Origin of the sequence: Pseudomonas sp. P135, from assembly GCF_020312125.1 — a bacterium.
Taxonomy (GTDB): domain Bacteria; phylum Pseudomonadota; class Gammaproteobacteria; order Pseudomonadales; family Pseudomonadaceae; genus Aquipseudomonas; species Aquipseudomonas fragariae.
This window is the reverse complement of sequence record NZ_JAGPYR010000009.1, coordinates 112,484-166,127: the sequence shown is the minus strand read 5'-3', so window position 1 is coordinate 166,127 and position 53,644 is coordinate 112,484. Positions and strand designations below refer to the sequence as shown.

Annotated in this window: 66 protein-coding genes and 2 pseudogenes (2 of these 68 cut by a window edge); 21 read left to right on the top strand and 47 right to left on the bottom strand. The window is 56.6% G+C overall.

Annotated features, from left to right (window positions below; all coding sequences use genetic code 11):
- Both KBY08_RS16260 and KBY08_RS16255 read left to right on the top strand, forming a co-directional pair.
- On the top strand, positions 1–224 hold the 3' portion of the coding sequence (locus KBY08_RS16260) for an ATP-binding protein (RefSeq protein WP_024660681.1). 2,116 nt of this gene lie to the left of the window's left edge; 224 of the gene's 2,340 nt are visible here — the last part of the coding sequence; the start codon falls outside the window, past its left edge; the stop codon is at positions 222–224.
- Entirely contained in the window at positions 221–685 is a 465-nt protein-coding gene (locus KBY08_RS16255) for a response regulator (protein WP_003346434.1), read from the top strand. The genes KBY08_RS16260 and KBY08_RS16255 overlap by 4 nt, the downstream gene beginning before the upstream one ends.
- On the opposite strand, the gene KBY08_RS16250 is transcribed toward KBY08_RS16255, so the two are convergent.
- Positions 686–1,117, bottom strand: coding sequence for a universal stress protein (locus tag KBY08_RS16250; RefSeq protein ID WP_024660680.1), 432 nt, complete (start codon positions 1,115–1,117; stop codon positions 686–688).
- Between the two features lie 236 nt (positions 1,118–1,353).
- On the opposite strand from KBY08_RS16250, the gene KBY08_RS16245 reads away from it, so the two are divergent.
- A complete protein-coding gene (locus tag KBY08_RS16245) occupies positions 1,354–1,956 on the top strand; it encodes a glucosyltransferase domain-containing protein (RefSeq protein ID WP_225651210.1) in 603 nt (200 codons plus the stop codon).
- The gene (locus tag KBY08_RS16240) at positions 1,896–2,564 is read left to right on the top strand and encodes a hypothetical protein (RefSeq protein WP_225651209.1); all 669 of its coding nucleotides are present in this window, start codon (positions 1,896–1,898) and stop codon (positions 2,562–2,564) included. Before KBY08_RS16245 ends, KBY08_RS16240 begins: the two co-directional genes overlap by 61 nt.
- A gap of 19 nt (positions 2,565–2,583) precedes the next feature.
- Here the strand turns inward: KBY08_RS16240 and KBY08_RS16235 are convergent, their stop codons facing one another.
- Complete coding sequence (locus tag KBY08_RS16235; RefSeq protein ID WP_024660679.1) at positions 2,584–4,071, bottom strand: glucan biosynthesis protein; 1,488 nt, start codon at positions 4,069–4,071, stop codon at positions 2,584–2,586.
- Positions 4,072–4,250: 179 nt separating this feature from the next.
- Positions 4,251–5,270, bottom strand: coding sequence for a tRNA dihydrouridine(20/20a) synthase DusA (dusA, locus tag KBY08_RS16230; RefSeq protein WP_225651208.1), 1,020 nt, complete (start codon positions 5,268–5,270; stop codon positions 4,251–4,253).
- Between the two features lie 101 nt (positions 5,271–5,371).
- Here dusA and KBY08_RS16225 point away from each other — a divergent pair, with 101 nt between their 5' ends.
- From KBY08_RS16225 to KBY08_RS16215, 3 genes are all read left to right on the top strand, one after another.
- On the top strand, positions 5,372–6,502 hold the full coding sequence (locus KBY08_RS16225) for a tyrosine-type recombinase/integrase (RefSeq protein ID WP_225651212.1): 1,131 nt from the start codon (positions 5,372–5,374) through the stop codon (positions 6,500–6,502).
- A gap of 219 nt (positions 6,503–6,721) precedes the next feature.
- Entirely contained in the window at positions 6,722–7,678 is a 957-nt protein-coding gene (locus KBY08_RS16220; protein WP_225651207.1) for a DNA cytosine methyltransferase, read from the top strand.
- Entirely contained in the window at positions 7,678–8,541 is an 864-nt protein-coding gene (locus KBY08_RS16215) for an NgoMIV family type II restriction endonuclease (RefSeq protein WP_225651206.1), read from the top strand. The genes KBY08_RS16220 and KBY08_RS16215 overlap by 1 nt, the downstream gene beginning before the upstream one ends.
- A gap of 117 nt (positions 8,542–8,658) precedes the next feature.
- On the opposite strand, the pseudogene KBY08_RS16210 reads toward KBY08_RS16215, so the two are convergent.
- Positions 8,659–9,459: pseudogene (locus KBY08_RS16210) on the bottom strand (DNA adenine methylase).
- Between the two features lie 329 nt (positions 9,460–9,788).
- Here KBY08_RS16210 and KBY08_RS16205 point away from each other — a divergent pair.
- The gene (locus KBY08_RS16205; protein ID WP_005747165.1) at positions 9,789–10,283 is read left to right on the top strand and encodes an Hcp family type VI secretion system effector; all 495 of its coding nucleotides are present in this window, start codon (positions 9,789–9,791) and stop codon (positions 10,281–10,283) included.
- A 346-nt stretch (positions 10,284–10,629) separates the two neighbouring features.
- On the opposite strand, the gene KBY08_RS16200 is transcribed toward KBY08_RS16205, so the two are convergent.
- The 28 genes from KBY08_RS16200 to KBY08_RS16065 all read right to left on the bottom strand — a co-directional run bounded on the left by KBY08_RS16200 (position 10,630) and on the right by KBY08_RS16065 (position 35,408).
- Entirely contained in the window at positions 10,630–11,274 is a 645-nt protein-coding gene (locus tag KBY08_RS16200; protein ID WP_004662994.1) for a hypothetical protein, read from the bottom strand.
- Positions 11,275–11,367: 93 nt separating this feature from the next.
- Entirely contained in the window at positions 11,368–12,162 is a 795-nt protein-coding gene (locus KBY08_RS16195) for a DNA adenine methylase (RefSeq protein WP_225651205.1), read from the bottom strand.
- 180 nt (positions 12,163–12,342) lie between these two features.
- The gene (locus KBY08_RS16190) at positions 12,343–12,888 is read right to left on the bottom strand and encodes a glycoside hydrolase family 19 protein (protein WP_225651204.1); all 546 of its coding nucleotides are present in this window, start codon (positions 12,886–12,888) and stop codon (positions 12,343–12,345) included.
- 44 nt (positions 12,889–12,932) lie between these two features.
- Positions 12,933–13,973, bottom strand: coding sequence for a phage late control D family protein (locus KBY08_RS16185; RefSeq protein WP_225651203.1), 1,041 nt, complete (start codon positions 13,971–13,973; stop codon positions 12,933–12,935).
- A 76-nt stretch (positions 13,974–14,049) separates the two neighbouring features.
- Entirely contained in the window at positions 14,050–14,256 is a 207-nt protein-coding gene (locus KBY08_RS16180) for a tail protein X (RefSeq protein WP_003342371.1), read from the bottom strand.
- Entirely contained in the window at positions 14,231–15,076 is an 846-nt protein-coding gene (locus KBY08_RS16175) for a phage tail protein (RefSeq protein ID WP_225651202.1), read from the bottom strand. Before KBY08_RS16175 ends, KBY08_RS16180 begins: the two co-directional genes overlap by 26 nt.
- An 8-nt stretch (positions 15,077–15,084) precedes the next feature.
- Positions 15,085–18,114 carry a phage tail tape measure protein gene (locus KBY08_RS16170; RefSeq protein ID WP_225651201.1) on the bottom strand — a complete coding sequence of 1,010 codons (3,030 nt, stop codon included), beginning with the start codon at positions 18,112–18,114 and terminating at the stop codon, positions 15,085–15,087.
- A 139-nt stretch (positions 18,115–18,253) separates the two neighbouring features.
- On the bottom strand, positions 18,254–18,574 hold the full coding sequence (locus tag KBY08_RS16165) for a phage tail assembly protein (RefSeq protein ID WP_024692796.1): 321 nt from the start codon (positions 18,572–18,574) through the stop codon (positions 18,254–18,256).
- A 9-nt stretch (positions 18,575–18,583) separates the two neighbouring features.
- The gene (locus KBY08_RS16160; RefSeq protein ID WP_004663012.1) at positions 18,584–19,087 is read right to left on the bottom strand and encodes a phage major tail tube protein; all 504 of its coding nucleotides are present in this window, start codon (positions 19,085–19,087) and stop codon (positions 18,584–18,586) included.
- Between the two features lie 12 nt (positions 19,088–19,099).
- Complete coding sequence (locus KBY08_RS16155) at positions 19,100–20,272, bottom strand: phage tail sheath family protein (protein WP_225651200.1); 1,173 nt, start codon at positions 20,270–20,272, stop codon at positions 19,100–19,102.
- A gap of 120 nt (positions 20,273–20,392) precedes the next feature.
- Positions 20,393–20,968: a hypothetical protein gene (locus KBY08_RS16150; protein ID WP_225651199.1), complete on the bottom strand. Its 576-nt coding sequence runs from the start codon at positions 20,966–20,968 to the stop codon at positions 20,393–20,395.
- A gap of 3 nt (positions 20,969–20,971) precedes the next feature.
- The gene (locus KBY08_RS26505; protein WP_318654642.1) at positions 20,972–24,097 is read right to left on the bottom strand and encodes a phage tail protein; all 3,126 of its coding nucleotides are present in this window, start codon (positions 24,095–24,097) and stop codon (positions 20,972–20,974) included.
- The gene (locus KBY08_RS16140; protein ID WP_225651198.1) at positions 24,094–24,699 is read right to left on the bottom strand and encodes a phage tail protein I; all 606 of its coding nucleotides are present in this window, start codon (positions 24,697–24,699) and stop codon (positions 24,094–24,096) included. The genes KBY08_RS26505 and KBY08_RS16140 overlap by 4 nt, the downstream gene beginning before the upstream one ends.
- Position 24,700: 1 nt before the next feature.
- Entirely contained in the window at positions 24,701–25,582 is an 882-nt protein-coding gene (locus KBY08_RS16135) for a baseplate J/gp47 family protein (protein ID WP_225651197.1), read from the bottom strand.
- Positions 25,579–25,905 carry a GPW/gp25 family protein gene (locus KBY08_RS16130; protein WP_024683894.1) on the bottom strand — a complete coding sequence of 109 codons (327 nt, stop codon included), beginning with the start codon at positions 25,903–25,905 and terminating at the stop codon, positions 25,579–25,581. The genes KBY08_RS16135 and KBY08_RS16130 overlap by 4 nt, the downstream gene beginning before the upstream one ends.
- Before the next feature lie 5 nt (positions 25,906–25,910).
- Positions 25,911–26,156, bottom strand: a complete 246-nt coding sequence (locus KBY08_RS16125) for a hypothetical protein (RefSeq protein ID WP_225651196.1) — start codon at positions 26,154–26,156, stop codon at positions 25,911–25,913.
- Positions 26,157–26,211: 55 nt separating this feature from the next.
- Positions 26,212–26,772 carry a phage baseplate assembly protein V gene (locus KBY08_RS16120; protein ID WP_046235077.1) on the bottom strand — a complete coding sequence of 187 codons (561 nt, stop codon included), beginning with the start codon at positions 26,770–26,772 and terminating at the stop codon, positions 26,212–26,214.
- A complete protein-coding gene (locus KBY08_RS16115; protein ID WP_024692790.1) occupies positions 26,747–27,298 on the bottom strand; it encodes a hypothetical protein in 552 nt (183 codons plus the stop codon). The genes KBY08_RS16120 and KBY08_RS16115 overlap by 26 nt, the downstream gene beginning before the upstream one ends.
- The gene (locus KBY08_RS16110; RefSeq protein WP_225651195.1) at positions 27,291–27,947 is read right to left on the bottom strand and encodes a phage tail protein; all 657 of its coding nucleotides are present in this window, start codon (positions 27,945–27,947) and stop codon (positions 27,291–27,293) included. Before KBY08_RS16110 ends, KBY08_RS16115 begins: the two co-directional genes overlap by 8 nt.
- Complete coding sequence (locus tag KBY08_RS16105; protein ID WP_010425610.1) at positions 27,944–28,258, bottom strand: hypothetical protein; 315 nt, start codon at positions 28,256–28,258, stop codon at positions 27,944–27,946. The genes KBY08_RS16110 and KBY08_RS16105 overlap by 4 nt, the downstream gene beginning before the upstream one ends.
- A gap of 2 nt (positions 28,259–28,260) precedes the next feature.
- Complete coding sequence (locus KBY08_RS16100; protein ID WP_225651194.1) at positions 28,261–28,482, bottom strand: hypothetical protein; 222 nt, start codon at positions 28,480–28,482, stop codon at positions 28,261–28,263.
- A 1-nt stretch (position 28,483) separates the two neighbouring features.
- Positions 28,484–29,512 (bottom strand): major capsid protein, encoded by a 1,029-nt coding sequence (locus KBY08_RS16095; protein ID WP_005619096.1) that lies wholly within the window; start codon positions 29,510–29,512, stop codon positions 28,484–28,486.
- A 12-nt stretch (positions 29,513–29,524) separates the two neighbouring features.
- The gene (locus KBY08_RS16090; RefSeq protein WP_225651193.1) at positions 29,525–29,875 is read right to left on the bottom strand and encodes a head decoration protein; all 351 of its coding nucleotides are present in this window, start codon (positions 29,873–29,875) and stop codon (positions 29,525–29,527) included.
- A 13-nt stretch (positions 29,876–29,888) separates the two neighbouring features.
- Positions 29,889–31,121, bottom strand: a complete 1,233-nt coding sequence (locus KBY08_RS16085) for a S49 family peptidase (RefSeq protein ID WP_225651192.1) — start codon at positions 31,119–31,121, stop codon at positions 29,889–29,891.
- Positions 31,122–31,123: 2 nt separating this feature from the next.
- Complete coding sequence (locus tag KBY08_RS16080; protein ID WP_225651191.1) at positions 31,124–32,725, bottom strand: phage portal protein; 1,602 nt, start codon at positions 32,723–32,725, stop codon at positions 31,124–31,126.
- A gap of 2 nt (positions 32,726–32,727) precedes the next feature.
- A complete protein-coding gene (locus tag KBY08_RS16075; RefSeq protein ID WP_004663043.1) occupies positions 32,728–32,943 on the bottom strand; it encodes a hypothetical protein in 216 nt (71 codons plus the stop codon).
- 10 nt (positions 32,944–32,953) lie between these two features.
- Positions 32,954–34,843, bottom strand: a complete 1,890-nt coding sequence (locus KBY08_RS16070; RefSeq protein WP_225651190.1) for a phage terminase large subunit family protein — start codon at positions 34,841–34,843, stop codon at positions 32,954–32,956.
- A 43-nt stretch (positions 34,844–34,886) separates the two neighbouring features.
- Positions 34,887–35,408 (bottom strand): terminase small subunit, encoded by a 522-nt coding sequence (locus tag KBY08_RS16065; protein ID WP_225651189.1) that lies wholly within the window; start codon positions 35,406–35,408, stop codon positions 34,887–34,889.
- Between the two features lie 248 nt (positions 35,409–35,656).
- On the opposite strand from KBY08_RS16065, the gene KBY08_RS16060 reads away from it, so the two are divergent.
- Entirely contained in the window at positions 35,657–35,917 is a 261-nt protein-coding gene (locus KBY08_RS16060; protein WP_225651188.1) for a hypothetical protein, read from the top strand.
- Between the two features lie 23 nt (positions 35,918–35,940).
- Here the strand turns inward: KBY08_RS16060 and KBY08_RS16055 are convergent, their stop codons facing one another.
- The 8 genes from KBY08_RS16055 to KBY08_RS16020 form a co-directional block, all read right to left on the bottom strand.
- Positions 35,941–36,153 (bottom strand): hypothetical protein, encoded by a 213-nt coding sequence (locus tag KBY08_RS16055; protein WP_263870087.1) that lies wholly within the window; start codon positions 36,151–36,153, stop codon positions 35,941–35,943.
- Complete coding sequence (locus KBY08_RS16050) at positions 36,089–36,475, bottom strand: hypothetical protein (RefSeq protein ID WP_055009304.1); 387 nt, start codon at positions 36,473–36,475, stop codon at positions 36,089–36,091. The genes KBY08_RS16055 and KBY08_RS16050 overlap by 65 nt, the downstream gene beginning before the upstream one ends.
- Entirely contained in the window at positions 36,472–36,795 is a 324-nt protein-coding gene (locus KBY08_RS16045; protein ID WP_003377395.1) for a phage holin, lambda family, read from the bottom strand. The genes KBY08_RS16050 and KBY08_RS16045 overlap by 4 nt, the downstream gene beginning before the upstream one ends.
- A 527-nt stretch (positions 36,796–37,322) precedes the next feature.
- The gene (locus KBY08_RS16040) at positions 37,323–37,682 is read right to left on the bottom strand and encodes a hypothetical protein (protein ID WP_096114998.1); all 360 of its coding nucleotides are present in this window, start codon (positions 37,680–37,682) and stop codon (positions 37,323–37,325) included.
- The gene (locus tag KBY08_RS16035; protein WP_225651186.1) at positions 37,675–39,894 is read right to left on the bottom strand and encodes a VapE domain-containing protein; all 2,220 of its coding nucleotides are present in this window, start codon (positions 39,892–39,894) and stop codon (positions 37,675–37,677) included. Before KBY08_RS16035 ends, KBY08_RS16040 begins: the two co-directional genes overlap by 8 nt.
- Positions 39,887–40,111, bottom strand: coding sequence for a TraR/DksA family transcriptional regulator (locus KBY08_RS16030; protein ID WP_225651185.1), 225 nt, complete (start codon positions 40,109–40,111; stop codon positions 39,887–39,889). The genes KBY08_RS16035 and KBY08_RS16030 overlap by 8 nt, the downstream gene beginning before the upstream one ends.
- A complete protein-coding gene (locus KBY08_RS16025; RefSeq protein ID WP_004881083.1) occupies positions 40,104–40,622 on the bottom strand; it encodes a phage regulatory CII family protein in 519 nt (172 codons plus the stop codon). The genes KBY08_RS16030 and KBY08_RS16025 overlap by 8 nt, the downstream gene beginning before the upstream one ends.
- Before the next feature lie 311 nt (positions 40,623–40,933).
- Complete coding sequence (locus KBY08_RS16020) at positions 40,934–41,164, bottom strand: helix-turn-helix transcriptional regulator (RefSeq protein WP_005767966.1); 231 nt, start codon at positions 41,162–41,164, stop codon at positions 40,934–40,936.
- 102 nt (positions 41,165–41,266) lie between these two features.
- Here KBY08_RS16020 and KBY08_RS16015 point away from each other — a divergent pair, with 102 nt between their 5' ends.
- The 10 genes from KBY08_RS16015 to KBY08_RS15970 all read left to right on the top strand — a co-directional run bounded on the left by KBY08_RS16015 (position 41,267) and on the right by KBY08_RS15970 (position 46,494).
- Complete coding sequence (locus KBY08_RS16015; RefSeq protein ID WP_225651184.1) at positions 41,267–41,953, top strand: XRE family transcriptional regulator; 687 nt, start codon at positions 41,267–41,269, stop codon at positions 41,951–41,953.
- Positions 41,954–42,029: 76 nt separating this feature from the next.
- Positions 42,030–42,206: a hypothetical protein gene (locus tag KBY08_RS16010; RefSeq protein ID WP_225651183.1), complete on the top strand. Its 177-nt coding sequence runs from the start codon at positions 42,030–42,032 to the stop codon at positions 42,204–42,206.
- The gene (locus tag KBY08_RS16005) at positions 42,203–42,778 is read left to right on the top strand and encodes a hypothetical protein (RefSeq protein WP_225651182.1); all 576 of its coding nucleotides are present in this window, start codon (positions 42,203–42,205) and stop codon (positions 42,776–42,778) included. The genes KBY08_RS16010 and KBY08_RS16005 overlap by 4 nt, the downstream gene beginning before the upstream one ends.
- A gap of 8 nt (positions 42,779–42,786) precedes the next feature.
- Positions 42,787–43,071 carry a phage antirepressor KilAC domain-containing protein gene (locus KBY08_RS16000; protein WP_225651181.1) on the top strand — a complete coding sequence of 95 codons (285 nt, stop codon included), beginning with the start codon at positions 42,787–42,789 and terminating at the stop codon, positions 43,069–43,071.
- Between the two features lie 140 nt (positions 43,072–43,211).
- Positions 43,212–43,592 carry a hypothetical protein gene (locus KBY08_RS15995; protein ID WP_225651180.1) on the top strand — a complete coding sequence of 127 codons (381 nt, stop codon included), beginning with the start codon at positions 43,212–43,214 and terminating at the stop codon, positions 43,590–43,592.
- Positions 43,589–43,912, top strand: coding sequence for a pyocin activator PrtN family protein (locus KBY08_RS15990; protein WP_225651179.1), 324 nt, complete (start codon positions 43,589–43,591; stop codon positions 43,910–43,912). The genes KBY08_RS15995 and KBY08_RS15990 overlap by 4 nt, the downstream gene beginning before the upstream one ends.
- Positions 43,913–43,962: 50 nt before the next feature.
- Positions 43,963–44,385, top strand: a complete 423-nt coding sequence (locus tag KBY08_RS15985; protein ID WP_225651178.1) for a hypothetical protein — start codon at positions 43,963–43,965, stop codon at positions 44,383–44,385.
- Complete coding sequence (locus tag KBY08_RS15980) at positions 44,382–45,083, top strand: hypothetical protein (protein ID WP_225651177.1); 702 nt, start codon at positions 44,382–44,384, stop codon at positions 45,081–45,083. The genes KBY08_RS15985 and KBY08_RS15980 overlap by 4 nt, the downstream gene beginning before the upstream one ends.
- Positions 45,080–46,228, top strand: coding sequence for a hypothetical protein (locus KBY08_RS15975; protein ID WP_225651176.1), 1,149 nt, complete (start codon positions 45,080–45,082; stop codon positions 46,226–46,228). Before KBY08_RS15980 ends, KBY08_RS15975 begins: the two co-directional genes overlap by 4 nt.
- Positions 46,225–46,494 carry a pyocin activator PrtN family protein gene (locus KBY08_RS15970; protein ID WP_225651175.1) on the top strand — a complete coding sequence of 90 codons (270 nt, stop codon included), beginning with the start codon at positions 46,225–46,227 and terminating at the stop codon, positions 46,492–46,494. The genes KBY08_RS15975 and KBY08_RS15970 overlap by 4 nt, the downstream gene beginning before the upstream one ends.
- Before the next feature lie 48 nt (positions 46,495–46,542).
- Here KBY08_RS15970 and KBY08_RS15965 read toward each other — a convergent pair whose 3' ends face one another.
- Positions 46,543–47,019, bottom strand: coding sequence for a hypothetical protein (locus KBY08_RS15965; protein ID WP_225651174.1), 477 nt, complete (start codon positions 47,017–47,019; stop codon positions 46,543–46,545).
- Positions 47,020–47,474: 455 nt separating this feature from the next.
- On the opposite strand from KBY08_RS15965, the pseudogene KBY08_RS26835 reads away from it, so the two are divergent.
- Positions 47,475–48,407, top strand: a pseudogene (locus KBY08_RS26835) (MCP four helix bundle domain-containing protein); the annotation flags it as partial.
- The gene (locus KBY08_RS26830) at positions 48,399–49,262 is read left to right on the top strand and encodes a methyl-accepting chemotaxis protein (RefSeq protein WP_412548561.1); all 864 of its coding nucleotides are present in this window, start codon (positions 48,399–48,401) and stop codon (positions 49,260–49,262) included. The pseudogene KBY08_RS26835 and the gene KBY08_RS26830, both read left to right, overlap by 9 nt.
- A 100-nt stretch (positions 49,263–49,362) precedes the next feature.
- On the opposite strand, the gene KBY08_RS15955 is transcribed toward KBY08_RS26830, so the two are convergent.
- The 6 genes from KBY08_RS15955 to KBY08_RS15930 form a co-directional block, all read right to left on the bottom strand.
- The gene (locus tag KBY08_RS15955; RefSeq protein ID WP_206735716.1) at positions 49,363–49,518 is read right to left on the bottom strand and encodes a hypothetical protein; all 156 of its coding nucleotides are present in this window, start codon (positions 49,516–49,518) and stop codon (positions 49,363–49,365) included.
- A 240-nt stretch (positions 49,519–49,758) separates the two neighbouring features.
- The gene (locus KBY08_RS15950; RefSeq protein WP_024642147.1) at positions 49,759–50,682 is read right to left on the bottom strand and encodes a LysR family transcriptional regulator; all 924 of its coding nucleotides are present in this window, start codon (positions 50,680–50,682) and stop codon (positions 49,759–49,761) included.
- 283 nt (positions 50,683–50,965) lie between these two features.
- Complete coding sequence (locus KBY08_RS15945) at positions 50,966–51,412, bottom strand: cupin domain-containing protein (protein WP_011267323.1); 447 nt, start codon at positions 51,410–51,412, stop codon at positions 50,966–50,968.
- 7 nt (positions 51,413–51,419) lie between these two features.
- The gene (locus KBY08_RS15940) at positions 51,420–52,130 is read right to left on the bottom strand and encodes a TenA family transcriptional regulator (protein WP_003406996.1); all 711 of its coding nucleotides are present in this window, start codon (positions 52,128–52,130) and stop codon (positions 51,420–51,422) included.
- On the bottom strand, positions 52,130–53,398 hold the full coding sequence (gene ectB, locus KBY08_RS15935) for a diaminobutyrate--2-oxoglutarate transaminase (RefSeq protein ID WP_024660677.1): 1,269 nt from the start codon (positions 53,396–53,398) through the stop codon (positions 52,130–52,132). The genes KBY08_RS15940 and ectB overlap by 1 nt, the downstream gene beginning before the upstream one ends.
- Positions 53,399–53,439: 41 nt before the next feature.
- Positions 53,440–53,644, bottom strand: partial view of an N-acyl amino acid synthase FeeM domain-containing protein gene (locus KBY08_RS15930; RefSeq protein WP_011267320.1) — the 3' end only. 455 nt of this gene lie beyond the right edge of the window; 205 of the gene's 660 nt are visible here — the last part of the coding sequence; its start codon lies off the right edge, out of view — the gene reads right to left on this strand; its stop codon occupies positions 53,440–53,442.

Genomic DNA, 53,644 nt, shown 5'->3' with positions numbered 1-53,644 from the left:
TTCTCGACCTCAGCCTGCCGGACATCAAGGGGCTTGAAGTGTTGCAACGTCTGCGCCAACTGCCGGCTACCGCCCAGACGCCGGTGCTGATGATCACTGCCGATACCAGTGATCAAGCCCATCGCGAACTGAAACAGGCCGGAGCTACGGCCATTGTGATCAAACCCATCCAGGTGCCGGTGTTTCTTGCCCTCCTGGACCAGTATTTACCGGAGCCCACATGACCGGCGACTTTCGCATTCTGATCATCGATGACCAGCGGCCCAACCTTGATCTGATGGAGCAACTGCTTGCCCGCGAGGGGCTGACCAATGTCTTGAGCAGCACCGAGCCGTTGCGCACGCTGGACCTGTTCAACAGCTTCGAGCCCGACCTTGTTGTGCTCGATCTGCACATGCCCGAATTCGATGGCTTCGCGGTGTTGGAGCAGCTCAACCGGCGCATCCCGACCAATGACTACCTGCCGATCATGGTGCTGACCGCCGACGCGACGCGCGATACCCGCCTGCGCGCGCTGGCACTGGGCGCACGGGATTTCATCAGCAAGCCGCTGGATGCCCTGGAAACCATGCTGCGCATCTGGAACCTGCTGGAGACTCGCGCGCTGTACAAATCGCTGCGCGAGCTGGTGCCTGCGGAAAATATCGAACTGCTGCGCCAGCCGCGCACGCTGGCGCAGCAGTGATTATTTGATCAGCGTCACGGGCACCGATGCTTCGTGGATCACCCCCGTGGCCACCGAGCCCAGCAGCAGGCCGCCAAAGTTGCCAAGCCCGCGGGTGCCCATGACCACGGCGTCGCAGTCGAGTCGCTGAACTGCGGCCTCGACCTGTTCGGCCACGTTGCCCAGATCGACGTGGGCCTGAAACGGCACACCAGCAGCAGTCAACAACGCAACCGCATCAGCCAGCACCCGCTTGCCTTCATTGGTCAAGCCGGCCTTGACGCCATCAATCATGTCGGGAGCCAGATAAACGCTGTAATCGATGGGGCTGGCCTGCACATTCAGGATATGTACCTCGAGCGACTTGGTGAGCTCGCCAGACAGCTCGATGACATAGCCCAGGGCACGCATGGCGTGCTTGGAGCCGTCGAAAGGAACCAGGACTTTGTGCATGGGCGTTTTTTCCTTGTTGGGGTATTCAATCACTATAATCCGATGGCTGACGGGCAACCACTGCTGAACGGCAGCTTGTTGATTCATGACAGTGTGTGATGGCCAACGCATCTGCGACAGCACCGCACTACGACCTGGAAAATGATTTGATGAAGGCATCTATTCTTCTAGAGTGAGTGCAGGAGTGCCAGCAACGACCGGCAGTGGCGTTATCGGTCTCATGGAACGATCGGTCGATGACTGCCCTGTGGAACAACCCCCTCTCGAAACCGGCCATGCTGCTGTTTATCCTGACCGCCAACGCGCTTTACTTGCTGCCATTACTGCTCGCCAACGCCCCCTCAGCTGAAGATGACCTTATATCAAGCGATGCTCAGGGCCCTTGGGCAGAGCAAGGACGCCCACTTGTCACCCTTGCCTATCGCGCGCTGACCTTCACGTCCGGTGCGCCCGATATCTTCCCGCTACCACTATTGATCGCCACAGCGCTGATCTCATGGGCCATGGTCAAGTGGGTGAATTACTGCTTTACGACGCCTACACTGATTGACTGCCTGGTGGTACTGCCGCTCTGGTATAACCCTTTTTTCCTGCAGAATCTTTCCCGCCATTACGAGGGCCCGGCCACTGCACTGGGCATCGCGCTGATCGTTTTCGCCATTGTTTATGACGCTCCGGGAATGCCCCGAAAACTGGCCATTTCAGGTTTGATGATCGCCTTCGCGCTGGCGTTCGCTGCAACAAGTCCTAACGTCTTCCTCGGTCTGCTTGGCGTTGAATGTCTGAGCGCACTTATCCAGCAGCGCAGTCCCTGTTCCGCAGGGCGGGGATTTTTCTGATTTTTCTAGCCACCGTTCCGCTGCTGATACTTCTCGTGTCCGGTACAACTCTGATGCTCAAAGACTTCATTCAGGACGCCAGAACCCTGACCGGTTTTTCGACATTGCTTGTCGCAGCGTTCTATCTTTACGAACGTTCATGCCCACCGAAAATGCTGCTGCCCAGGCTGTTTATTATCCTGCCACTGGCAAGCATGCTGTCGCTCTCTTTTGTCTACGGGAATGCCCTGAGTGCTCATAAAGAGCTGGGTCAGCATGTTGCGCGCAGCATCGCGTACGACATCGACGCGCTCTCACGCGCCAGAACGCTGGAGCGCATCCATTTCCGAGGGTTCTATTTGCAGAACTGGCTGCCCGCAATGCAGTCAACCGCCAATGCTCTACCGGTACTGGGTTATCTACTGAATATTCATTACCTGACGCTGCCGGAAGCACTGCCGAGAACCGGCATCACCAGCATACATAAATATACCGAGCCGCCAGTCGATGAACACCTTCCGCCCCCTGCGCTGATCAGGCAGCTTTATCGCTTTCATTTGTCTGAAAACGTGGGTTATCTGGTGCTCAAAAAAATCAGCCAGCCACAGAACTATTATCCAACACGCTAACCCCGCCTGACCTTTTCTATCAGGACGGATGGTACTGGTATAACCAGGTCTCGGTTAAGGTCTGCTCACCCAGACGCAGATAAAGACGCATGTCTACCGGTTCTGCACCTTCTACCGTCAGGTCGAACTGCGCTCGCCAATGTCCTGCCAAACCGTCGGATACTGCCTCGGTGAAAATGTAGGAGAAACTCCCTCTTGTGCTGGACAGCACTGCTTCTGGAAAGACACCGGACGGCAGTTGGGCCAAAGAGCGTCCCTGGAATTCGACGACAAATTTTCGCACGCCTTGTGGCCGCGTCTGTCCGGGCCGACCGCCATTCCCGAGGCGCGTCGCCACGCAACGTGCCAGCTCACCGGGGTAGGGCTCGTCCGCCAGCCAGTGCAGACGATAACGCAGCCGATAGTCGGTACCAGGACCTGCGGGCTTTTCAGGCACCCACATCGCGACGATATTGTCGTGGATCTCATCATCGGTAGGAATTTCGACCAACTGCACGGCACCTTTGCCCCAATCGTCCAAGGGCTCGATCCACAGGCTCGGCCGCCGTTCATAATGCACGCCATCAAGGTAATGGTTGAAATCATGATCACGCTGCAACAGACCAAAACCTCGCGGGTTATCGTCGCTGAACGCAGAAGCCGTGGTTCTCGGTTGGTTGTTGAGCGGTCTCCATATTCGCTCACCCGCCCCGGTCCAGATCGCCAGTCCGTCGGAGTCATGAACCTCGGGACGCCAGTCAACAGCGGTCTTCTTGACCTGTTCACTGAACCAGTACATCGAACTGATTGGCGCAATGCCAAACCTTTGTACTTCGCCGCGCATGAAAAGTGCAGCCTCGACCTCCATCAAGACCCCTTTGCCCCGCCGCATCACGAAGCGATAGGCCCCACAGATACTCGGTCCGTAAAGCAGCGCATAAATGACGACTGAATCGGCGGTGTCGTTATCCGGTGATTCAAACCAGAAGTGAGTGAAGTCGGGAAACTCTTCAGCGCGTTCGGCCTGGGCGACATTCAGCGCAATACCTCGCGCAGACAGCCCATATTGATAAAGCTCACCGATGGCACGAAAGTACGCAGCCCCGAGAAACGCTGTCCAATCGTTATTACGCCAATCCAGTTTTTGCTGATCACCGGTTCGACTTTCCTGAAAACGAAATCCGGCGAAACCGGTCCCCTGCGTCAACTGATGCGCGGGGCTGTCTTCCGGCATATCGAAATACGCCGGATCGTAGAGAATTTCCCTCGCAGCCCCCTTATCGATGACATAGAGCCGTACCGGCTTGGGGAAGAACTTGCCTGGATGAAAAAAAGTGACCGGAAACTGCCCAGGGCCTTTAGCGAACAAGGCGTAATCCGGCTTGAAGCGAATCTTGCCGAGAGCGTCATAGTCCAGTTTCGCCAACAAATCTGCCGGAATAACAGACGGCACAATGTAAGGTTGCGAAGCCGCCTCTTGTGCGCGCTGCACCAGAGAATCAAAGGAAAAGGGCTCGCCATGCCCCATTTTTAGCCGCTCATCAGCCTGCGAGGAGGAAGGGATACCTGATACGAACAACAAAGCAGATATCGAAGAAAACTCGAGAAAGTTTCGTCGATTCAACATGATGGGAAGTGACCTGGTGGGCAGTAGATGTGAGCATAGTTCAGCCCGCCAAAGCCACCCGGTCAGTTCGTCAGATTAACTCAATGGCCTTGCAGAAACGCCGCGGCCTGATCCAGCAACAGCATGGGATTTTCGGCCTTGTGTATGTCAACCGACAGCAACTGACGGAAGCGTCGCGCGCCAGGGAAACCCAGACCAAGACCGAGCATATGCCGGGTGACGTGGTGCATGTTGCCGCCGCTGGCAATGTGCTCCGCAATGTACGGCCGCATCGACTCCAACGCATCGTAACGACTGATGACCGGCGCAGTGCTGCCGAACAACTGCTGATCGACATGCGCTAACAGATACGGGTTGTGATAAGCCTCACGCCCCAACATCACGCCATCGAACGTCTGCAAATGCTCACTGCACTGCTCCAGCGTCTTGATGCCGCCATTGAGCACAATCTCCAGGCCGGGAAAGTCAGACTTCAACTGCGCGACCACGTCATAACGCAGTGGCGGAATATCGCGGTTTTCCTTGGGAGACAGCCCTTCGAGAATCGCGATACGCGCGTGAACCGTGAAACTCTGGCAACCCGCCTCCTGAACCTTGCCGACGAAATCACACAACTCGGCGTAGCTGTCACGGCCGTTGATACCGATCCGGTGCTTGACCGTGACCGGAATACCGACCGCATCGCGCATCGCCTTCACGCAATCCGCCACCAGCTCAGGATGCGCCATCAGGCACGCGCCGATCATGTTGTTCTGCACCCGGTCACTCGGGCAACCGACGTTCAGATTGACCTCGTCATACCCCGCCTCTTGCGCCAGACGCGAACACGCAGCCAGATCCGCCGCCGTACTGCCACCCAACTGCAATGCCAGCGGATGCTCTGTTTCATCATGGCGCAGGAACCGCTCGCGGTCGCCATGCAGCAAGGCACCGGTGGTGACCATCTCGGTGTAGAGCAAGGCATGCTTTGAGAGCTTGCGCATGAAGTAGCGGCAGTGGTGGTCGGTCCAGTCCATCATCGGCGCAACTGAAAAGCGCCGGAACAGCTTAGGACCTGCATCCCCAGCAATTGCTGGGCTTTCTATTTTCTCGGCATTCATCGATACTGATCTTTTATACAGCGGTTTATGGCTATTTTTGCTTGTTTTTCAAGAGCAATTGGTACAATGTACCAACCCTAATCAGCAATGTACCAATTCAAATGGGCACGATCAGACCACGTAAGCGCAAGGACAACACTACAGCCTACTGCGCGCAGATACGGATCAGTCGAGACGGTCAGCCAGTTTATCAGGAAACCCAAACCTTCGACCGCAAGCAGGTAGCTCAAGCGTGGATGAAACGACGTGAGGCGGAGCTGGCCGTACCAGGTGCGATTGAGCGCATTAACCGCAAGACCGTCAGCGTCAAACAGATGATTGATCGATACCTTGACGAGTACGAGAAGGTTCGCCTTCTGGGCAAGACCAAGCGGGCAACTCTTACCGCCATCAGCGAGAGCTGGCTGGGAGAGTTAGCAGATTCAGATTTAACCAGTCAGAAGCTGGTTGAGTATGCGCAGTGGAGAATGAGCAAGGAAGGCGGCGGAGTCCAGGCGCAAACCGTAGGCAATGATCTGTCGCATCTCGGAGCGGTGCTGTCCGTAGCAAAGCCAGCATGGGGATACGACGTCGCCCCTCACGCAATGTCGGATGCGCGGATTGTCCTGCGTAAACTGGGAATGGTCAGCAAGAGCAAAGAGCGTACTCGAAGACCTACGAAGGACGAGCTCGACGCTCTGTTTACCCATTTTTTTGAGATGCAGATACGTAAGCCGTCTTCGATCAATATGCCCAAAGTACTGGGATTCGCGATATTTTCCACGAGGAGGCAGGAAGAAATCACCCGCATTAGATGGGACGATCTGGATGAAAAACGCCAGGCTGTGCTGGTCAGAGACATGAAAAACCCCGGACAGAAAATCGGCAACGACGTTTGGTGCCACCTTCCTGACGAGGCCTGGGCGATCCTGCAGAGCATGCCTAAAGGATGCGCAGAGATTTTCCCCTACAACTCAGATTCGATCTCTGCCGCATTCACACGAGCCTGTAAGTATCTGGAGCTGAAAGATCTGCGCTTCCATGACATGCGACATGACGGCATAAGCAGACTTTTTGAGATGGACTGGGACATACCAAGGGTATCGAACGTATCAGGCCATCGTGACTGGAACTCCTTGCGACGGTACACGCACCTGCGAGGACGTGGCGACCCCTATCAAGACTGGGAGTGGCTACAGCAGATTGTGGATGCAAAAGCCGATCTTGGCGCACGCTCAGTGCTAGCACTATAGAGAATACCTTCGGCGGCGCTCTTCTGGTGGCCCCCTGGCACGAGCGAGTTGACCTAACGATCTCCACTCATCCATCCAGACGCTCTAAAGTTTTGTGGCTTGTAGCATACAAAGATTGGCCAAGATGCCGCTGGCGGGGATCCCTGTTTATCCATACACCGTGTTAGTATCAACGGTTTTTAAGAAGCAGTCCTAAGCATAGGCCTGCGAGGAGACAAAATGAGCCTATTCACGTCATTGGAAATGTGTGCCGGAGCTGGTGGGCAGGCCCTCGGACTGGAAATGGCGGGATTTGGGCATGAAGTGTTGGTGGAAATAGAGCCTCCTGCCTGTGCAACCCTCCGCTTGAACCGTCCTGACTGGAACGTGCAAGAGCAAGATCTTCGTCAGTTTAATGGCCTCCCTTACTTTGGGGTTGATCTGGTGGCGGGCGGAGTTCCTTGCCCCCCATTCTCTAAAGCCGGTAAACAGCTTGGAGCTGATGATGAGCGTGACCTTTTCCCAGAAGCTTTACGTCTTGTTGATGAGTGCCGTCCCAAGGCTGTGATGCTTGAAAACGTGCGCGGTTTGCTTGACGCTGTTTTCGAGGACTATCGCAATAAGGTTGAACAGCAACTCAAAAAGCTTGGCTATGTTCCAGGCTGGCGTCTCCTCAATGCTTCAGATTTTGGCGTTACCCAGCTTCGTCCTCGCGTTGTTTTTGTAGGTATCAGAAAAGACCTTGCTGAAGGTTTTTCGTGGCCTGAGCCAAAATTAATCATTCCGCCTACTGTTGGCGAGCTTCTACACGACCTAATGAAGAAAGATGGCTGGCGTGGCGCTGACGCATGGAGAGAGCAAGCCAACACAATCGCACCTACGCTCGTCGGTGGTTCGAAAAAACACGGCGGTCCTGATCTTGGTCCGACAAGAGCGAAGAAAGCATGGGCGTCCATTGGTGTCTGTGGAATGGGCATTGCGAACGAGCCCCCTACTGAGTTCTTCGAGGGCATGCCTAGGCTTACTACTCGTATGGCTGCACGCATACAGGGCTTCCCCGATGACTGGCAATTTCATGGTAAAAAAACTGCTGCATATCGACAAATAGGCAATGCTTTTCCGCCTCCGGTTGCATGTGCAGTAGCAAAGCAGATTTTCAAGGCGCTTTCAGCAAAACGTTTGGTGCGGGTTGCCTGATGAGTATTCCTCCTGAGTTTCTACAAGCACGGAAAGAATTCCACGCATCGCTTCTCAAAACAACACTAACGATTAATGATAAGGGCGTACCAAGCAATGCAGACAGTAGCAACAGAAGCAGTATCGCGATTGCGAAAGGAATCGCAGAGCTATTAAAAGCTGAAACGATTGCAGAGCGTCAAGCAGGCCAAACTTCCGGGAACGAGTTTGAAGGGATTTGTGCACGATATATAAGAAACACCTTTCTAAAATTGGGACATCTCCGCCCCGGCGACTGGGATGTGCATCAAGTGTCTGGACGTAATCGATTAGAAATTGCAAAATATGAGCAATATGCACATTTGATAGCATTGGATCGAGCTGCGAAGGCTGATGCAGAGCTGGCTGCGGCATTAGGAAGCGACTACACAATAACTCCAGATATCGTCGTAGTTAGAGGCTTAGAAAGTGACGAAAGCATCAACCTTAATGAATTTTTGGTTGATGACTCTGTAAGTACCAGAGCCAGCTTACGTGCCGCTGCTGGGGGCAAGCCACTTCTACACGCAAGCGTCTCATGCAAGTGGACTATCCGAAGTGATAGAGCACAGAACGCACGCTCCGAAGCCTTAAACCTGATGCGTAACAGAAAAGGCCACCTACCAAATATTATGGTAGTAACTGCTGAGCCAACACCTAGTAGACTAGCATCAATCGCTCTCGGCACGGGTGACATCGACTGCGTTTATCACTTTGCCCTCTATGAACTTCAAGCAACTCTGAAAGAGCTAGGAATGGACGATTCGGCGGAGATGTTGGCGATCATGGTTGATGGCAGACGATTAAAAGACATTAGTGATTTACCGTTAGACCTAGCGACTTGAAATGAAATCACCTCAGGAGAGACCTTAGTTTCTAAGGTCTTCTTTGTCTAGGACAGGCTGGTATAAGTATTGGAGTCACTGCGATAAAGCACTACTGAAAAGATACCTATGCCGAAATCAGAACAAGCTACCTAAAGCGTCCAACTCCCAATTCATTATCACCAACTCCCCAGCAACACCCGCTTGGCCATACCGCTGATTCGCTGTGGCATATCGAATATCCAGCGTCTCAAAGTGAAAACCTTCAAAAACCCGTCAACCCGTCGGATATCAGAGTGATCGTTGATGCTTACCATCACTTTTCCCTTAAACCTTCGCATGAAGTCAGCCATCCGCTCGTAATTCTCGAAAGGAAAATCGACCCCGTAGCCAGCCGTCTGCCAGTACGGTGGGTCCATGTAATGGAATGTATGAGGCCGGTCGTAACGCTCAGCGCACTCAAGCCACGGCAGATTCTCAACATACGTACCGGACAAACGCTGCCAGGCCGCAGAAAGTTTCTCCTCGATCCGCAGCAGGTTGATGGCCGGTCCCGTCGTTCGTTCCCAAATGTCTGCCCGCTGAACTTGCCTGCGAAGGCGTGGTGCTGCAGGTAGAAGAACCGGGCAGCGCGCTGGATGTCGGCGAGGGTCTCGATCGTGTCATCTTCTGCAGCTCAATTACCCTGCGCGAGCTGAGCGCCCATTTGAACTGGCGGACGAATTCTTCAAGGTGGTTTTGGACGACTCGATAAAGAGTCACCAAATCGCCGTTGACGCCGTTCAAGACCTCAACGGGAGCTGCCTGGGGGCGCATGAAGTAGAGGGCCGCACCGCCTGCGAATACTTCAACATAGGATTCGCGGGGTGGGAAAAGCGAGATGAGACGGTCGGCAAGGCGGCGTTTGCCGCCCATCCTAGGGACGATAGGTGTGGACATAGAAAGCAAGACCTTTGCTGTATATATAGACAAGTGCTAGGCTCGCTCCGCTTTGTGCACGAAGCGAGAGCCTTGGCTGGACTTGCAGGGGTAATCTGCGGGAACAGCGACCGGGCGTGGTGTTGGCGCATCACGAGTGGTACAAGGTTGGCAAGGCTGTGGGCAACGTGCGGAACCAAGGGTCGGAGCTCATTCGTCCTGAAAGCGACGTGGCCTAGATAACACGGAATACTTGCAGTTAACCCTTTGACGCGAATATAGAGAATGCTGGCAATTCATGGGCTCAGTAAGTTAGGCTAAGCCTTCAATTTTTAAAGCAGGAAGCTGATATGTCTTTTGACGCATTTATGCAGGTCGACGGTGTTGAAGGCGAATCTCTGGACGACGCCCATAAAGGCTGGGTAGAACTGCTGTCCTACCATTACGACGCGGTTCAGTCGATTAGTACATCCGCCAGCTCTAACGGCGGCGCGAGCGCAGGCGGTGTTACTTTAGGCGACTTTAAAGTAAGTAAGTACATAGACAGAGCTACGCCAAAACTGTTTGAGCTATGTTGCCGTGGGTCACACATCAAAAAAGTTACTATTCGTGTTCACCGAGCAGGCACAGAGAAATTCAAGTATTTGGATATCGTTTTAGAAGAAGTATTGATATCTACCGTTAGTGGCAATGGAGCAGAGAATGCGGGCCTACCTGTAGAGTTAATCACACTTAACTATGGACGAATAAAATTCGAGTACTCACAGCAGCGCCGAGCTGACGGTGGTAGTGCTGGGATCGTATCCGGCGGATGGGACAGGACTGCGAATAAGCCATTTGCATAAAATATTGGCTTGCCCCCCTGCCACAGCAAGAGCCCGCCTTCCAACTAGGCGGGCATACCGGATCACCAGTAAACGGCAAATATTAAAGCAAGAAAGACAGCAGTACCTACTGATTCCTTTCTAGTACAGCTTATAAAAATTAAGAACTGTACAAAAAGAGCAATCAGCACAGTCAGGGTTCTTATATCACCGCGGGTATTGGATCTATCTTCAATATGCGGCACGATGGAACTAGGCTCCATCCAATCGTATTGGGACCCATGAAACATCATGTACGTCAGCAGGCAGCAGATGTACACCGTATACAGAAAAACCCTTATCGAAACGCCTTTAGCTGTCATATACATTACCTTACAAGCTGACCAAAAAAACTCCACCTTTTTACAATAAAATCCCCGTAACTGGTGTCTTCTTTTATTTTTTCAATAGATGGGTTTGTCCCTCGATTGTAACGAGCACCAATGATACGTACCTCGTCCATACCGATGGAGGTAAAATTGTCGTGATCAGCAAGCAGCCGCAAGTGCTTTGCAGCCAAATCAATATTATAGATATCCTGTTCCAGACATTTGGCCAAGCTTCTCAAATCGCTGATAGACATGTCATCTGGGTTTAGACCTAATGTAACTGCTGCGGTCCTAAGCTGAACACTTACCCAACCAAAACTAGTTTTGGAAGGTGGCGGCGTCATTACGGTCGGTAAATTCCCCAAATGATCGAAGACCCTTAATTCGAAAGCGGCCCTATCGGCAGAATTTGGATCTCCTCCAGCCTCAATCCAACACACACCGGCCAGCAGCTCTATAGGAAGTGAATATTTTGCGGCCGAAGCCTTGATAAACTGTTTATTATGAATCAACCAAGTATCTTTGAAACGCTGGATATGACCTCGCCCCCCACCAAACCGTGCGGGCACCAACTTCCAGACAAAAACATCGAAGAACCCCCAAGTAGGGCTGCCGTTGGATTCCGGCGTACAAAAATCATTCATACCAACTCATCCATGACTTAGACTTCGTTAGCGTACTGTATCATCAAAATTCTCGTTCAGCGTACCGGTCGTTGGCCGACTTGAAGCAAAACATCAGAACAGCCCACCGAGCGCGATAGGCTCCCAATTCATGATAACCAGCTCACCGCTGACATCAGCCTTTCCCTTTTTCTGGTTTACCGTGCTGTAGCGAATGTCGACCGTTTCAAAATGGAAGCCTTCAAAAACGCGCCGTATGTCAGGGTGGTCATTGATGCTGACCATCACCTTCCCCTCACACCGCCGCATGAACTCAGCCATCCGCTCGTAGTTTTCAAATGGAAAATCCACACCGTACCCAGCCGTCTGCCAATACGGCGGATCCATGTAATGGAAGGTGTGCGCCCGGTCATAACGCTCAGCGCACTCAAGCCACGGCAGGTTCTCCACATACGTCCCTGACAAACGCTGCCAGGCCGCAGAAAGGTTCTCCTCGATCCGCAGTAGGTTGATGGCCGGGCCCGTCGTGGCTGTGCCAAACGTCTGCCCGCTGACCTTCCCTGCGAAGGCGTGGTGCTGCAGATAGAAGAACCGGGCAGCGCGCTGGATGTCGGTGAGGGTTTCGGGACGGGTCATCTTCTGCCACTCAAACACCTGGCGCGAGCTGAGTGCCCATTTGAATTGGCGGACGAATTCTTCAAGGTGGTTTTGGACGACGCGATACAGCGTCACCAGGTCTCCATTGATGTCGTTCAAGACTTCAACGGGGGCGGCCTGGGGGCGCATGAAGTAGAGGGCCGCACCTCCTGCGAACACTTCGACGTAGCATTCGTGGGGTGGGAAAAGAGGGATAAGGCGGTCGGCCAGGCGGCGTTTGCCGCCCATCCAAGGGACGATGGGTGTGGACATAAATAGCAAGACTTTTACTGTATATATAAACAGGTGCTAGGCTCGCTCCGCTTTGTGCACGAAGCGGGAGCCTTGGCTGGACTTGCAGGGGTAATCTGCGGGAACAGTGACCAGTCGCGATGTTGGCGCATCTCAACTGGTCGCTCTTTTTCAATCTGCTGCGTTATCTCTTCAGCTCAATCAGACCAGTACCTTCAGGGCACGCGCGTAAAGCGCCTGACGATCGGCAAGGCCATTTGTGCCACCATTGATCCGTTTGGTAATTGTCAGGAAGTCGCTTTTATCTGCAAAGGTATTGAGCCCAGCACGGTGCCAGAACCAAGCAGCTGACATGGCAGCATGCTCGGGGCGCTCGAGGAGTTCTGGATGCTCTAGCAGATCCAGGCCTAATGCCTCGCCGCAGGCCGCGTAGTTCGCCCGCCCGGTAATTTGAATAAGCCCCCTGCCCCTATATAACTGACCGTCGCCGTCGTCCTCAGGCGTGTTGCCCAGGCGTTCAGCGAGCCTTCCGGTGTCGTATTTTTCGAGGTAGGCATCACTGCCTAATTCCCGCACGTAGCGAAGTTGGCCAGACTCATGGCCCACCTGCGCCAGGAAGGCCGCGATACGCAGCTTCGTAACGATAGCGTATTTGCTCATCGCAACGTTTAAGACAGGAACAAAAACGCCAGCTCGGGAGCTGGCGTCGGGGAGGATCTGCAGCAACTGCTGCGCAGTAATCGACATTCAGACATCTCCTGAATAGAGGTGATTTGTGATGGAGGTGATGGTCAGAGCTGCACGACCTTGACTGGTTTTTTCTCTTTCTTTTTTCCTTTGGCTTTTGCCTTGCCCTTGTTGCCACCATTGCACTCGGCCGTGGTGGACCAGCCAGCTTGGGTAAATACCTGTTCGACTGAATCGGTCAGGTACTCGCCATCAAGCCCCTCCTTGAACCCCTGCACGCTGATCATGCGCTCCGCGAAAAGGTCAGTACGCCCGACCATTTCAAGACGGATGCCTGCAGTGCTGCGATTGAAAGCAGTAAGACGCGCTTTCGCGGCCTGCTCAGCTGCAGATTTGTTGGGGTAGATATGCCGGTCGGTATGAACGGGAGGGAGACCATCCGGGGCAGTGTCGTTATTGAGGGTCACGATCTGGAGCTTCCCGGTCTTCTTGTCCTGATGCTTCGTCGACACGGCTTTATGTGTCGAACGATCACCCAGTCTGAACTGCCATCGGCTGACGTCTTGGCGCGTGATGGCAAGAACGCCAAACGCTTTCCCGGATGCGCTGACTCCCTCTTGCCTGGGCATGACGAGCAACTTGCCGTCGGCGACCTTGGCCGTGCAGTCGTACTTTTTTGCCAGCCGTGTGATGAAGTGGTAATCCGACTCGTTGAGCTGGTCAGCCCGTGGGACCTTTGTCGCTACGTTGCAGGCTGAAGCCCAGCCATTGCGTGCGGCAATGTCACTGACAATCTTGGATAACGGCACATCCTCCCAGCTACCGCTGCGCGTGGTCTTACCACTTCCACGCATGCTGCTGGCCTTGCCTTTGATGACCATCGTGTCGGGAGGACCAGACACCTCGATCTCGTCAATGGTGTACAGACCGATCTTGGTCAGCTTCTGACCGTCATAGCCCAGATAAACCTCAACATCGGCCCCTCTCGATGGCAACGCCACTGCACCGTCACGATCATCAATGCGCAGTTCGAATTCATCCGAGTCCATATCGGGCTTGTCAGTGGTACGCAGCTGGATCAATCGGTCGTTGATGAGCGCCGTAATGTCGGTGCCGTCGGCAACGATCCGGAAAGTGGGTTTCATGCGAAGACACCAAAAGAAAGCCCCGCAATAGACGGGGCTGGGCAAAAGGAAAAGTTCGTTACGCGTAACGCTGAGGTCAACCCCAGAGCATCACGGTTTCATCGGAGGATGCGGGAAGGTCCGGCAGAGTGATAATCAGCCCCACCCGAAAGGGTTGAGCCTCATCGGCCAGGCCCTGATTGGCATCAAGCACGGCCTCCACAGAGCCGTTCAAATGGCCGTAATGATTGAAACAAAGGGTATCGAGGATATCCCCGTCAGACGTTCTGCATATCGTCGCCATAGCGTGTGAACTCCAGCGTGAACGCCTGCTTGCGAGGGATACCCCCTTGCATCAGAGCGCTCTGATCTTCCTGAATTTTCTTCAAGCACCAGTTACCCAGCACTGCCCCATACCCTGTGGTCAGGGCCAGAGGCACGCCCAGGCCCGCAATGCCACGCAAAGTATCGAGCTGTTTAATCCCGCCTTTGACGTTGGGGAATACCGCCCCCTTGAGCGTCAGTGACTCGTCACCCATACCTATGTTCTGCTGTGCCGGTCGACGCGTGAGACGCTCTTGCGACGCCCAGCGGAACTCACTGGAACGGCTCAGCTCGTCGAACGCAGCGGTGTCCAAATTGAAGTAGTACGGCTCGGCTTTCGCGCTCAGCGGCTGCAAGATCAGCAGATGTTCAAACGGTTTGACCGCTTCGACAGCCGGGGTTTTCTGCGCGGCAAATGACGAACTGGGCACCACGTTGGCCAGCGCAGGACTGATACTGCCCGCCACCTTGTTGATGGCAGTCCCGGCTTTTGCTGCCTGCTCTTTCAGCACTCCCAAGCGCTCGTCAATCTGCGTTACCGCCCTTGATGCACGACTGTACGTCGATACGACAGCCCCGACCTTCGCCTGGGCCGCGTTGACACCCCGCATCACGCGCTGAAGCTTGGCTCCGATGGCGGGCCCCACGATGGGCAGGCCCTCAAGCTCGGCAGTCGCACCGCTGATTTCGCTGATCGCGCCATTGACCGGCGATAGCATGCCGTCCAGATCGCGCCGACCTGACTCGCCCGCCGCCACCAGATACTTCATACCCGACTGCAGTTGTTCCATATAAGCCATATATCCCCCTACTCGACGTGCGGAGCATCAAACAGATTCGACCGTTGCGACTGCTGCGCCGAGTCGCGCATAGCTCGCTGAATCATCGGCTCCAGATCTCGCATCAGTTGCTGCGGATCTTTCACATCACCTTGAACGGTCAGTGTTATTGGCGCATTTATCGAAACCTGCTGTTCGTACTTAGGTGTCGGCATATTGGGTGCCTCGGGCTTGATGACAATCGGCGCGGCAGGACTCGCTGCAGGCTTTTCCGTCATGGCCCGACCGACATCCCCCATCAGCGGCCCGGAAGGAGCCAACGCTGGAGCTGGCCCCCGAGCCATAAGCGGCACCCGGTCGTTATCGAAAGCCTTGGCCGTCGCACCCAGCGTGGGCACTACTGGTCCGGGTAGCGCGACCGGAACCGGAGGCGCAGCCAGCAACGACACAGGCTTGTTCTCTTTTTCGGGAGTGCCGAACAGCTCTTTGCCCAACAAGCCGCCGACCTCACCGCCGCCCCAAGACCCCAAAGCACCGCCAATAGCCGCGCCTATCGCCGTGCCCACGACCGGCAAAATCATCGTGCCAATCGCCGCACCGGCCGCAGCACCACCCCAGCCGCCTAGCGCGGAGCCCGCAACTTCGGTAGCCCCTTCCAGTTTTTTCTCGATAGGGTCATCCGACTGATACAGCTCAACCGCTTTCAGCCCCGCGCTGATCACCGCCTCACCCGGCAAAACCTTGGCCCTGCCTGCCATCTTGCCCAGCAAAGGCATGATGCTTCGCTCAGCAGCCGCAGGAAGCGGCGGCACGGGCATGGGCAGACGGGGGGCCGGACGAATGCGAGGGGCGTCGGCCGGACTCGGCGGCACCAGGCGGATGCGCGGCTCACCGGCCGGACGCGGCAGACCAGGTCTGATACGTGGCTCACCAGCTGGACGCGGTGGCAAAACGGGCGGACGAGACGCAGCGCCCGCACGACGACGTGCACGGGCTGATCGCCGTCCTCGACGTGGTGTATCGCGCTGGCCCGGCAAACCAGATCCTGCACCTATCTCCGAGGCGTTGACCACGAAGACGCGTTGCAGGCCGTCCCCGTCGCCAGAACCATTGGAGCCGCCATCTGAATCGGCACCAGCCTCCAGCGTTTCGCGGTACGCTTCCAGCGCCGTGAACCCAACCCCGAGCAACCCTTTAGGCCTTTTGGCCTCACCGTCTGCATCAGCGCCTTTGGCCTCGTCGTTCTTGGCGTCATCACCTTTAGCATCATCCGGCTTGTCCTTGTCGGCGAGCTTCGCACCTGCTTTGGACGCCACTGTCAGGCCAACGCCCAGCAGCGCAGCGACACGCGCTTTGCGCCCAGAGGCTGCAGCACCAGGCGCGGCCGCTGCGGTACTGCCAACACCTGCAGCTTTTGCGTTGGTCACAAAAACCTGCTGGACCTTCCCAGCTCCGCCGCCGACCGACCCTCTGGCAAGATTCATCAGGCCCTTGCCGATTTTGAAAGCCCCAAAGGCTGACTTGGCAACCAGTAAAGCCCCGATGGCCCCCGTCAGCCCCATAGCCAGGTTCGGCATCTTGTCGCTGACGGTCGTGATGCCTTGGGCCACGGTCGTCAAACCTTGCGCCACGGCATCGGTTGTCGGGCGGATCGCATCGCCCACGCTGCGCATGGCATCGTTGGCCGCCTGTGACAGCTCGGCCCACTTCTGCGACGAGCCTTCCCGGCGCTCGGCCAGGTTCTTGTCGAGAATGCCCGACGCGTTGCGGGACTGCGATTTCAGATCGTTGTACAGCTGCTTGTTCTGCAGGTACGCGGTAAGCGCCGCCTTGACCTGCATGTCCGCAAAGATGTCGCCGGTTTTCAAGGCCTGCGACAGCGATTCCATCATGGCCTTGGCCTTGGCCGGGTCTGTTTCCTTGCTGATTTTGGCCGTGGCGGCCGCCATTGCCTCGGCCTTTTTCGGGTCCGTCTTCTGGATGTACTGCTGGGCCAACGCCATGCTGGACTCCAGCGTGGACATACCTTTCTGCAGGCCGGTTTGCATCGAGCCTTCGTAATCGATACCGGCCTTTTTGTAGGCATCGACCGTATCCGAAGCACCGATTTTGCCCATCCAGTTTTTCAGGTTGTTGGCCGCCTCGTCAGAGCTGCCCGCCGTCTTCATCTGGACCTGCAGCATTGCACCGAGCTGCGTCACCGCGTCCATGCCGGTGATACCGATACTGCCCATGTTGGCCAGCAATTCGGGAAACCACTTTGCCATGTCGGAGGCTTCGAAACTGCCCGCCTGCCCTTGGTAGGCGATGGCCTCCAGAGCTTGCTGCATTTCCTTGGCGTCGGTGATCTTGGCGTTTTGCCCCAGGGCGTTAATCATCTTCGCTGTGTCGGTCCCTTCGGAACCCTGACCGACCACGAATTTGGCGGCAACCGGCGCGTACTCCAGCGCCTTGCTCAGCTCCATACCGGCACCGACCAGTTGATTGACTACGTCAGCGACCTGATTGCGCTCCATGCCGGTATCACGGGCGGTCGTGATGATGGTTCGTGACATCTCCGCTTCTTGCGGTTTGTTGGCGATGCCTGCCTTGATCGCAATGTCACGAACAATCGCCCCGAAGTCCGCACTAACTTTGGTCGGGATCGCCAAGGCCCCGGCCGCTACTACGGCTTGCCCGACCGAGCTTTTGACCGTCTCTCGTCCCTCGCTCATCTGCCGTCGGCCCTTGGCCTGCAACTCGGCAGAACGAGCCGTGCGCCCCATTTCCTTGTAGGCTTTGCTCAGCCGTCCGACCTCGACGCCCTGCGCTTTGAGGCTGTCGAGGTTTGAATTCAAACGTGACAGTAAGGCGGTCGCACCGGCCTGGCCCGTTGCATGGGCTTTACGCCACTCCTCGCGCAGCTTGATCGTTTCGCCAATCGTGCTCTGCAGGACGCGAGCCTTGGCACCTTTGTCGTCCAGCGCCTTGATACGGCTCTCAACGTCCTTGAAGGCCTTGCCTACGGTTGCACTGACCGCACCGCCGATGACAAGGCCCAGCTTCAAACTATCACTCATAGACCACCCGAGGCGTTCAAAGGGGGATCAATCCATGATCCACCACAACATTCGATTGAAAGGCATCGCCTCGATCTCAGCAGCGGAAAAGCCCGTCTCCGCTGCCAACTTGCGCGCCGCCTGTCTCATGGTCTCGGGATTACAATTCATCCTCTTCGACCAGGCGAAAATAGCCTTCCTGCAGGCGGCGATAATCGCGTTGTTTCATCCGGTCCAGATCGTCCCTGCCTGCCTCGATCAGGCTGCAGAACAAGTGGAGTTCGTGTGCCTCGGGGCTGCCGTTGGCTGCAGCCGCTGCAGCGCGGGTATCCCTGACGCAAGGTGCGCGCATTGTTACCTTGTCGACTTTCACGGTGTTGATTTCCACCGGGTACTTCAGCGTGATGATTGCGCCTGAATCCGTCAGGACGATCCACGACGGCAGCGGAGTGGGTTCGTTGTTGCCAGTTACTTGAGTCATGTTCGTTCCTTAAAGGCCAAGGGCGGCGCGTTCAGCTGCAAGTTGGTCCACGCCGTCGATCACGCGCACCATGTTCACCATGTCGATCTCGTAAACAACACGACCGTCGACTTCCAGCTTGTAGTAGGAGACGGCGAGGCTGTGCTTTATCTCCGCCACCGTGGCGGGCTTCCACTCGCCCGGATCGACTTCTTTCAGCATGCCGCGCAAGGTGGCCACCACCGGTGTAACAACGCCTTTCAGGCCCTTGAAAGAGCCTCTGAATGTACCGTTGAAAGCGGTCTGATCAGACAGGCCGAAAAATTTCAGCGACTCGCGGCGCACGCCATTAGTCGTGAAGCTGGCTTCCATCTTTTCCAGGCCCATGTCGACCTCGACCGGGCCGGCCATGCCGCCGCCGCGGTACTCCTCGGTCTTGAGGGTCATCTTGGGAAGCGTCAGCCCCGGCACGTCACCGCTGAAGTTGATACCGTCGACGAACAGGTTCGTGTTGGAGAGGGTTTGCGGAATCATGTAGAGCGCTCCTTAAGCGGCTTCGAGGACTTCGGTCAGCCACTGATTGGTGACTTCAACGCGGAAATTCGGGTTTTCGGCAGGCGGCACGTCGGTAAAACGGATGTTCCAGTACACCTTGCCCTGCTCCAGCTGGCTGGCAGTGTTCAACTCGGTGTCCGCGTAGACCTCGAAATTGATGATCGCCCCTTGGTTTTTCAGATCGCGCATAAAGGCTTGCAGGCCTTCTGTCACGTCCTTGACGTAGGTTTTGGTGATCGAGCGGTCGACTGCCCACTTGTGCCCTGCCTGGATTGCATCCATGACGATGTCGAGCGTGCGGACCCGAGTCACGAATGCCCACTTCGCATCACTGGACAACGTGCGGTTGCCCCACAAGCGATAGCCGTCGTCGCGGATGATCGTCGCGATATTGGCGTTGTTCAGCAGGTTGGCCCGGCACGTCGCGTCACCGGCCAGGTACTCGACAGGCCTGGTAGTGCCGGTGATGCCGACAAAGTCCTTGTTCGACGGCGATGCCCAGAAACCGTACTCCGTGTCAGTCCAGGCAAAGAGGCCCGCGACCCAAGCAGACGCAGGGGCATCAACGGTCTCGCTGGCCGTGGTGTCCCAGTACTGAACGCCGGGATCACACATGAAGATGCGTTTACTGCCGAAGTTTTTCGCGTAGGCCATCGCCGCTTCATCGGTCGTACCTGGCCCGTCAACAATAGCGATGGCGCGCAACTTGGCAGCCAAACCATCCATCGCGGTGGCCACGGCGAGCGTGGCCGAATGCTTGGGCGCGATCAGCAGTCGCGGCTGTGCGTTGAACAGGCTCTTGCCGTCAATCAGCGCTTGCAGACCTGTACGCTTACCGGACGCGAGCACACCGCCAATGACGGCAGAGGTCAGTTCAGCGGCGGTCGAACCTGCAGCAACGCCACACCCCACGATAACGGCCTTGGCCCGCGTAAAGATCGCCTGGCACGCCTTGGTAATCGGCGCATCTGCGCCCCAAGCTGCAATGGCTTCGCGTTCACTGGTGATCATTTTCAGCTCGTTGACGGCTGCCAACTGAACGACCTCAGGCGAGGTACTCGGGGTGAAAACGTCGCACAGTCCGATGATCGAGGACGACGGCAGCGAGATGGTGCGTGCCCCGGTGTCGACGGTCGTCATGGTGATGCCGTGAAAGAAACTCATAGAGCCAATCTCCAGATATGAAAAAGCCCCGCATAGCGAGGCCCAGGGGAAAACAGAACAGAAGCGAAAACGCCCTAGGTCACGGGGCGTTCAGGGAGGACAGCGGCGCAGCGCCGGTTCCTATTTGGTTGGCCAGCTCGATGACTGGACTTGCTCGACGATCACAGCCTGTCGAATACGCTCCTCAAGCGCTGCTTTGCGCGTGAGCGCGGCATTGCGCGCATTCAACGAATCATTACCCACCGCCTGCACTTGTGCAGCCGTGTGCATGCGGTAAGCGCCTGCACCCTTTGCGTCGACGCACCAGACTGGCGTTTCCCAGCTGTCGGCCGGGGCCGACAGCGAGGACAGCACGGCGGCCATCAAATTGGACTGATCAGTCGCTTGCGATGGATAGGTGTGAGGCTCGCCCAGAGCGCTGCTGATAAAACCACCGACGATGGCAGCAGCGCATGCGCTGCTAATCTCGACCAGCTTGTTGGCCTTGATTTGATCGAGATTGACCGGCACAACAGGCAGGGTGCTGCTCAGCACATGGTTTTCATCCACCCAGCGTGGTTCATTTGCGTTCGCTTCCCATGCGTCCAGGGAGAGAGGCACCAACAGATCAGCGTCAGGCAGGATGCAATCTAGAGCCTCGGTATCAAACCAGCCGATCACCTCGCGGGTGATCGGGTCGAAGTATGCGTAACGCATTAATTAATACTCCAGAATCAGAATGCCAGGAAGTCCGGGACTCCCAGCGCCACCATTAGCAGTGCCGCCAGCGGTGCCATACCCCGCACCGCCGCCACCGCCGCCACCGCCAAAACCACTCCCGGTACGACCGACACCTCCACCACCCGCACCGGCACGACCTCGACCACCGGCCGTACCGAACGGGCCAGGACCACCAGAGCCGCCGTCACCACCCAGGTACTGCCCACGGGCATCGGTTCCGTCAGATCCACCACCACCCCCCAAGCTGGCCGCAGAACCACCAGCGCCGGTGGTAATGTCACCACCTGCCCCACCGCCACCTGCCGCGAGCCCCAGCAAAGTGCCAAAACGCGTGACCCCACCGGCTCCACCATTTTTCCCGGCCGCGCCACTTGCCGCCGTCGCACCCGCCGCACCGCCCGCGCCGATAGTGATCGCGTAGACAGTTCCCGGCACGACAGTGATCGCTTCCGCAAGTACAAACTGACCGGCGTTTCCACCACCGCCGCCTCCCGCCCCCTGCTGCGATAGCCCGCCACCGCTGCCACCACCGCCGCCACCAGCGCTTCCAGACACCCAGATCGTCGTTACCCCATCTGGGCAAGTCCAATTCCCATTTGCGGTAAAGCGAACTATCGATTTCAGCCGGCTCATTTCCGAACGCAGAAACTCGGTGTTTACGATCTGTTTGGACGCATCCCCCGGTGCAGGTGTGGGAGCGGTCGGAGTCCCGATAAATGCAGGGCTTTCGACGCGGGCCAGTTGCATCATGGAACAGCGATTTACTGCCCAGTACGAGGTCCCGCTTGACGCCAGTTCGATCATTTCAAACGGCCCCAGCACCAACGTCAGACCGCTTACGCCCGTGAGGATATTTCCAGTCGGAACGGTCAGCGTGATAGATGCGTTCCCGGCGCTGTTTCGGAACAGGAACGTGGTGCCATCCGGCACGCTGGCCGCCGCAGGGAGCGCGACAACGGCATTGGGCGACGTGATGTTGAACCAGCATCCGTTTTGCGCTGGGCTAACCGAATAGGTAGAAGCCGACACCCCAACACCCACACCGATAAACTTTCGCGCCCAGCTGCGCACAAAATCTTGCGTTACCAGCTGATTGCCCGCCGTATTCGTTTCCGGCGTAGGACCTTTCGGCGTGCCTTTGAAAACAGGCGAGTCCGCCGTTAACAGCTCGGTGAACACTGGCCCGTTACCACCCACCGCAGCGGATGCAGTCCAGGTTTTGCCATTGGAGAAATCGGTGAAAATACCGGTGTAGCCGTTGGAGTTATCCCGACGACCCGTAATGCACCACATGCCATAACCCGGCGACCCACCGCCCGAATCCAGCGGGACCGTTACGCCATTCAGCTTGCTTGCACCAACGTTGATATAGCCGCTCCAGCCGCCCGGCTTGGCCCAATCGCTGTTTGACGTAAGCACCAGCGCCACCGTTGCGAGCGTGCCGATGTTGTAGGTGCCGAGGACATTCCACAGCGCCGACATCGTGGCGATTCTGTTACTGCTGTCGACCACCGACGGCGTGGGGGCCGTGGGTGCTCCGGTCAGCACAGGTGAATCTGTCGGCGCAAACTCGCGCCAAGTGGTCCAGCCACCGGCCGCCTGCGTGCGCCAAAACAGGCTCGGGTAGCCGCCCGCCCCTGCCAAGGCTGCAAAAATCTGTAGTGCGCCGCCGTTGTTGTACCGCGCGCAAATCAAGGTCGCATTGGCAGTCGCCGGGATGTTTACGCCGGTTGAAGCCATGCGGAACATCCCGCTTAACGGGGCATCGTTTGCATCCTGCACGAGCGGTGCAGAATCAGTTCCGATCCCAAACAGCGCCAGCAAACCACGAGTGAAACCTGTGGTTGAAATACTAGTGTCGTTGTCGGTCAGCGCGGGAGTAGGAGCCCTTGGATCACCCGTAAACACCGGGCTGGCAATGGGGGCCCTTAACGCCAGGGCGTTCATCATCGTGGTCGAGAAATTGGCATCGTTGCCCAGCGCGGCCGCAATCTCGTTGATCTGGTTCAGCGTCTCTGGCGCAGCCCCTACCAGGACAGTAAACAGCTGCTGAACAAACGCGGTTGTAGCCAACTGCTCGTTGTTGGACGACGCGGCTGGAGTGGGTGCTTTCGGCGTGCCTGTCAGCACCGGGCTTGCCAGGTTCGCCTTGGCAGCCAGCGCGCTATCGACCTGCGTTTTGGTGTAGACATCCGTCAAGCCATAGCCAGCAACGGTCGTCGGATTGCTGGCCGCCACCACACGACCATATTTGTCGACGGTGACACTACGATACGTGCCCGCCTCCACGCCCGTGCGCCCCCAAGCCATCTCAAAGGCCAACGGGGTGACACCCAGAGAGATAGTACCGTCCGTGATCAACTGCCAGCCGCTATCACCATTGACGCTGCCTTGCTCGACGTGAACCAGCAGGCCCGACGTAACACGCGGGTCAATGTCCGCATCAGCAGCCCGAGCCCAAGCGCCCGCCGCTGTCACCCAAATGCCGTTTTCACGGGCGGCGGTCTGCTTGACCACCAGCACGCGCTTGCCGGAGGGCACTGCCACTCCGTCGATGGTCTGCAGGCCGCTCAACGCGATGTTGGTCGTGGTGGCCACCAGAACGGAATGCTTGAAGTCCTGCCGCGCCAGTTCACTGATTACAAACTCGCGTGTTGCCAACACCACACTGGGATCAATTTTCAGTTCGACATTGGCCGAGTTGCTGACGATCAGGTTCATCCGCACAACCTGCGTGCGGCCAGAGCCTTGCGCCAGCAATGGCTTGAACGACGGCGCGCAGTTGGCAATCGCCACCAGATCACCGTCAGCATCGTACAAGCCGATTTCACGAATCCACTTTCCACCGACCTCGGCAGGAATGACCTGCTCAGCGACGATAATCGCCGGGTTGGCCGGGTCTTGGGTAAGCTGATTCAAGGGCGCTCGACGCCATTCGTTGATCAGCGCTTTTTGGCTGGCGTCCGGCTGCGGGTCCGCGCCGTTGGCATCCCCTACGCCCATCTGGGTAATCTTCCAGCCAATGCCCAGAGCATCGGCATTGGCCTGTTTGGCGACGCCGATATTGGTCAGGATGGCGTAAAACTGCGAATTTTGATCGATCATGAATACACATCCAGGGTGTCGATAGTTTCTTCACGTCCGCCACGACCGATAACACCCGAGACGACAATGTCTCGCTGTTGCGGTGGGTAAACGTCGATGATGTCGCCTTCTTGCACAGAGGCGCTCAGATAGGTGCTGCCGGTGGTTTCCAGACTGATGGCAAGGCCGATCAAGTGGCGGGAAACAGGCTTGGCGTCATCGATCAGCGCCGTCAGCTCTTCGTACATCTGCTCCGTGATGCCGGTGTCCAGTACGCCTACTTTCAGCTGGAACGTGCCGGGCTCGCCCAGCGGGTTGAGCTGCCACCACTCCACGATGTCGATCAGATAGCCCAAAGGCTCGACCACCCGACGCAACGCGCCGATGGTGCCCTTGTGCGCGTGGACATAGAACGAAGCCTTGACGGCATTACGCTTGACCGGCTCCGACCACTTCTCATCCCAACGGTCGACGGACCATGACGAAGCCAGGTGCGGCAGCAGTTCCACCGGACAGGTGTCCGGGTTGTAAAGTGTGCGCAAGGGCACGGGCGTGGTATCGACTATCGCAGCCTCAATGGCACGCTCAAGCTGCGTGCTGCTGTTGGGCAATAGACTCTTCATGTCAGTCACCCTTGGTCAGCGTGAAGCCCTTGCAATAGGCGGCCTGTGCCTTGCTGGGCAGAATGTCCGCCCAGTCACCCAGATCCACGCGACGAACGCCTGCGATGTGCAGCTGGGCGTCGATAGCCGAGCGAGCCACCTCAACCCCCAAGCGCCGCCGAGGATTGACCCAGGCCTTCAAGCGCGCTTCACACTGAGCCAGAATGGTCTCGTTCTCCGAGCCAGTACCGACCATATGCACCACCGCGTTGATGGTGTAAGGCAGGATTTCAGCGCTCTGCACTATCAACCGATCACCCAGCGGACGAATGTTCTCGTCGCTCAGGTAGTCGCGCACCTCGTCAAGCAATGACTGGGGGGCAATGCCGGTCTCACTCAAAGCCAGGACCGTGACGACCACCGTCGAGGGTGACGGGCTTTCGGCCGTGGCGTCAGCAACCAAACCCGACGAGTTCCGGGCATGCAGGATGTAGCTGTTACGCGGACCTGCAGTAGTCAGCCCCTCATAGACCAACTGGATACGCTCGCGCAGCGCGTCGTCCTCTTCCTTCACCTCAGCCGTTGGGGGAAAGGTCGTCAGGTCTTCGGCCTGAATCACCAGGCGTTTGAGGTTGACGTTGAAGGCCAGCTGATCCAGGTCAGATTTACGGGCGTAAGCCAGCAACAAGGCCTTGCACCCATCGTTGACACGGGCGCGATTGCCGAGCTTGTTGTAAGCACCCAGTTCAATCAGTTTCGTGACGGGATCGCTCTCAAGCGCAGCATTCCAGTTGTTACCCATCCAGTCCCGGAAAATGCCCAGTGCTTCCTCATAGGTGGTTTCAACGTCCAACGGTTCCAGCACTTGCGGCGCAGGCAGCGCCGACAGATCCACCGCACTCATGCTGTGACCTCCAACGTGAAGCTATCGCCCTGATACGTACCTTTCAAAGCGAACGTGACTTGCCCATCAATCACCGATATAGCGCGCACGGACTCGAGCCTCACCCGCGGTTCCCATCGCCCGATGGCTCGGCTGACCTCGGCTTGCACGGCGCTGCGCCAACCGGCCGTGACCGGTAAATCAACGAACCGGGCCAGCTTGCTGCCGTACTCGGGACGGATCCTGCGACTGCCTTCTGGCGTGGTCAGAATGTCCGCAATGGACTGACGCAGGTGATCGAGGCCCGACAAGGGCAAGCCCGTCTCGCGGTCCATTCCGATCATCGTGATTACTCCAGCGGCTCAAACTCTTCATGCGCTTTCAGGTAGGCCAGCGCGTCGGCATCGGAGGAATTCACCGAGGCAACGCCCTGTGCCACGTCGACCAGGCCGCCATTGGGCAGCACCACAGTTCGGGAAGTGAATACCGTGTCACGGAAGCCGATCTGTGCAGGTTCCGATGCAAGCGACGACGCACGCGGAGCGACGGTGATAACGAGATCCGTAGACGCCGACTCGGTTTTGGTTTTGCTCATGCTTTTCTCCAGACGCAAAAAACCCGCATAGCGCGGGGATGGTCAAACAATGGGATCAATGCTTGTGGTGATTGCTGTTGCCCAGGGTGTCGAGGATCGTACCCATACCGGTCACGTTGCCGGTGACCAGCAACGACCCGTCGATTTTCACGTTGCCCGTGAGGTTGATCGAGGGCGATTGAACGGTTGCGGAATCATCCGTCACGACCACCGTCGAAGCGCCGACCTTCACCGTCACAGTGCCCGTAGGCAGGCTGATCGTGTAGGTATGGGCCTGCCAGTCGTAGACCAGAGAACCGCCATCGTCGAAGCGCCATACCTCTACGTGGTCGCGGTTATCGGGCGGCGCACCTGCATTGCCGTAAAGCCCAGGAACGAATGTGCCTTGCGCAGGATCTCCGCTGGGGCTGATGAGGGCACCCTGCTCGCCCAGCGTTGGGACCCGCCAATGGCGCGCCTTGCCCGCTGCCTGGCTATGCCAACGGACCCAGGCACTGGTCCAGCCAGCGCCATCGGTCACGCGGACCATCGCGGCACCGAGATCAACGGCCTCTACGCGGCAGGGAATGATGAGCGCCGCCAGCATTCGGTCATGCGCTGCGCTCGCGTAGCTCATTCAGCTCCTCCGCAGATCGATAGAACTCTTCATTACCTGGCCCGATATCAGGGCTGAAACCCCAGACCAAGCTGCCAGGCGGTTGATCGGGCCACGGCCACTCCTCGTCGCCCAGATAAATGCCCTGCGTCCACTCGATCAGCCAGACCGCGTACCCATCCAGTTCGGGACGGGACCAGTCCTGAGCGGCCCGGATAAACTCAGCTTCGTTGACAGGCAGACCCCAAGTCTGTCCGCGCAACAACACCGCCAGTTGGGTCGCGGCAAATGCCGCTTGCTTCTGGCACTCGTCACGCTCTGAACCGACAATGACACGAGCTTCGAACCGTGCGATGAATGCGGACTCGCCAGTGCCTTGATCAATACCGGGCTCAAACTCCGATACTTCCAACAGCACTGCTGGCACAGCTATCTGTTGCAGCATGTCGGGCATGGTGCCGACATACTCCAGCCCGCCAATCGCGTCGCGGATATGGTGCTCAATCGCTGCATAGAGCTGATCAAGGCTGAAAGCTTCGTCAGACACGGGCTGTTCCTCTCAGATACTTCTGCAGTTCGAAGTTGAATTCCTGCTTGAGGATCTCAATCAAACGCGCATCGGCACGTTTGACCCACTCATCAAAATGCGGCCGCGCCCCTTCGAGCGAGACCTTGGCCTTAGCGAGGGGGAAGCGGCTGCCATTCTCTTCAATGAAACCCGACCGGCGTTTTCCCTGACGAGTTTGCTCGTAATCGCTTGCATCAAAATGCTTGCTCGCCGTGCGGATCCATATGTCGGGACTACCGCCATACACCGTCTTCAAAAAAGCACCTTGATACCGGCGACCCGCGACCGATACACCTGTACGGCTCTGCCGAGCCCGTCCAATTCGGCTGGCCGAGATCGCATCTAAGCCCATCCAGAGTTTTCCGCGCATCGCGCCAGCAGTGACCGGGTAGGCACGCAGACGCTGACGCACTGCGGTCACAGCGATGCGCTCTTGCCGGCCGATGGCCCTGGCGATATGCGTACGCAACCAACGAAGCGTCTTGTTGATGGCACGCCGCTGGGCCGCTGCCGCCGCTTTGGGAACCGCCGCCGCAAAGTCCTTGAAGGCATCAAGATCCCCCGCAGAAGGCTGCAGGGTGATCATCCCGTCCTTGGCCGACTGCTTGTAGAAACTGCCTATGCTCATCGCTTTAGCCTCAGGATAAGAGACACCCAGCCTGTACCGTCTGGCTCCAGGCCAACCAGGTCATACCGACCACCCCCGTCCTGCTCAGGCAGGTCAATGGAGACGATCTGACCAATCGCAACCGCAGTAGCGTCATGAACGCGTATCGTGAAGTGCGGTTCCCTGATGCCGGTGTTGATGCGTCCGAGCTTGGGTTGCAGCCACGGGATTGAAAGAAACCCTGCGATATCGCGTCCGTCGACGGTTGCGATATCGCCCAGAGATTCAAGGATCTGGGCGTCCATGTCCTCAGCCAGTTCTCGAAAGCTCATGTTCAGTCACCGTCGGCTTCGTCAGCAGCTTCGTCACGGCTTGCTGCCTGGGACTGGATAGCCTCTTGCGCACGAGGGTCCGTGCTCAAGGCGATACGCCCTTCTGCAACCAGCGCATCCTCCATCTCTTTGCTGGCCGGGGTATATGGGCTGCCTCTGAGGATAACGTTGCGCCCCTCCTGAATGCAGCCGTCCACCACGATATAGCCGGGCTTCTTGGCCATCTCACACCACCTTGGCGTAGATGAATGCGTCCGGCTCCAGCAAACCCGCGAGTGCCGCGCTCTGAAGCTTCAACCAGCGAGCGCTCGGCTCCTGGGTCGTCCAGCTCTTGGGGAAGCGCGCCGCTTCGACCAGCCCGCTCTCGATGGCTTCCAGGTCCTGAATCGCACCGTAAAGCATGGCGTTACGCGTGGACGTCGCGCCCAGAATCAGGCCGCCCGCTGGGATCATGGGTTGCTCATCCCCTTCGTCATCCAGATACCACTCGTCATAGCCGTAAAGGTCGACGCCCGGATCGTTCAGGTAGCCGAGATACGTGACGCCGTCCGGCAGCTCTTCCGGCTTGATCAGGCCCATGTCGACGCGGCGAGTGTTCAGCTGCTTGATGACCGTCAGATTGGACTGGAATGCATCAAGCGCCTCACCACTGAGCGCAGCGGTATTGGCAGTGCGGCCAGAGTCTTTGGCGATCTTGCGTTTCCAAGCGCGCAGGTTGCCAATCGGGTCCGAGTCGTCGCTGCCCCACTGGCCGGTGCCCAGCGTGATCTTGTGATCATTCGCCATGAGAAAATCGATGGTGTCATCAACGCCGTCGCCCAGCACGCGGACCTTGCCGGTGGTCAGTGCCTGGGCACACATCCACTCCTCGCGACGAATGATCTCGTCATCCAGATCGCGCAGATCCTTGCCCAGCATCTGGCCTGCCCGCTCCAACGGCGATCGGCTGGAAAAAGGGTTGTCCCCTGCCGAGCGTTTGAGGACCAGCTCAGCGGTCGTTTCACGCTTGGGCTGGATGTACGGCGGCGCGTAGGAGTCAGTCCGGTATCCGTCACGAAGTGAAATGCTGCCGGGCAGGCGCGGATGAACAAACGGCGCCATTTTACGCTGGCCTTTGACGATATCAATGTCCACCGTTTTGGTGGGGAACGTCACGGGGCTGCCGCCATTGAAGAACGTGTTCAGCAGAAAACGTCGCGCCGTGGGCATCTGCTCGACGGCTTCAAGCATGGTACGGGTGTCAAAAATATCCATCAGAAGCTCCGGTTAACGAATGAACAGGCACAGCGGCCGCAGGGCTGCTTTTGCTTTGGCGAGTGACAGGCCTTCGCCCAACATGAGCTCAGAGCCCAGCACCTCGCCGGTGAGAAGGATCGATGCTGGAAAAGCACCACCGGTGGTATCCACGTCTTGATCAAGCACAGCCCTGGGGGCCTGAGAGCCGTTGTCGGCAGCGGCGGCGCAGAGCACGTACTCGCCAGAGGCATCGACCTGACCGAGCACCGCGCCGCGCTTGAGTTTCTGGCCTGCCGCAATGATTCCGGTCTCAATCACCACAGGGAATGCACCTGCGGAGAGATGACTGGGGACGTAGGTCTGACGGGTTGGATTACTCATGATGTTCTCCTGATCAGCGACGCGAAGCGCCCGCGACAATGGCTCCGACTACGGCTTTGCGCTCACCCTGAGCGTTGCCATCGGCGGGTGTAGAAGTCGACGCACGGGTGCTGTCGGCCTTAATGGCGCTCAACGAAATGCCACGGTCCTGGGCAGCCTTGAACAACTGCAAAGCAGTTGCCTCGACCGAGGCCCCGGAATCGATGGCCGTCGTGATCTCGGCCTCAAAGCCCTTACTGGCCAGACCGTTGATGCCCTTGATGCGCTCACGCTCAGCGGTGACCGCCTGCGTGCTGGCTTGCGTACGTGCAGTCTCCAGTTCGGACTGGCTGGCCTGGGCAATTTCGATGGTGTTTGGGTCGGTGCCAGCGGCCAGTGCTTCGCGCAGCTGAGCGGTGGAGTTGACGGTGGTCATAGTGAATGTCCTCGGTTGTGTCGCGGCCGGTTTGGCCAGTTCGGTAATTAGTCCTTCCAGAGAGCCCAGGCGGTGAGCAAGGCCCGATTCAACGGCTGCGGCACCTACCCGCAAGCCGCCAAAATCTCCCATTGCAGGAACAGCGTCGGATGCCACGCCAAGGTTGCGGGCGACCTTGGCCACAAACACCTCGCCCATCGCGTCCACGGTTTCACCGACCTTGGCGCGCCCCTCTTCGGTGGCCATGTCCAGCCGTTTGTTGGGAGCGTTGCGACTGACGATCTGGTAACGCTTGCGGCCGCTGCTGGCCTCACCCTCGACCACGGCTTCCACCACAACGCCGATGCTGCCGAGCAACGCCGTCTCGTCGATGACAATCTCGCTGGCCGCAGAAGCCAGCCAGTAAGCAGCGCTGGCCCCCGTTCCACCGACGTAGGCGACAATGCGCTTACGCGCACGTCCCGCATGGATCTGGTCAGCCAGCTCGTTGATGCCCGCCGCCACTCCGCCAGGGCTGTCGATGTTGAGGATGATGGACTTGATGCTTGGGTCATCCAGTGCCGACTGCAGGTCGGTGGCCAGTACCTGGGTGCTGGTCGCGCCACTTATCTCGGTAAACAGATTGGCGTAGCGAAAAACCGGACCGACCACCGGGATGATGGCGACGCCGTTGCGAACGCTGACCGTGCGGCTGTTCTCCAGCCGAATACCGGTTTTGCTCTCCAACGCACCCGGATCGCCCATGCGGTCGGCAATGGTCAGCAGGTTATCCAGGGCGTCAGGCAGCATTAGCCAAGGCTGCGATGCAGCCAGCTCCAATGCGCGGGGCATGGTTATTCCTCGTTGGGTGGTGTGGGTGGGTCAGCGATGACGCCGCCTTTGGGCAACATGTGCAGGTTGTCGGAGCGTCGTTGCTCAACTTCGCGAACACGCTGGCGGTAGACCTGCTGCCAGGGCTCGCCCGTCATCGCGGCCGTTTCGAGGGTTTCGTTGCTGACCCCGATTTCGATTCGCTTACCGGCTGCATTGGCCTCTTTGAGCTCATCGATAGCGCCTCGCGCCGGCCCGATCCAGATCCCCTGACAGTAGGCCTTACGCTTTGCAGGGTCCGCGTAACCCGGCAGGTGGATCAGCCCTCTCGCCACGGCCTCATCAATGATCAATTCACGGCTGGGCTGACAGAAGTCACAGGCCAGCCACCAGCGCCGAACGCTGTAGAACCGCCACGCCTGCAGCATCGCAGCGCGAGCCGCGCTGTAACTGCTGCTGTAATGCAGAAGCAACTCCTCCATCGGTTGTTCCAGCGCCGCGCCGATCTCTTTCACGACCGCCGTGAAGAAGGGGTCGAACTGGGCATTGGGTCGAGCCGGATTGGCAACCACCGGCTCCTCGCCCATTCCCAGGTCGACAATCGCACCCTCCCCCAATGCCAGCTCACCATCGTCGGTGGTATCACCACCCGCGCCCTCGTTACCCATGGCGGACATGGGCAAGTTGGAGACGTTGAAGTCGTTGTTCTTTTTGATGAACACCGTGAACATCGCGGAGATAACCGCTGCCATCAACTCGGCACTGCTGTAGCGCTCCAACTTCTGCAGCGGTTCCAGCACCGGAGCCAGGTAGGGAGCGCCTCGCTTCTGGCCAGGCCTTTCCTTGTCCGACATGACATGCATGACCCGACGTCTACCGGTCACATCACCGAACGCAGGCAGGCGCTCCCACGCAAGGCTCTGCCCTGCCAGAAACTCATTGGGATAGCCATTGCAGACGTGATACGCCAAGGGGGCTCCCAACCGGTCAAACTCGACACCTTCAACCATGTTTACGCGGTCCATGCCCCCGTCGGGATTGCAGACACGATCCGATTCAATCAACTGCAAACGGGTGCTGAAGATGCACCCCGGACGCTCATCGTCGGGGCTGGCTATCAGGACGTCGCCGCAGACCATGGCCGATATGAGTACCAGCGCCTGCAGTTGATAGTGATTGAGCGTGGCTTCGGCATCACACTCGCGAGGGTCATCGGCGTACAGCGACCAGATTCTGTCCAGTTGAGCATTCAGTTGCTCGGCCTGCTTCTCGTCGATGCCGACAGCGACATGATCGATCTGTGCACGGCAGACCAGGCCGGTACCGACCACATTGGTGCGCAAACGGGTGATAGCCGCCCGAGCGATCAGATGGTTGCGCATGGCATCACGCGACCGGGCCACCAGCATGCGACGCTCGCTGTGGTGCAGGTCGCGCCGGGCACTGCCCAATCCCGGAATCCAGCCCGCCATGCTGCGCAACACACGGGATGCGCCCCGCCAGCGGGTTTCGACTCCGCCACCGCCCCCCTGCGCTTTAGCAGGCTGCCCTTCAGATACCGACTTGGCGAGCTTGAGTGCCTCACGCATCAACAACTCGGCAGGGTCTTTGCGGAAAAAACCCATAATCAGATCACCATGTAGGAGATACGATTTCGTCCCCTACCCTGCAGCGACGCCTGTTCCAGCGCGACCTCTTTAGCGTATTGCTGTTCAAGCAAGCGCAGGCTGTCGAGCTCGGCACGATAGATCTCGCGATCCGCTCTTTTGAGACGCTGACCTTTTTTAAGGACGTCAGAGATCGCCGCCCGTACTTGCTCCAGGCGCATTTGTGCGTCAGTCATGATTGAACCTCTAGTAGCCTGCACGGCTGCGCGTACCACGACCGCGAGCATTCGCTTTACGTGGCACAGGAGTGACGGCCTGCTCGGTGTTGAAAAGAGTGGGTTGCAGCAGTTGTTGCTCCAACTGATCCCACTCATGTTCGCGTAACAGATGGGTCTTCAAGCTTCTGGCCGCATGCAGTGCATACACTTCGCAGTCCAGCGCTTCGTTACGGCGGCCCGCCTTCTTCTGCCACACCATCTTGCTGGGGTTGCGCGCGTGCGGAGCCAGCACTTCATTGGTGAGCTGCTCGTAGTAGTCCGAGCGGATCTCGCTGTACCAGTGCATTCGCCCCGGCCCTGCGCCGGTGAGTCGAAGACGTCCGTCGATCAGCGTCTTGGCCTTGTGGGTTCCGACGATGTAGACGCGCAGGCCATATTTCGAGGCCTTGGTGTTGTCCTGAGACGAGTCAACCGACGGGGACGGCCGGGTAAAGATTTCCTTATCACGGCTGTCAATCGATGCACCTTTGATCGCCATGATGTTGTAACGCTGCCGATCCCGAACGTACCCGTAGACCGCGTCGCTGGTGTTGCCGTCCGAGCTGTCGATACTCACGGCGGAAATGACCAACTGCGCGCCGCCCTCTGTCGCCACCGGCTTGGCGATTAGTCGATCCAGCTCCTGCCAGACGGCGTCATGCGGATCGATAGGATTACCGTACAACTCGCCCCAGTAAAGTCGCCACGATTCTTCACCCCGGCCCCAGCCGATGACGACCAGCGCCAGCCGGTCCCCCTGAACGTCGACGCCCACCGTGATCAGCAGCACCCCGTTGGGTGCCGTCAGCTCTGCGTAAGGCTCAGCCCGCTTTTCCAGTTCATCCGTTTTGGGTGCATCGCTTTTGTATTCGTAACTCTCCCCCTTGGAGCTGTTGACGAAGGCGATCATCGGTCCGATGTTCCCGTGGGACGCGGCGTGCTCGGCCTGAAGCTTTTTCTCCATCAGCGCCTGGAAGCGCGATCCCCAGAAAGTGGCGTAGAGCTCGTTGAGAATGTAACCGGCGATGCCTCTAAACTCGGCCGTCGCGACCCAACGGCCGTGCTTGAGGTTTGCGTTTTTCTGGTTGTCATCCCACGAACAGCCGCAATGCGGGCAAGCGTAATACGCATGCTCGGGCCGTTTCTTGCCATACACCTCGTGGTGATAATCCGGGTCGTCGGCGCAGAACAGATTGTCGAAGCTCAACGCATGCGACTGGCCACATTCGTGGCAAGGCACGAGCCCTTCGCGCTTGTCCGAGATCTCCAGCTCCGCATCAATGGCCGACAGCCCCTTGATGGTCGGGGTGCCGCCGATGATGATTTTCGAGCGGCGAAACGTCTTCAAGCGTTCCTTGGCCAGCTTGATGCTGTCCCCCTGCCCCCGCAGGTTGAGGTTGCAGTCATCAGGCTCCTCGACAGCGACTCTCGGAACAGGCGTGGACTTCACGCTTGCCGGACTGTTGGAGCCCACCATTTTCAGAAAGCCGCCCGGAAAACGCTTGAAGTCCTGGCGTTGCTGCAGCTTGCGACTGCGTAGATCGACCTTCTTGCGAAGCCTGGGCGTCGCCTCAATCATGGGCTCAAGCTTCTCGCCCACATACTGCTTGGCCGCTTCTGCTTTGGGAAACAGCACAAGGATCGGAGAAGGATCGATGTCGATCCACTTGCCCAAGGCGTTACCCAGCACACCCGATGTCCAGGCCACCTGAGCAGACTTGCGCCCTACGACTTCTGTAACGTTCGGGTCGTCAAGCGCCTCAAGCGGGCCGCCCGGCCAGATCAGATGCGGAGTCACATCGAACCGGTATTTACCCGGCCGAGCCGCCTCCTCCGCAGACAACCAGCGATACTTGTCTGCCCATTCGATGATGCTCATGCGCGGCGGTGGAGCCCACTTCAAACAGGCCTTGCGCAGCGACTCACTCGCCGTCTTCCTCAACGCCCTCCGGGTATGGCGATTCGTCAGAATCTCCAGCTGAGTCAGCATCATCGTCATATTCAGATAGCCTTCTCAGGATCGCTTCAATGGGCTCACGAATCAGTAGATCGTCCACCTCTATGCCATACCGGGCTGATAGCTCAGCGGCGAGCACGTCTGGAAATGTATTAAGCAGTTCGACCTTGGCCGACATGATCATGGCCTCGAAGCGCTGGATCATGTCGGAGGCGATCACCACCTCCCCAAGTTCCTTGGCCAGCGCCAGCTCTTCACGGTTGGCCCGAACCCGATCAAGCCTGTCACGGGACGACTCTTTCTTGCCGTTGAGCGAGGCCTGCTGCATCAGCCACTGGACCACCGCTTCCGTGTCGTACTGGTTTTCGTTGCCACGACCCAGACCAAACTCAACCACCGGCATGCCGTCGTGTTGCCACCGAGTCAGGGTGCGTTCGTCCCGGCCAACGATCTCACTCAAGTCGGCCTTGCTGACTTTCCTGCCCATACACAACCCTTTAGAAAGACGGACATCCCTGCAAAAAACTCAGCTGCACAAGAACCGCGAGTCCACGTACCCGTGTAGGGAGCCCACCTCGGGGAGGACCCAAACAGCAGGGGCCAGCGGGTGCGGTGGGCGCCGACTCAACCACTGAAACCGCCGCCTATCGCCCACGACTCAAGCCTGAGGGCCATTTGCCGAAAAAACTCCTAACTGCGAGACATTCACCACCTCTGACGAGCGAAGTGCGAAAAATGAATGATTTGGAAAAGCAGCTTAGTGGATACATGCAGATCGCTGACATGCTCATGAGGATGAAAGAGACCGGTTTGGTTGAAGACCCTACTGTCGTAGCCCAACTCAAAGAGCTTCGAGTCGCCATGGCAGAGCTAAACGCGATGACAGATCGACTGCAACAAGCAGTAGATCTGCATAAAGCCGCGACTCGACGCTCGCCCCCTCGTTTGTACTTGGTGAAGCGTTCACCGGACACGTCATCTGGCATTGATAAATAACTCTAAAGCTTGGCAACAGGGCTTCACTTACTTTGACTGCGCAGTATCTGGGCATCAATCTGGTCTGCGCAGTTGTCGAGCAGCATGATGGCCTGATCCTTGAGCTCCCACACGTCACCGTTCGAACGAAGATCCGCTTCATCGGCGTTGATGCGTTCGCAAGGAATCAGCTCAGGGGGTTCGATTCGAACCGCTGACGTTTTTGTGACCACCACCGGCTTTGCCGCGCAGGCCATCAGGCAAAGGCTGAGAAGCCCAATCACGAACGGGCTTGCTGTTGCGCTTGAGGTCTTCAAATTCTTTCCTCGCCTGTTTGGCTTTGTTTTCGCTGGCCTTGATCCGTTGATTCAAGTCCTTCAGATAGGCAGCGTTACGTTGGGCCTCGGCGCGCAACGTGGTGATGGTGGCCTCGCTTTCGACGTTGGCGTCGAGTGCTTTCTTCTTGGCCGTTGCTTCCACTTCCACCTCGCCGCGCAATGCGACGACCCGGTACTGCTGAATGCCGACGAGCAGTACACCCACCAGCGCGATGATGATTGCAGCGGCGATAGCCTTCATAGGGAATCCACCTTCCGGCCTATGAAACGGGCCACCAATTCGCGAATGGCCGTAACGCCAAGAAAGCCAATCGTTCCGCCTGCAGCTACCGATAAGCTGGGCGGCCAAGTCATCCACTCAATCAGGCTGGACGCGACCAGACTCAACGAACCGCAGATCAGCGCTTCGAATAAGATCCGGCGCTTACTGGTTTCTTTGGCGTCGTAGAGGATGCGCAGTAGAGAAACGACGATGGCCATGATCATGCCCTGCCACAGTGGATTTGAAATGGCCGCCACGATCCTGGCCCACGTATCTGGTTTGTCGGGCATGGTGCGCATCCGGTTACCCCCTTAGGGGTGAGCTGAAAAACAAAAAACCCGGCGCATTGGCCGGGTTTGATTGTTAGTGCGTTAGCCGCTATGCGGTCGCACCTATCGAAGATGACTACTTTTTACAGGTGGATTCCGGTGGCAGCAAGCCAGTATTAACGCCACCGACGAATATGTAGGCAACACAGCACCAACGCCCCGGCAATGTAGACGAATACACTCAATCGGCTATTCGCTTTTTTGCCCCTGTCCCACTGTCCCACTAGGCTAGAGACAGGTGGGACGCTTGAAGCCCCCCGAAAACAATGCGTTGTCCCACTGTCCTACCTTTATTGTTATTTCTCCGTGTAAAGAGAGAGTATTTAAGCGCACGCTGACGCGCGCATAGCGCGTGATGGTGCCCGCTACGCTACATGTGGGAATGCTGGTTAAAGGTGGGACAGTGGGACGGAGCAAGGCAGACGGGGCTGTAACCCGTCCCACCACGTAGATAGGCAGTGGGACGAGGTAGGACAAGCGGGAACTGGCGAGAGCCCTCAAGCAGCCTTACCCCACAGCAGCCCCTGAATGCTCAGGTGTGCTTGATGCAGCCGGTCATAGTAGGTCTGCCGACTGCAGCCGCAGTGGGTGATTTTTTGATGCAGGAAACTGTCGCTGTTGCAGTAATGCTCACGCACGACCAACGCCAGCTCGGGTGCCAGGTGCTTGTTGACGATCAGCTCAATGTCGGCAGACTCATCCAGCAGCACACGGCTGCCCCGCGTGCCGCGTATCAGCTCGCCCTTGCACTCCATCAGCATGGCGATCATGTTCCCACCCGAAGCGGTTCCACCCTGCGAAGGCGAATGCAGGTCTTCAGCCCAGAGTTTCAACATCTCATCAATTCGTTTAATCATCGAAACAAGGCTCATCAAACTTCTCGACAGCCAGATCTGACGCCCGGCCCCAGTTCGCGGGCTTTTTGTATACCCACTGTCGCAAACCGCTCTTCGAGAGCACCGATGACCGCGCCCGCTTCCACCCTAGGCGGTGCATGATTGCGCCAACGCGCATCTGCTCTGGCTTGCCCCAGTGCCCAGCATCAAGCTTCAGCGCTGTGCCCAACAGCTCGTTACCGCTAGTGGTTTCACCGATCTGCGACTCTTCCAGCCAGTTCAGAATCAGCCCTTCCCACTCGTCGACCACGAAGCGCTCGTCCTGTGCCTCGGCGAACATGGAGGACTCGTCGCGATTGACCCACCATATCTCGCCTGCCTGGAAGCAAAACATCGCCTCAGCCCATAACTGATCACGCATGTCTCGCAGTTGCTCAAGTTCGACCTTCGTACACGCAACAGGCCAGTAGCGTCGGTTGCCGGTCGCGTCCTTCAGATATTCTTCTTGGTTGGTCGTACCCACGAAAACACACTGGCGCGGCACGTCGTTTGTTCTACGGCCATAGCTTTCTCGGTAGGTGTCTGTCGAAGCAGAGAAGAACTGCTTGGCCTTGGTACTCTCGGCCTTGTTGAAGCTGTCCAGCTCACCCAGCTCGACAATCCACTTGCCACGAATGGCCTGAAAGCCATCCTTGTCGCCGAGCGCAAAGGGGGTGTCCATGAACCAGTCGCCCCCGAGGATGCTCATGGCGGTTGACTTACCAGCGCCCTGTGCGCCTTCAAGAATCAACACCGAGTCAGCCTTACAGCCAGGCCGCATTACCCTTGCGACCGCCGAGATCATCCACCGCTTGCCGACCTTTTTGACGTATTCAGAGGGTTCGACCCCCATAACATCTATGAGCCATTGCTCCAGTCGCGGCACTTGGTCCCACTCAAGTTTTTGCAGGTACTCACGCACTGGGTGGAACGCATGGTCGTGGGCAACAATGCTCACCGCCTCGATGACGCTGGATGCCTTGACTCGAAGGTTGTAGACCTGGGCCAGCCACTTCATGACTCGCATATCATCGATATCAGCCCAGTCGCCGGTGCCACCGCCGTAAGGCGCGGCCCGCAACTTGACGATCTTGGAGCTGAATGCACTGAAGCTGATCACTCCGGCCCAGCGTTCGTCGTTACCGAGTATCAGTTCTATGTTCTGCATGTGAGCGATGAGCGCGCCGTTCTCACTGCGTGCCAGCTGGTCTTTCCAACCACCTGCCGCTGGGGGCCTGACGACCGCTAACACCTGACGGCGGACGGCCTCTAAACCCTCGGCGACATGCAGATCGTTGAAGTCAGTCCATTTGTCATGACGCTCAACCGAGAAGATGGGCGCAACCACCTGACCACCAACGATCAGGGCGGTGTTGGTAGCCTTTTCCTCGCCTGGATTCCAAGGCTGTCCATTCGGGCGCTTGGTCTTCCAGTCATCGTCGCGGCAGATGATGATTGGTCGACCAGGGAGACGGTCTCGCATCAGCTTGGCGACCGCGAGCAGGTTGCCTGCATCAAAAGCAATGGCCACCCCATATGAAGTCGCCATGTGCAGGCTAGCGCCCGTGGCATACCCCTCACAGATCAGTAACGGCTCACCCGGCTCAGGCTCGGGGCCGATCAAATGAAACGCGCCCTCCTTTGACATGCCGTAGGGCCAGTAGGATTTGTCACGCCCCGTATCCTGTTGCTTTTCCGGGTAGATCACTTGCAGGCCGACTATCTGATCACGGGCGTTGCTCATCGGAACCAGTACAGCACCTGAACGCGGCGCGTAGCGAACACGAAACCCGACGATCTGCTTGCGATCCAGGTAAGCGCTTTTGCCTTTATCAGGCATGCGTTTGAACATTCCCGCCGCCCGACTGGCCGCACGACGGGCAGCATTAGCGGCGACCTCAGCTGCGCGGCGCTTTGCGTCCTCCTGACGAACGCGCATGACCTCACGCTCTTCAGGCGACATTCGTCCCGGTTTCACCTTGATCTTCCGCGTCTCACCCGAACGCCAGTCGCCAAAACTACCGAAGATCAGCGACTCGTTCTTTTCGGTCCGATGCTCGTGAATGACGTACCAACCGTTCTTTTCCTTTCCCTTGTCTTGGGATGTCTTGCAACGGGTCAACTTGCCGAACACCAACGGCTGAGCAGGCTCAAGGCCATAGTCAGCGAATTGCCCTAACACCTCATCAAGCATGACGGGCCTCACGGAATTCCAGCAGGGATTGGCAGGTCAGGCATTGCGTGCAGCCGGGCAAAGCAATACGTCGTGCCTCGGGAATGGCCTCTTCACAGGTTTCGCAAAAAAGAAACGAGTGAAGCGCGAGTGCAGGTCTGGTCGCAAGCCGAGCAGCGAGGGCTTGGTCTATACGCTCTTGCACCAGGTCATTAGCGAAGTCGGCAATGTCAGCCATGATCAGTACCCCGCGTCGTCTGATTGACGTAGGAGGCGCGGTTGAACAACCCGAGCAAGCCTTGAATGCTGCGAAACACCTGCAGACGGATCTCAGCCAGTTCCTGATCGCTCACAACACCGTCGCCGATACTCTTAGCCCACGTCTCGGCAAGGTTCGCGACCTGATGGAAGTATTCTGCGATGCCCGTGGTCAACGTCTCCGGCATGTCGTTGGTATAAGCCTCTGCCAACTCCTGCCAAGTCGTATCACCAACCAAGGCATGCACTGCGTCCAGAATGCGGCGATCCTTGGTGAGCTCCAGGATCTCCCCGAATTCCTGAATGTTGACTGTGTGGCTTGGGTGAGTCGGCGAAAGCTTATGTTGCAGGGTGGTGGGGTTTCTGCCGGTGGTGACGGCAATTGCAGCAGCGCCGCCAGGGTAGTCCCTTGCAGCATGGTAAAGGGCCAGGTCGAGCGGCAGGATCTCCCGCTGCGCCCGTTCAACACAACTCAGAGCAATTCGGCTCATGGCATTAATCCTTGAAAGTTGCCAGTGCCGCGCAGCATGTAGTGGTGATACATTTGCCGCGTGGCTTGAAAGGGTCCACACGCCGGTCTCACCGGCACCGTGCCGAGGCAAACGATCCGTCGTTCGCCTCTGGCGCAACAGCTGCCCGCTCTGTGGTGGAAGAGGCAGCAACTCAAGGCATCCGTGCCTTGAAAAACGCGATGAAGACTGACGGATTGCATGTGGTGTGCCCGTCAACCTTGATCGCGGCCCTGCTCCGCTGTGGTGGCGGTTGCAGGGGGAAACTGGGCGACCCTTGGGTCGCCTTTTTTCTATGCAGCTTCAGGAACAGGTAGGGCGGGCGGGAAAACATCGTCAAGCGAGCACGCCGCTCCGAGCTTGTTGAGGGCAGCCGTTATAGCGCGGCACTCTGCAAGTCCTGCGGTACGTCTACCCGCTTCGTAGTTGCTTACACGTGTCTGAGTCCAACCTAAAGCAGCTACAAGGTCTCGCTGTTTTATGCCTGCCGCCTCTCGAAACTCAGCAATCCGATTCAGATTCATATGATCGTCTCCGTTAACACACGACCATAATAAGCACACTACGTGATCCTTTCAACACATTAAGAACGGAAAAAAGATTTCATTGCGTGGTAAAAAAAGCACATGAACACACTTGGTCAACACATCAGAAAACTCAGAAAAGAAAAAGGCCTGAGCCAGCAGGCTCTGGCTCATGCGTGCGGGTGGGAATCTCAGTCCCGGATCGGCAATTATGAGAAAGGAACCCGCCAACCCAGCCTGCAAGACATCAGGAAAATCGCAGACACATTAGGCGTTTCTTTTGTCGACTTAGTAGCCTTCACTGATGACAACGCTCAGCCGCTCGTCGTCAAACTAAAGGACTCAGCACCCAGGCTTACTGAGAAAGCAAAGGAAGGTCGAGTGCCGGTAGTAGGAACCGCCCAGCTGGGCAATGAGGGCTACTTTGACGCCTTGGACTTCCCACCCGGTCATGGGGACGGCTATCTAAACATTCATAGCGATGATCCGGATGCCTACGGACTGAAAGTCACAGGCGATAGCATGTTGCCACGTATCAAGAACGGAGAATTCGTGCTGATCGAACCGAATAAAAGCTATGTAAGCGGCGATGAGGTCATGGTCCGTACCGCAGCCGGAAGGACGATGATTAAAGAATACATCTACCTGAGGGACGGGATGTACCGATTTGACAGCGTGAACGCGGAGCATCCGCCTATCCACATCGCTGAAAATGAAATTCTCGAAATACACCTCGTTGGCGGAATTCTGAAATCATCACGATTTTTACACACAGCAACCGAAATTTAAACACAATACGTATTGACACAAAAAGCACGCTGCGTGATATTTGTCTCACTCTTCCACCACAGAGCGAGGCAATACCATGCACACCACAGCAACCCTGCACGTCCACCCAAAGGTCACTGACCCGCTGCGCGTCTTCGAGGTTCGTCACCTAGCCATTGTGGCCGGCTGCATCTTCATCACCAGCAAACCAAAGAAGCCAGCCCGTGCCACCCCTTCACCGTTCGATCCGAACGACGGAGGGCGTGCAGCATGAGCAAGTTCAAAATCGACGCCAATACCCTGACTCTGCTCAAAGCGCAGGCCAAGCTTACGGAAACGTTCAACCACACCATTCGCTCCGCAAAAAGCGGTGCTCTGCCCTTTCGTCTCAAGGTTGAACACGCCTCGGCGGAAACGCAGTTCAGGGTCGAGGTAGGTAATCAACGCCACTCCCTGACGCTGCCAAACACCCCAAAGATGCATATCCAGCTGGCAGCTTTTATCGAAGAGATAGCTAACGGTCCGCTCGATCTAGGCACATCCACAGCAAAGCGCGCCGATGGAAAATACAACGTCCTCGACGAGCAACTGAGTCTGCAAGTATTCGATCTGGTACGCAGGGGCGGCATGCTCAGCCTGGACGTTGGGCGTGAACAGCCGATCCATGTCTCGATTCATCGCAATAGAACCCGAACAGCAGCTACAACCCTCATGACAATCGGAGTCAGGCAGCCCCGGACCAAGTGCTTCACGCTGTCTGGTCCAGATGCCGAAATCCATGAAAAAGTCGTTGAGTCCATCAATCACCTAGCCAGCATTGCGACTCCCGCGATGCAAGCGGCGTAGGAGGACTGATGGAACGTACCTTAGCTCAGACCGCCAAGCAACTTGGCATCAGCAGACCAAAGCTCATCGCCATGATGCGGGAAAAGGCACTACTCAATGAACGGAATCTTCCCGCCTACCCAACACGGGACCGCGAGTACATGCGTGTCAAGGACAGTAGCTGGTTCCATCACCAGTCGGGCATGCAGCACAGCCAGTCAACCAGAGTAAAGCAGCCTGGCATACGCTGGCTCGCTGAACAACTGGGGCTGGCTGTGCCTGAAATACCGGCTGACAAACGTGACGTGGCCTAGGGAATACGCTCGCCAGATCGTCGCGCTGCATACGCGGGAGGAACGCAATGCAGCGCTTCTTGAGGTTCCTGAACACCTGCGCGAGCTCACCAAACGGCACTGCCTGAACAGCTGGAACCACCCCAAGCGGAGAAGACCGAATGAACCAAGAAGCGATTGACCATTTGCTGATCGACTTGCTGCGCATTCCTCCAGAACAGCGCACTCAGAATGATGTGGCGACTGCCGTCGCGGAGATCAACGCAGTTGCCCTGCTCGAAGCTGTTGCGGCAACACCATTGCAGCAGGAGCAAATCAAGTTGCTGGCCATCACTGAGTTTTTGGCCTGCGAACTTCAAATGGTCGAAGCCCATGTCACGCTTGAACTACATCCGACTTCCAGATACCGGACTCCCCCCACCCCCACCCCCACCATGCGTCGACCTGACGCGGGCTACGTGTTTGGACGCGGAGAGACCGCACAGGAAGCCCTCATGGACATCCACGACTACATCCCCAATCCAAAAGAAGCCGCAGCATGAAGGACAACAGCCAGAATCCACTACGTCTGATGCCAGCACCGGAAGAGGCCACCGTTGAACTGCTGTATCGAACCTTCGGAGATGTACTCATCCCCCTGGACAAGCTGCGCGAGCAGTACTTCCGAAACCTCAACGAACGGTCGTTTGTAGCGGAGATTGAGAACGGGCGAATCCCGCTCCCGATCACCACCTTGGACACGAGCCGCAAAGCACCGAAGTTCGCGCACATTCGGCACGTCGCAGCTCTGATCGACATCCGCGCATACAAGGCCGATGAAGAGATGGGCAATTCTCAAACTGAATCCAACTTACCGACATAACCAAAACGGCTGCCACCACCAGCCGAGCAACCTCACCAGGAGCACACCACATGACTACGATTCAAATCTGCGTCTTGATCGGACTCATCATTTCAGCCGGCCTGCTTTTGTGGTTTGGCTACATGATAGGCCGTAGCGACGGCATCAAAGTTGGAATCACGAGCGCCGAGCAAGTACCCCGCGCACAAGACGTCTTGGCGATCCATGAGCTTGAAGCATCACTAAGGCTGATCCGCACGGACAATGAGCAATTGACGCAACACTGCGAAAGACTACAGCGAAGTTTGGCTTTTGGGACACAGGAAAGAGACGCGCTGAACGACATAGCCGAGAAGCTGAGAATTGCTGCAGAGACTTTCAGCGCGTTTCGCACCGGTAAAAAGCTTGAGCGTGACTGCTTAGCGCTCCGACAGCAAGCGTTGCACATGGCTGAAGTGCTCGGCGTGTCAGATCAGCAGGTGAACGCAGCATGAATCGATCAACCCCCCTGCTGCGGCTCATCCCGCAAGCTGCTGGTGACCTGCATCAGCAGCACACCGAAGCCATTGCCGAACTCCGTGCTACGACCCGCTTCAACAAAGAGCTGAACAATCGACTGCGGTCGATGATTGGCCCTGACGCTTTGCGCACCTTGCGCAAGAACGTGGAGAACGCACTGCTACTGGCCGATCTGGTCGAGGAGAATGACCAGACGCAGGTGCTTTACGTCGTCGGCACAAAACCAGAAGCGTCCGATGAATCAACTTGCAACCAAGCATCGGAGGAAAGCGGCAGTGATTACTCACAGACTGACCACCAGCCGCAAGCCGCTTTGCTCCGCAACAGCAGTTGGAGCACCACACAAAAAACAAACAGTCTCTGCTGCACAGCAGCAGGCATTACTGCTCTTCCCAGCAGCACCAACGAGGCGCCTGTACCCCACGAAAAGCTGCGCGAGGCAGCCACTCATGATGCAACGCTAATCGCTCAGAATCGCCCGCCCGCGCAGCCTTTGGTGGGGGGCAAGACCCTGTCGCAGATCTGTGATAGGCCGTTCCAGTTTGCGTGCCCCGTGGAAGCGCTGTACCGCTTTCCCAACGATCATGAACCCAGCTTTTCAGACATTGGGCTGAGACGCACGAAGTGCGGCCTGCAGGCTAGCGCAACGGTCGCGAATGAGGTGAAGCCATGAGCCGCACGAGAGCGCGGGACAAAGCGCGCAGACAACTTACCGAGACCATCGCGGTGCTGAGCGACAGCGTGGCCCTCCTCGGTAAGTCACGCACACTGGTCGAGAATGTCGGTACTCCAGATGCAACTCAATACCTTGCAGATTTGGATGCCTTTTGTGCCCGTCTCTTTCCTGACCAAGTGCACCAACACCCCGATAATTTGGCAGTCGACAATTTCGCTGCCGCCATGAAAACAAAGCTAGCCGAAGCTCGCGCTAAAGGTCGTCGTGGCTGGAGTGAAACCGGGGTACAGGATAGAACGCTGGCAGAGATGTTGGTCGCGCATATTCCCAAGGGAAACCTTGGCAACTTCGAGGACATCGCCAACTTTGCGATGATGCTTCATCAGCGCGATGCCCACCCTCGGGAACTGACATTCGCCTATAACGCGATGCTCAGCACAATTCCAACCAGACGGGTTCAGAGCGGGCCCAGTAAGATGGCAACGTCCAACACAGCGATGGCTAGAGCGCGCCCTATACTATTCAACGGGCCAATGACGCACGCATTACTGGCAGGCCAGAAGACAGCAACGCGCAGGTTGGTGGAAACGCCTCCCCATACACCACAAACGGAGCTTGCAGAGGGACGTGGAGCGCAAACGGCAGGTGTACACACGGCTGATTGCCCTTACGGCCAGCCAGGTGACCGGCTTTGGGTACGCGAAGCATGGATACCCTGTCCCGACGCCGGACATGAGTCCTGGAGCAACCACACCTTTAGTTACTCGGCGTGGGTGAGAACAGGCAAAAAAATCTGCGACGTTCCAGCAGCCCTTCGCAAACCGAGACACTGCATCTACCGGATAGATGTAGTTGGTGACTCCTACGGTTTTAAATGGCGGCCCAGCATCCACATGCCCCGTTGGGCGTCCAGGATTCTGTTGGAAATAACAGATGTACGCATCGAACGGCTGCAAGACATTACGCCGGAACAAGCCATTGCCGAGGGCGTATTGAGCTGCCGCGACCATCTGGACCCAGATGGCATTGGTTACTCGGAAGAAGAGCTGTTCTCGATTCTATGGGGCTCGCTCAACGGGCACGAGAACTGGAACGCCAACCCGTGGATTTGGGTGGTTGAGTTCAAGCAGGTGAACCTATGAATACACTGTTCCTACTTATGGCCCAGTACGAAGGCCAAGCAGTCGTTCCGTTAGATCGCGTTTGTAGAGACTACATGCATTTGACGGTTGAGAAATTCAAGCGAAAAAGACTTGACGGCGAAATTGACATTCCGGTGGTCCGCCTGGGGGCTGACAGCCAAAAAGCGGCTCTGGGCATCCACTTGAAGGATTTGGCTGACTACATTGATCGACAGCGGGAAAAAGCAGCTAAGGAGCAAAACCAGCTAATGGGGCGAGCAGCCTAAGCTGACATGGCTCGTCCAAATGTCGAGCCACTGTCAGGATCGTAGCATTTAGCTTTTCATCGACAGGACGGCAGCCTGTTTGACTTGGGCGTCAGACATGTTGCCCGAAGCTTTCTGCAACGATCCATTCGCACTCATCAGTGCCGCATTCAATCCAGCAAGCGCCGTTTGCAACGAACCAACTTTGACTTGCTTAGCTTGAGGAGACAGGCTGCTATCTGACATCGCAGCTTGCACTTCAGCCATTTTTTCAGCGATCCTTTCCTTTAACTCACGAATCCTAATCAGCGTATCCTTAACGTTACTTGGTAGATTGCTCTCTTTGATATCACGATTTGGATCGTCCTTAGCGGTAGATTTTGCAATACCGGCAGTAGACAGAGAAACCTTAACACTCGGTGGAGCCGCAACTGACTGCGATTCAGTTGAAGCCGTGCGTTCGTCGTCCTCCAACTCATTTTTCGTAGATTCTGTCAGTAGCGAAAGCTCGCTTAAACTGAGAGTACTTATATTGGTAGTTAGCATGTGAACTTAACTCTTGTATGACTGGACAATGTATCGGCAGCGCCACACATATCTTTAGACATTATGGGTAGTGCTGTAACTCGCATCCCACCGTCTGTCGACCCAGGCCTAATTTCCGCTACAGAAAATGGAATGATCAGCAGACAGACGGATGAAACCTTTTGTTCATGGCGAGGCTCGTAAGGCCTCACCTGTAAGCACGCCCGCTTGAGACATCACATTTACGTCACGATGCTGATCTGAATACCATTGCGTCAAATTTAGTACAAGGCGACTGTGGAAGACTGCTACCCCTTGCAAACATTGGCCCAGTCCATAGAGCTCGTCCAATCCATCACCGAGAAGTTGAACATTTTGGAATGCTGCCTCCAGCTATGGGGCCGCGCCGAAAACTCCAGTATCTGTAGCGGCAGCAAGAAGCATAGTCAACCTCCAGCCCCGTCCCGAAACAGCCCATGAGGACTGGTCTAGGCGGAAGGTGGGTAATCATACCGCTCGTCGTATTCCAGATTGTTTTTGCTAAGTGTTCCGGGTTTCCGGCAGATAAGGTGGAGGGCGCTGCTCTTTTTGAAGCGGAGCAATTTATGGACAGTGAGTCTAAAATGAATCTGTTGCGGGAAACAATGCTTACAACACGACTGGTGTCCGCATTTGTGGCATGTGCCATTATCACATTAGTCATTGGGCTAATAGCCTACACTGGTATTGGAAGCTTAAAGAGCAATATCGACAACGTTATCGGCAATAATTTAGTTTCCGTGTCTAAGACGAGTAACGCACGGGCGAACTCCGTTGCTCATTACCGAGACTTGCATAGAGCTTTGTTATTTAAATATGAGAAAGTGGATCAAGCAGCGTATCAAGCAGTAGTTCAGTCTGTAGCAGATAACCAAAAAGAAGTAGAGCAGCTTTTTAGGGAATATCGACAAACACCACTGGAAGATGATGAGCGTGTTGCTGGCGACAGTTTTGAAAGAGACTGGCCCGCGTATATCGAAGCAGGCAATCGAATGATAGAGCTGACTACAGCCGATGATTTGGAAGGTGCCGCGAGGCTGTTTGCACAGCAGGTCGATCCTGCTTACAAGGTAGTAAACGATGAGCTCAAACTGATTGTTGCCTCTAACAATCGTCAAAGCTTGGAGGCAGGACCTGATGCAGACTCAACTACCAACAAAGCATACTGGTCACTGGCCTCAGGTGTAGTGATAGCATTTATAGCTGCAATTGCATTGGGACTGATTGTAACAAGGTCGATAACGCGACCGCTGTCAGCAGCACTGCTCACTGCGGAGCAGGTTGCTGGTGGAGACCTTTCACGCAACATCGATGTTAGCGGCAAGGATGAGATCGGAACGTTGCTTACAGCTCTCAGCACCATGCAATCTAACCTAAGAGCCACTATAAAGGAGATAGGCAGCGCAGCTGACCAGCTCGCTTCCGCATCCGAAGAGCTGAATGCTGTCACCGAAGAAAGCTCTCGGGGTCTGATCCGCCAAAATGACGAGATTCAGCAAGCCGCAACTGCCGTTAACGAGATGACAGCTGCGGTAGAAGAGGTAGCTCGTAATGCCACCGGCGCTTCAGAAGCCTCTGAACAGACGAGCCGCAATGCTGTAGAGGGACGAGACCAGGTCAAAAAAGCTGTCGATTCTGTCAGCGCGATGGCCGACAAGATTACAGACTCAACCGACAAGGTTGAAGTTCTTGCTACGCGCGTTAATGAAATCACGAAAATACTCGGAGTTATCCAGTCTATCGCTGAGCAAACAAACCTGCTGGCTCTGAACGCCGCTATTGAAGCGGCCCGGGCGGGGGAACAGGGAAGAGGCTTTGCTGTAGTCGCAGACGAAGTTCGTGCTCTTGCACACCGTACACAAGCGTCAACCGCAGATATTGAGTCAATGATGGCCCAGGTACGCACCGGTGCCGAAGAGGCTGTTTTTGCGATGAATAGCAGTAAAGCTCTAGCCGCAGAGACTCGTAATCAGGCTGTTGAGGCTGGGATAGCTCTCGAACGCATCACCGAAGGGGTTTCAACAATAAATGAAAAAAATCTTGTGATAGCCAGTGCTGCGGAGGAACAGGCTCATGTTGCACGGGAAGTCGACCGCAATTTGATCAATATCCAGGATCTTTCCACACAGACCGCCACAGGGGCGCATCAGACAAACGCGTCCAGTTCAGAACTCTCACGTCTTGCATCCTCGTTCGGAGTACTTGTGGCCAAGTTTAAAACCTAAATGCCGTAACTTCGCTCGGCGAACGACTATTTTGTGTGTAGCAATATCCTTGAGAGCCTACGGTAGCGATGTTCAACTGAATACCATTGCGTCAAATTTGCTACAAGTCGGCTTTGAAAGAGTGCCGCCTACCGCGAACACTGGTCGAATCCGAAAGGTTCGTCCAGTCCATCATCGGGGCGACGGAGAAGCGGCGGGACACTGTTGCAAGCGGATCGCCAATGTTTGCTGAGGCTTCGTTGTTTTCGATGTTCATGTGGATTGGTCTTTTACGCGGCGGGTTATCGCCATCCCTTAGCTGGCCTCAACAACATGCATCATTGAGAGGCGGTCAGCGAGAAAATGGCTCAATTGAATCGAGCGATACGTGGGACCACACAGTGGCCCGCACGCAGAGACGCGATCAATCGGGAAAGGCCGATAGTTTATCAGGAAAGCGGCAGTTCTGATGACGTGCTGATTCGCAGCCGGATTTCAGGCACGGGAGCTGAACGTGTCAAAAAGCGCCAACGGCAAAGGCATTTTCCGGGCGTTTTTTTCCGAGGATATTCTGCTCGCAGACAGCATTGACGCTCCTCACAACGCTGGTGCTTATTCTGGAAAGGACAGCTCTGGAAATGCGATCGTCGTTGGAGAGTACAGACATCCGTATCGCGGGCAATGCGGGAAGCAGCGAGCTTGTGATAATAGGCGTATCGCCCGGAATGAGTGATAACTCGCCCACGCCGATACCTACACCGGCACTGATGGCATTGAAAACGGCAAAATTGGACTCTGAGGTGAATCGTATCTCGGACGCCATCCCGGCAAACTGCAAGGATTGGACAGAGACCTCTCGGCATATACAACCATCGGGAAAATGCACCAACGGTATCGGATGCCCTGCCCTGATCAGCCTGGCATCGCCGATCCAGTGCAGTTCTTCACGCCTGATGTATTCAGAATGCTCCATGACCCGAGATTCCGGCACTGCGACAACGGCCATGTCCAGTAGACCCTGGTCGACGTCGTCTATCAAGAACGACGACGTCTTGCAGACCAGCTTTATCTTGAGATCGGGGTTTGATCGAGCCAGGGCTTTTACAATCCCGTGAAGGAAAAAGAGTGCGTAATCATCCGGCATGCCCAGACGCAATTCGCTATCAGGGTTCTTGTTCTTCAAGCGGAACAAATTGTCATGCATGGCGAGAATCTTTTCAGCGGCCGCCAATACTTCTTCGCCAATGACCGTCAGCCGAAAACCGTCGTCGCCTCTGACGAACAACTTCAGTTCCAGAAGTGCTTCCAGCTTTTTTATCTGCATGCTGATGGCTGGTGGAGTTTTGCACAGCGCAACCGCAGACCGCGTGATACTTCGAGTTTCGCTCACCGATTTGAACGTGCGCCAAAGGTGCGTATCAACATCAAAGATTCGAGACATCCGTTTTCCCTGTTTACCCGGTGCAAAGCGGAGGGTCGACTTTGCTGACCGGGTGTTTTCCCGCTCCGGGGTTTTTCCACTGCACCCCGGCTTTCCTTCCCTCTATAGTTAGGCCATTTGGCGGGTATTCGCAAAGTATTCCTGAGCATCATAGGACATAGGGCTAAAAAACGGCGGGCTGAATCGATTTTCTGCACCCCGATCATCTTTCTGACCGTTCATTTACAGATGAAAACTTCGGTACGTCCAGACTCCCCTCCGCGGCACGGATACCGAGCTTCTTTCAGGAAGCTTCCTCCCGCAACGCGACGCCAAGCGCCTGCAGCAGAGGCGTATTTTCACAGGCGATGTACGTGACCTCTGCGTCCTCTGATGTATTGACGTGTTTGTGCCAACGCCAGACGGGAATATAAACGGCGTCTCCAGCTGTCCAGGCAACGAGCGTCTCTCCTACCATCGAAAAACCGGTGCCTGAAATGATATAGATGATGGTTTCATAGTTATGCCGATGCAGGCCCGACCCTTGCAGCGGCTGCAGCGCACCGAAGGTCATACTTATCGACCTGGACGGCAGGTCGACAACATGAACTTCGTGCTTTCTTGTTTTGCTGAACGCGTCCAGCGTGGTTGTTCTGACCCCTTCATGTAACAGCGTGCCCACGTCCTCGCCAACGGCCAGACTGGCGGGAACATGCACGAAATCACCGGAAGAAAAAGTATGGTTATTCATGCTCACCTCAAAGTTTATCGAGAAACTCAAGTCGCGCCTTGATCATCATGACGGCGGCGTGCCGGACTATTTCAAAACGAGTCGGTTTTTCCATCACCAGACGCGACAGAATCGCCAACAGGGTGTCCGCGTGACCATCGTCACATTCGATATGCAACGTGAAAAATCTGAGCCTCTCTGCAGCAACGCCCTGACCCGAGAAGCCAGTGACAATGTCACTGTACAGATGAGGAACAATGGCCTCGGCCCCCAGGCACAACGCCGAGAGTCCATAAATACCATTGGGCTGTTTGCAAAAGTTCATCATTGTATCGATGAGGTGCTGCGTGGAAGGAAGCGTGGCGTGCGCCTCCAGGTTCAGGTCGAAGGAGCACAACATCTCACGGTAGATAGCCGAATGAGTGGGTTCGGCGACTTCACCAAAACCCAGTTCTTCGAAAAGATTTTCGAACACTGCCAGAATATCTTCATCACCCTCAAGATGACTCATTAACTGGCAGATGTACCGCGTGAAATAACGGCTGTATTTCCCTTGTTGCACGAGAAAGTTCTTCAGCCGGTCTATCGGCATGCTTGCCGCACGGCACTGAACCAGAAAAGGATGATCGAAAACCTGCTGGATCAGTTCGTCTCTTAACTGTGCAAGCTCTTGCAGGATGAACTCATTGCCCAACGCACGGGCAGACAATGTACGGGTATCTCCAACCATTAAATCCATCAGGCAATCCCTCGCGATGATTCGTTGTGTAAGGTCGATAGGTAGGCACGTTTCAAGATGTCCAGTCCGCGCTCTAGTACAGGCAGATCGATGGTCAGCGGCGGCATCAGTTTGAGCACTTCATTCAAGGGGCCACAGGTTTCCACAAGCAGACCTTGTGACAGGCATTCTGCAGACAGCTTGCTCGCGCGCCGTGAGTCGCCAAACCTCAATCCCATGAACAGCCCTCTCCCGACAATGCGAACAGCCTCGGGGGGCGAATGAGCAATTATTTTTTCCAGTGCAAGGCGCAGGACGGCGGAACGTTGCGCTATCGAGCGCTCGAACCCGTTGTCTTGCCAATAGCTCAGTGCCGCCGCAGCCGTCACGAATGCAGTGTTGTTTCCACGAAAGGTGCCATTGTGTTCACCGGGCGCCCACTGATCGTGCTCCGGTTTTATCAGCACCAGTGACATCGGCAGACCATAACCGCTGATGGACTTTGAAAGGCAAATGATGTCGGGGGATATATCGGCAGATTCGAAGCTGAAAAACGTGCCCGTACGACCGCAACCGGCTTGAATATCGTCAATGATCAGTAGCGCACCTGAGGCCCGGCACAGCTGTTGAATTCTCTGTAACCATTGCGGCCGCGCGCAATTCAAACCGCCCTCGCCCTGCACAACTTCCAGAATAATGGCCGCCGGCGGCTCGAAACCTGCGCCTGCTGAGGAGAACATCGTTTCAATGATATACGCGCTGTCAATGTCACGCCCCAGAAATCCGTCATAAGGCAGCCGAACGACGTTTGACAGCTCTACGCCAGAGACGGCTCTTTTATCGGCGTTGGCGGTCAGCGCCAGCGAGCCCAGCGTGACGCCGTGAAATGCATGGGTAAACGCAGCGATGCAAGTGCGTCCGGTGATCTTGCGGGCCAGCTTCAAGGCGGCCTCGATTGCATTGGTCCCCGTGGGCCCGGTGAACTGCAGTTTGTAGTTCATCCCCCGCGGCGTGAGGATAATCCGCTCGAACTGTTCGATAAACCGAGACTTCGCAGCGCTGTGAAAGTCCAGGGTTGTCGTGATGCCGTCCTGCTGAATATAGTCCAACAGCTCTTTTTTCAAACGCGGGTTATTGTGGCCATAGTTCAGTGATCCGGCCCCCGCAAAAAAATCGATGAACTGCCGCCCCTCGACGTCTTCGATCACTGCCCCTTGCGCCGTCGCAAACACAACGTCACAGTCGCGACAATAAGAACGCACATTCGATTCACGCTCGTAGATAGCCATTGATGGGTTCATGCCTGCTTCCCTTGCCCGGAAAAATTAAACTACGCTCGCGCCATGATGTAATGCCCCAGGCTTTTCTCGGGCCCGTAAAATATCGACAGCATGTCCTTGATGTCTAAATGCAGAACCGTACACTCTGACGTTTCATGCAACTCGTCTCGAAAGCGAATGTTCAAGTCACGGAACCCCATGTGGGCCAGTGCTTTTATCGGTGTGTGCGGTGTATCGATAAAACAATTGGCAAGG

What these genes read in the sequence shown, in the direction of transcription:
- KBY08_RS16255 (WP_003346434.1), top strand. Translation starts at nt 221, where the DNA reads ATGACCGGCGACTTTCGCATTCTGATCATCGATGACCAGCGGCCCAAC.
- KBY08_RS16250 (WP_024660680.1), bottom strand. Translation starts at nt 1,117, where the DNA reads ATGCACAAAGTCCTGGTTCCTTTCGACGGCTCCAAGCACGCCATGCGT.
- KBY08_RS16245 (WP_225651210.1), top strand. Translation starts at nt 1,354, where the DNA reads ATGACTGCCCTGTGGAACAACCCCCTCTCGAAACCGGCCATGCTGCTG.
- KBY08_RS16240 (WP_225651209.1), top strand. Translation starts at nt 1,896, where the DNA reads ATGTCTGAGCGCACTTATCCAGCAGCGCAGTCCCTGTTCCGCAGGGCG.
- KBY08_RS16235 (WP_024660679.1), bottom strand. Translation starts at nt 4,071, where the DNA reads ATGGGGCATGGCGAGCCCTTTTCCTTTGATTCTCTGGTGCAGCGCGCA.
- dusA (WP_225651208.1), bottom strand. Translation starts at nt 5,270, where the DNA reads ATGAATGCCGAGAAAATAGAAAGCCCAGCAATTGCTGGGGATGCAGGT.
- KBY08_RS16225 (WP_225651212.1), top strand. Translation starts at nt 5,372, where the DNA reads ATGGGCACGATCAGACCACGTAAGCGCAAGGACAACACTACAGCCTAC.
- KBY08_RS16220 (WP_225651207.1), top strand. Translation starts at nt 6,722, where the DNA reads ATGAGCCTATTCACGTCATTGGAAATGTGTGCCGGAGCTGGTGGGCAG.
- KBY08_RS16215 (WP_225651206.1), top strand. Translation starts at nt 7,678, where the DNA reads ATGAGTATTCCTCCTGAGTTTCTACAAGCACGGAAAGAATTCCACGCA.
- KBY08_RS16205 (WP_005747165.1), top strand. Translation starts at nt 9,789, where the DNA reads ATGTCTTTTGACGCATTTATGCAGGTCGACGGTGTTGAAGGCGAATCT.
- KBY08_RS16200 (WP_004662994.1), bottom strand. Translation starts at nt 11,274, where the DNA reads ATGAATGATTTTTGTACGCCGGAATCCAACGGCAGCCCTACTTGGGGG.
- KBY08_RS16195 (WP_225651205.1), bottom strand. Translation starts at nt 12,162, where the DNA reads ATGTCCACACCCATCGTCCCTTGGATGGGCGGCAAACGCCGCCTGGCC.
- KBY08_RS16190 (WP_225651204.1), bottom strand. Translation starts at nt 12,888, where the DNA reads ATGTCGATTACTGCGCAGCAGTTGCTGCAGATCCTCCCCGACGCCAGC.
- KBY08_RS16185 (WP_225651203.1), bottom strand. Translation starts at nt 13,973, where the DNA reads ATGAAACCCACTTTCCGGATCGTTGCCGACGGCACCGACATTACGGCG.
- KBY08_RS16180 (WP_003342371.1), bottom strand. Translation starts at nt 14,256, where the DNA reads ATGGCGACGATATGCAGAACGTCTGACGGGGATATCCTCGATACCCTT.
- KBY08_RS16175 (WP_225651202.1), bottom strand. Translation starts at nt 15,076, where the DNA reads ATGGCTTATATGGAACAACTGCAGTCGGGTATGAAGTATCTGGTGGCG.
- KBY08_RS16170 (WP_225651201.1), bottom strand. Translation starts at nt 18,114, where the DNA reads ATGAGTGATAGTTTGAAGCTGGGCCTTGTCATCGGCGGTGCGGTCAGT.
- KBY08_RS16165 (WP_024692796.1), bottom strand. Translation starts at nt 18,574, where the DNA reads ATGACTCAAGTAACTGGCAACAACGAACCCACTCCGCTGCCGTCGTGG.
- KBY08_RS16160 (WP_004663012.1), bottom strand. Translation starts at nt 19,087, where the DNA reads ATGATTCCGCAAACCCTCTCCAACACGAACCTGTTCGTCGACGGTATC.
- KBY08_RS16155 (WP_225651200.1), bottom strand. Translation starts at nt 20,272, where the DNA reads ATGAGTTTCTTTCACGGCATCACCATGACGACCGTCGACACCGGGGCA.
- KBY08_RS16150 (WP_225651199.1), bottom strand. Translation starts at nt 20,968, where the DNA reads ATGCGTTACGCATACTTCGACCCGATCACCCGCGAGGTGATCGGCTGG.
- KBY08_RS26505 (WP_318654642.1), bottom strand. Translation starts at nt 24,097, where the DNA reads ATGATCGATCAAAATTCGCAGTTTTACGCCATCCTGACCAATATCGGC.
- KBY08_RS16140 (WP_225651198.1), bottom strand. Translation starts at nt 24,699, where the DNA reads ATGAAGAGTCTATTGCCCAACAGCAGCACGCAGCTTGAGCGTGCCATT.
- KBY08_RS16135 (WP_225651197.1), bottom strand. Translation starts at nt 25,582, where the DNA reads ATGAGTGCGGTGGATCTGTCGGCGCTGCCTGCGCCGCAAGTGCTGGAA.
- KBY08_RS16130 (WP_024683894.1), bottom strand. Translation starts at nt 25,905, where the DNA reads ATGATCGGAATGGACCGCGAGACGGGCTTGCCCTTGTCGGGCCTCGAT.
- KBY08_RS16125 (WP_225651196.1), bottom strand. Translation starts at nt 26,156, where the DNA reads ATGAGCAAAACCAAAACCGAGTCGGCGTCTACGGATCTCGTTATCACC.
- KBY08_RS16120 (WP_046235077.1), bottom strand. Translation starts at nt 26,772, where the DNA reads ATGAGCTACGCGAGCGCAGCGCATGACCGAATGCTGGCGGCGCTCATC.
- KBY08_RS16110 (WP_225651195.1), bottom strand. Translation starts at nt 27,947, where the DNA reads ATGAGCATAGGCAGTTTCTACAAGCAGTCGGCCAAGGACGGGATGATC.
- KBY08_RS16105 (WP_010425610.1), bottom strand. Translation starts at nt 28,258, where the DNA reads ATGAGCTTTCGAGAACTGGCTGAGGACATGGACGCCCAGATCCTTGAA.
- KBY08_RS16100 (WP_225651194.1), bottom strand. Translation starts at nt 28,482, where the DNA reads ATGGCCAAGAAGCCCGGCTATATCGTGGTGGACGGCTGCATTCAGGAG.
- KBY08_RS16095 (WP_005619096.1), bottom strand. Translation starts at nt 29,512, where the DNA reads ATGGATATTTTTGACACCCGTACCATGCTTGAAGCCGTCGAGCAGATG.
- KBY08_RS16090 (WP_225651193.1), bottom strand. Translation starts at nt 29,875, where the DNA reads ATGAGTAATCCAACCCGTCAGACCTACGTCCCCAGTCATCTCTCCGCA.
- KBY08_RS16085 (WP_225651192.1), bottom strand. Translation starts at nt 31,121, where the DNA reads ATGCCCCGCGCATTGGAGCTGGCTGCATCGCAGCCTTGGCTAATGCTG.
- KBY08_RS16080 (WP_225651191.1), bottom strand. Translation starts at nt 32,725, where the DNA reads ATGGGTTTTTTCCGCAAAGACCCTGCCGAGTTGTTGATGCGTGAGGCA.
- KBY08_RS16075 (WP_004663043.1), bottom strand. Translation starts at nt 32,943, where the DNA reads ATGACTGACGCACAAATGCGCCTGGAGCAAGTACGGGCGGCGATCTCT.
- KBY08_RS16070 (WP_225651190.1), bottom strand. Translation starts at nt 34,843, where the DNA reads ATGAGCATCATCGAATGGGCAGACAAGTATCGCTGGTTGTCTGCGGAG.
- KBY08_RS16065 (WP_225651189.1), bottom strand. Translation starts at nt 35,408, where the DNA reads ATGGGCAGGAAAGTCAGCAAGGCCGACTTGAGTGAGATCGTTGGCCGG.
- KBY08_RS16060 (WP_225651188.1), top strand. Translation starts at nt 35,657, where the DNA reads ATGAATGATTTGGAAAAGCAGCTTAGTGGATACATGCAGATCGCTGAC.
- KBY08_RS16055 (WP_263870087.1), bottom strand. Translation starts at nt 36,153, where the DNA reads ATGGCCTGCGCGGCAAAGCCGGTGGTGGTCACAAAAACGTCAGCGGTT.
- KBY08_RS16050 (WP_055009304.1), bottom strand. Translation starts at nt 36,475, where the DNA reads ATGAAGGCTATCGCCGCTGCAATCATCATCGCGCTGGTGGGTGTACTG.
- KBY08_RS16045 (WP_003377395.1), bottom strand. Translation starts at nt 36,795, where the DNA reads ATGCGCACCATGCCCGACAAACCAGATACGTGGGCCAGGATCGTGGCG.
- KBY08_RS16040 (WP_096114998.1), bottom strand. Translation starts at nt 37,682, where the DNA reads ATGATTAAACGAATTGATGAGATGTTGAAACTCTGGGCTGAAGACCTG.
- KBY08_RS16035 (WP_225651186.1), bottom strand. Translation starts at nt 39,894, where the DNA reads ATGCTTGATGAGGTGTTAGGGCAATTCGCTGACTATGGCCTTGAGCCT.
- KBY08_RS16030 (WP_225651185.1), bottom strand. Translation starts at nt 40,111, where the DNA reads ATGGCTGACATTGCCGACTTCGCTAATGACCTGGTGCAAGAGCGTATA.
- KBY08_RS16025 (WP_004881083.1), bottom strand. Translation starts at nt 40,622, where the DNA reads ATGAGCCGAATTGCTCTGAGTTGTGTTGAACGGGCGCAGCGGGAGATC.
- KBY08_RS16020 (WP_005767966.1), bottom strand. Translation starts at nt 41,164, where the DNA reads ATGAATCTGAATCGGATTGCTGAGTTTCGAGAGGCGGCAGGCATAAAA.
- KBY08_RS16015 (WP_225651184.1), top strand. Translation starts at nt 41,267, where the DNA reads ATGAACACACTTGGTCAACACATCAGAAAACTCAGAAAAGAAAAAGGC.
- KBY08_RS16010 (WP_225651183.1), top strand. Translation starts at nt 42,030, where the DNA reads ATGCACACCACAGCAACCCTGCACGTCCACCCAAAGGTCACTGACCCG.
- KBY08_RS16005 (WP_225651182.1), top strand. Translation starts at nt 42,203, where the DNA reads ATGAGCAAGTTCAAAATCGACGCCAATACCCTGACTCTGCTCAAAGCG.
- KBY08_RS16000 (WP_225651181.1), top strand. Translation starts at nt 42,787, where the DNA reads ATGGAACGTACCTTAGCTCAGACCGCCAAGCAACTTGGCATCAGCAGA.
- KBY08_RS15995 (WP_225651180.1), top strand. Translation starts at nt 43,212, where the DNA reads ATGAACCAAGAAGCGATTGACCATTTGCTGATCGACTTGCTGCGCATT.
- KBY08_RS15990 (WP_225651179.1), top strand. Translation starts at nt 43,589, where the DNA reads ATGAAGGACAACAGCCAGAATCCACTACGTCTGATGCCAGCACCGGAA.
- KBY08_RS15985 (WP_225651178.1), top strand. Translation starts at nt 43,963, where the DNA reads ATGACTACGATTCAAATCTGCGTCTTGATCGGACTCATCATTTCAGCC.
- KBY08_RS15980 (WP_225651177.1), top strand. Translation starts at nt 44,382, where the DNA reads ATGAATCGATCAACCCCCCTGCTGCGGCTCATCCCGCAAGCTGCTGGT.
- KBY08_RS15975 (WP_225651176.1), top strand. Translation starts at nt 45,080, where the DNA reads ATGAGCCGCACGAGAGCGCGGGACAAAGCGCGCAGACAACTTACCGAG.
- KBY08_RS15970 (WP_225651175.1), top strand. Translation starts at nt 46,225, where the DNA reads ATGAATACACTGTTCCTACTTATGGCCCAGTACGAAGGCCAAGCAGTC.
- KBY08_RS15965 (WP_225651174.1), bottom strand. Translation starts at nt 47,019, where the DNA reads ATGCTAACTACCAATATAAGTACTCTCAGTTTAAGCGAGCTTTCGCTA.
- KBY08_RS26830 (WP_412548561.1), top strand. Translation starts at nt 48,399, where the DNA reads ATGCAATCTAACCTAAGAGCCACTATAAAGGAGATAGGCAGCGCAGCT.
- KBY08_RS15955 (WP_206735716.1), bottom strand. Translation starts at nt 49,518, where the DNA reads ATGAACATCGAAAACAACGAAGCCTCAGCAAACATTGGCGATCCGCTT.
- KBY08_RS15950 (WP_024642147.1), bottom strand. Translation starts at nt 50,682, where the DNA reads ATGTCTCGAATCTTTGATGTTGATACGCACCTTTGGCGCACGTTCAAA.
- KBY08_RS15945 (WP_011267323.1), bottom strand. Translation starts at nt 51,412, where the DNA reads ATGAATAACCATACTTTTTCTTCCGGTGATTTCGTGCATGTTCCCGCC.
- KBY08_RS15940 (WP_003406996.1), bottom strand. Translation starts at nt 52,130, where the DNA reads ATGGATTTAATGGTTGGAGATACCCGTACATTGTCTGCCCGTGCGTTG.
- ectB (WP_024660677.1), bottom strand. Translation starts at nt 53,398, where the DNA reads ATGGCTATCTACGAGCGTGAATCGAATGTGCGTTCTTATTGTCGCGAC.